This window comes from Amycolatopsis sp. cmx-11-32 (assembly GCF_047608695.1).
GTDB lineage: Bacteria > Actinomycetota > Actinomycetes > Mycobacteriales > Pseudonocardiaceae > Amycolatopsis.
Map to the genome: position 1 here is coordinate 1 of NZ_JADNQN010000013.1, position 56,846 is coordinate 56,846.

Sequence of the window (56,846 nt, forward strand, 5' to 3'; positions counted from 1 at the left end):
ACTCAAAGAAACCTCAAACGAGGTTCACATACATAAGCTCTACTGGCTTAATTCACTAGCACACTGTTGAGTTCTCAAGCAACACACCCCGAATCACACCACACCACGCGGCCTCATCCGAAGCAGTTATTTCTTGGCTTTTGTTCGAAGCTCACCCTACACCTGGCTGAAACTGCCGTTTCAGCGGGGGTCTGGTTACCTCTCCGATTCGGGACCACCCACTCTACCACCATCCGGTGGGAGCTTGGTTCGTGTTCCCGGCGGCCGCTCGGTTTCCCTGGCGACGAAGAGAACATTACACGGCCCGAAACCGGCGTTTACAGGGGGGTCCCTATTTTCGCGCCGACGCTCTGACCTGCACCGATCTAATCAACGGCCGCCGCATCGCCGGGAACCGGCTCTCCGTGCGTGGCGACGACCGTCAGCACGACGAGGGCAGCGGCGAGCAGAGCGGTGACGTGGATGGGCGCGGGCGTGAACGACGCGGCGAGGATGAGCACCGCGGTCACCGGGAAGCCGATCGCGATCGGACGGCATTCGTTGGTGGGCCCGATGTGCATGAGCCAGACGCTCAGCAGATAGATCGCGACGGGCACAGTCGTCGCCATCGCGGCGGGCAGCGAGGCGACGTGCCCGGTGTGGGTGTCGTAGTCGACCGCGACCTCCAGCCCGGCGCCGAGCGCGGCCGCCGAGGCGAAGATCAGATAGTGCCCGTAGCCCCAGCTCGCGACGGTGAACAGGTTCTTCGCCTTCTCGAGGCGGACGTGTCCCGGCTGGTCGAAGTACAGCCACCACAGAGAGAAGACCAGCACGAGCCCCGCGGCGGCGAGGGAGATCAGGCTGCCGGTGTGCTTCCCCTCGTCGAGCCCTTCCTTGACCGCCGTGGTCGCGCCAAGGATGGATTCACCCAGCACGATGATCGTGAAAAGGCCGTAGCGCTCGGCGATGTGGTGCGGGTGCCAACCCGTCGGACGACGGCGTTCGGCGATCAGCGGAACCGCGAGTTCGGCGATGACGAACAGGAAGAACGACGGCAGGGCCAAGGATTCCGGCAGTCCGAGGCGGACGATCCACAGAATCTGGACGATCGTGATGCCCGCCGCGTAGCGCAGGGCCGCCGGGCGGCACCCGGAATCGGTCCGCGCGACCCGCAGCCACTGCGTGACCATCGAGAGCCGCATCAGGACGTAGCCGATCACCGTGATCGTGAAGTCGCCGTCGAAGGCCGAGGAGACGCCGGCGGCCACGGTCAGCCCGCCGGCGATCTGCACCAGCGTGACCAGCCGGTACAGGACGTCATCGGTGTCGAACGACGACGCGAACCAGCTGAAGTTCAGCCAGCCCCACCAGATCGCGAAGAACACCATCGCGAAGCTGAGCACCCCGTGCCCGATGTGGTTTTCGGCGATCGCGTGGTGCAGACCCGCCGCGGCCTGCGCGACGGCGACCACGAAACACAGGTCGAACAGCAACTCCAACGGGGTCGCGACCCGGTGCCCTTCACCGGAATCCCGCATCGTCATCGGCCGGTACCAGATCCTCAGCCGATTCCGCCGCACTGAACTCTCCGCCATCGAAGCTCCTCGCATTCTCGAACTGCGGAGATCTTCGCAGCCGGAGGCGGTTCACACACGCGGAGAACGCGCGGCGGGTGGGCCCGGGCCGGGTGCACCTCCCCAGGCGACCCCGCACAGACCCACCCGCGCGATTGCTTCACCCGGGACACGGCTGTCGGTGGTGGTGAGCCGGGTGCCGCCGAACGGTCCCCCGCGGACGCCGACGGCCGTCCACCGGCTCGTGACCGCGGGTGCCCATTCCTGCAAACTCCGGACTCACCACGATCGCTCCCGCCGATCGATCCATCCCCGATCGATCGACAGAAATACCACTGTCTGTAGCCATGTCACAGCAGTGAAGGCCCCGTAAGGTCTACCCGGTTGCTCTGAGTAGCACCAGAGGATGAAGCCCCCGTCACTCGGATGGAGCATTCGGTCTAGCCGACCGTAGTCGTCGGCGCGCGCTGGGACTCAGCCTCGTTGCCTGTCGGCGGCAGCCTTGCCGGCTTCGTCCCGCTCAGTGAGCAAACGCCGGTTTCGGCGCGCCCGAAGCTCGATCACGGCGAGTAAGAGCGCCGAGCACGTCAATCCGGCGGCGCACAGCATCGCCGCGGTCAGTGCCGACGGATAGCCGCCGTTCGCGCCCAGTACCGCGTGGAAGACCGACGCCAGGACGACCGTGCCGATCGCGGTGCCGATCCGCTGCCCGGTCTGCAGCGCTCCCCCGGCGACGCCCGCCATCGACGTCGGCACGCATTCCAGGGTCAGCGTGGTGTTGGGTGAGATGACCATGCCGCCACCGACACCGGCGACGAGCAACGGCAGCGCGAACCACCAGCCCGCCGCGGCACCGGGATCCCGGCCGGCGAGGACGGCGACCGTGACCATCCCGGTGATCACCATGACCAGCCCGGTGACGGTGAGCTTGCGGCCCCACTTCGGCACCAGCCGTCCCGCGATCGCCGCCGACACGGCCGAGCCGAGGGCGAAGGAGGTGACGGCGAGCCCGGATTGCAGTGGCGTGTAGCCGAGACCCTGCTGGAAGAAGATGGCGAAGACCAGCCACATGCCGGTGAATCCGCTGAAGTACAGCGCGCCGACGGCGGCGCCCGTGGCATAGCCGGGAGTGCCGGTGAACAGCCGCGTGTCCAGCAGCGGCGAACGGCCGCGCCGCACCATCGACCGCTCCCAGCGCACGAACGCGAACCCGAAGACCACCGCGACGACGAACAGCCACCACAGACTGCTGAGCCCACCCTGTTCGGATTCGATCAACGGGAGCAACAGTCCGAGTACGGCGACACCCAGCAGCATGATGCCGACGAAGTCGATCTCACCCCGCAGGCTTTTCGCCGGTCTCTCCGCTTTCGGGAGCCATCTCAAGGCAAGGGCGAACGCCAGGATTCCGATGGGCACGTTCACGTAGAAGACCCAGCGCCAGCCTTCCGGGTCGCCGGAGACGGCGAGGATCACGCCACCGAGCACCGGCCCGACAGCGGTCGAGATCCCGACGGTGGCACCGAAGATGCCGAACGCGCGGCCTCGCTCCGCGCCGCGGAACAGGTCCTGGATCATCCCGCTGTTCTGCGGCGTCATCATGCCCGACGCGATGCCCTGCAGGAGCCGCGCGACGATCAGTGTCGTCTCGTTCGGCGCCGCGCCGGCGAACACGCTGGTCAGCACGAACGCGGCGAGCGCGAACAGGAACATACGGCGGCGGCCGAGCGCGTCGCCGAGTCTGCCGCCGGTCACCAGCACCAGCCCGAAGGCCAGCGCGTACCCCGAGACGACCCACTGGATCCCGCCGCTCGACGCGCCGAGGTCCTGCTGGATCGAGGGTAGCGCCGTGTTGACGATGCTGACGTCGAGCAGGCCCATGAACCCGGCGGCGAGGGAGACGGCGAGTGCTTTCCAGCGCCGTGGATCGGGTTCGTAGGTGCTCATCAGGTGCTGGCGGCGATCCCGGGGATGCCCTTGAGCTCACCGATCAGCATCGATGTCACCTTGACCGGATAGTCGTAGAGCGCGAAGACGGTCTGGTTCTTGCCGACCAGCTTGAGGTGCACCGGGGTTTCGCCCTTGTGCGCCAGCAAGGTCTGCTTCAGTTCGCTGACCACCGACTGGTCGATCTTCTCCGCCGCGGCCAGCAGGACGAGCGGCAGGTCCTCGTCGCCGTTCCCGATCTCGGACAGGTCGAGCGGTACGAGCCCGCCGCCGAAGATGGACATCTTGTCCTCACGCCAGTTCACCCGGCCCTTGACCAGGACCGCGTTGTCCTCGATGAGGTCGGCGGAGAACATCGCGTAGGACTTCGGGAAGTACAGGACCTCCAGCGAGGCGTCCATGTCCTCGACGGTGCAGATCGCCCAAGGCTCGCCCTTCTTGTTGACCCGGCGCTCCAGCGAGGTGATCAGCCCGGAGATGATCAGCTCGCCTTCCTTGGGCGGGTCGGCGATGATCGCGGCGATCGGCCTCGGCGCGTGTTTGCGCAGGATGCGCTCGGCACCGTCCAGCGGGTGCGCCGAGACGTACAGGCCGAGCATCTCCCGTTCATAGGCCAGGAGCTGCTTGCGCGGGTACTCCTCTTCGCCGAACTTCAGGTGCGCGAGCGGCGAAGAGGACACGGCGGCCTCATCGCCGTCGTCCCCGCCGAAACCGAAGAGGTCGAACTGGCCCATCGCCTCCTGGCGCTTGAGTGGGACCACGGCCTCGACCGCGTCCTCGTGCACCTGGATCATCGAAAGCCGGGAGTTGCCGAGCGAGTCGAAGCCGCCGGCCTTGATCAGCGATTCGATGACCCGCTTGTTGCAGGCCACCAGTTCGGACTTGTCGAGGAAGTCGGTGAAGGAGGAGTACTTCCCCTTCTCGTCGCGGGTCTTGATGATCGACTCGACGACGTTCGCGCCGACGTTGCGGACGGCACCCATACCGAAGCGGATGTCGTCCCCGACGGCCGCGAACCTCAGCGCGGACTCGTTGACGTCCGGCGGGAGCACCTTGATGCCGAGGCGACGGCACTCGGACAGATAGACCGCGGACTTGTCCTTGTTGTCACCGACCGACGTGAGCAGCGCGGCCATGTACTCCGGTGTGAAGTTCGCCTTCAGGTACGCGGTCCAGTAGGAGATCAGGCCGTACGCGGCCGCGTGACTCTTGTTGAACGCGTAGCCGGCGAACGGGAGGATCGTGTCCCACAGTGCCTTCACCGCATCCGGCGAGAACCCGCCTTCGATCAGCGGGCTGGCCTTCATCCCGGCCTCGAAGCCCTCGTACTCGAGATCGAGGACTTCCTTCTTCTTCTTACCCATGGCCCGGCGGAGCACGTCCGCGCGGCCCATCGTGTATCCGGCCACCTTCTGGCCGATGTGCATGATCTGCTCCTGATAGACGATCAGGCCGTAGGTGTCGGCCAGGATCTCCTTCAGGGGCTCCTCGAGCTGCGGGTGGATCGGCTTGACCTTCTGCCGATTGTTCTTCCGGTCGGCGTAGTCGTTGTGCGCGTTCATGCCCATCGGGCCGGGGCGGTACAGCGCGCCCACCGCCACGATGTCGTCGAAGACCGTCGGCTGCATCCGGCGCAGCAGATCCCGCATCGGCCCGCCGTCCAGCTGGAACACGCCGAGCGTGTCTCCCCTGGCGAGCAGCTTGTACGTCTCCGGGTCTTCGACGCCGAGGGTGTCGAGGTCGATGTCGACCCCGCGGTTGGTCTTGATGTTGTCGATCGCGTCGCCGATGACGGTGAGGTTCCGCAGGCCAAGGAAGTCCATCTTGAGCAGGCCGATGTTCTCGCACGACGGGTAGTCCCAGCCGGTGATGATCGAGCCGTCGTCACGCTGCCACAGCGGGATGGCGTCGGTCAGCGGGTCGCAGGACATGATGACCGCGCAGGCGTGGACGCCGGCGTTGCGGATCAGCCCTTCGAGGCCGCGGGCGGTCTCGAAGATCGTCTTGCACTCTTCGTCGGTCTCGACGAGCGCGCGGACCTCGGCGGCCTCGCCGTAGCGCTCGTGCTTGGAGTCGACGATGCCTGACAGCGGGATGTCCTTCGCCATGATCGGCGGCGGCAGCGCCTTCGAGATCCGGTCCGCGATCGCGTAGCCGGGTTGACCGAAGTGGACGCGCGCGGAGTCCTTGATGGCCGCCTTGGTCTTAATGGTGCCGAAGGTGATGACCTGCGCGACCTTGTCGACGCCGTACTTGTCGGTGGCGTAGCGGATCATCTCGCCGCGGCGGCGGTCGTCGAAGTCGATGTCGATATCGGGCATGGAAACGCGCTCGGGGTTCAGGAACCGCTCGAACAGCAGCTTCTGCGGGATCGGGTCCAGGTTGGTGATACCGAGCACGTACGCGACCAGCGAGCCGGCGGCCGAACCACGGCCGGGGCCGACGCGGATGCCGACCTTGCGGGCGTAGTTGATGAGGTCGGCGACGATGAGGAAGTAGGCGGGGAAGCCCTTCCCGATGATGACGTCGAGCTCGATCTCGATGCGCTCGTCGTAGTACTCGTCCGGGACACCGTCCGGGTACCGCCATTTGAGACCACGCGCGACCTCTTCCCGCAGCCAGGCGCCCTGGTCGTAGCCATCGGGGACCTCGAAGAACGGCAGCCGGTCCTTGTGCGTGTAGACCTCTTTGTAGGACTCGACGCGCTCGGCGATCAGCAGCGTCGAGTCGGCGGCGCCGGGAACTTCCTTGTCCCAGTACTCCCGCATGTCGGCGGCCGACTTCAGGTAGTAGCCGTCACCGTCGAACTTGAACCGGTTCGGGTCGTTCAGCGTCTTGCCCGCCTGCACGCAGAGCAGCGCGGAGTGGGTGTCGGCCTGGTCCTTGGTGACGTAGTGCGAATCGTTCGTGGCCAGCGGCCGGAGATCGAGCAGCTTGCCGATCTCGAGCAGGCCCTCGCGAACCGACCGCTCGATCGGCAGGCCGTGGTCCATCAGCTCGAGGAAGAAGTTCTCGCCGCCGAAGATGTCCTTGTAGTCCGACGCGGCCTGGATCGCTTCGGTGCGCTGCCCCAGCCGGAGTCGCGTCTGCACCTCACCGGACGGGCAGCCGGTGGTCGCGATGATGCCTTCGTGGTTCTCCGAGATCAGTTCGCGGTCCATCCGGGGCTTACGGTAGTAGCCCTGCATGCTCGCGAGCGATGACAGCTTGAACAGGTTCCGCAGCCCGGTCGCGTTCGCGGCGAGCATCGTCATGTGGGTGTAGGAACCGCTACCGGAGACGTCGCCGCCTTCACCGAACTCGTCGGAGCCACGCTGGTTGGCCTGGCCCCAGAACACCGGCTTCTTGTGGAAACGGCTCTCCGGTGCGACGTAGGCCTCGATGCCGATGATCGGCTTGAGGTCGTGCTTGACCGCCTGCTGGTAGAACTCGTCCGCGCCGTACATGTTGCCGTGGTCGGTCATGCCGACCGCGGGCATGCCCAGCCGCGCCGCCTCCTTGAACAAGGGGGCGATCTTCGCCGCACCGTCGAGCATCGAGTACTCGGTGTGCACATGCAGGTGGACGAAGGAATCGTTCGACACCAGCGAAAACCTCCCCTAGGCAGACGGGTCCCTGGCTGCGTGACGCGGGCCGGTCCTCCCACCCTAGGCTTCTCATGATCATCAGCAACTCGCGGGGGGACGCGGCCCTCGGGCAGTCCTGAGTCTGCTGGCCGATCAAGATCAAATCCAGCTGCCTCGCCGAAGTCGTCGCCACCCGAACGGGGCAGCGATGGTCAGCCCAGCCGGGCGTTGACCCCCTCCCTGTCGAACCATTCCGGGTCGAACCCGTAGCCGCCGAGCTCCTCGAGGAGATCCTCGTTCTCTTCGGCGTCCGAATCCCGCATCGCCTCCAGCAACATCTCGTACGCCTGCCCGTCTTCGCATTCCGGCGGAGGCGCCGCGCGCTCGCCGTCGAGACAGCTCGGCGCCTCGGGGAGGGCGACCAGTTGCTCGACGCGGATCCAGTGCCGCCAGCGCTCCGCCTCGTAGGCGAGTCGATGGCCCGGCGCCGTGACGACCTGGCCGAGGAGCACCTGATCGTCCAGGCGATCGCCTTCTCCGCCCTGGCCGTCGGCGCTGAAGCCGCCGTACGCGGTTTCGAACCGATGGTCCTGCTGCTCGTCCCGGCCGAACACGGCCGCGAAGGTCCGGTGCAATGCGGCAAGGGTGAGGTCGGTGCGGACTTCGAGCCGCCGCCAGATCGCGGGCTCCGGCTCCTCCACGGCCACCGCGATCCGCATCCCGGTGGCCTTCCCGGGTGGGGGAAGCACGAGCGGCAGAGAATCGGTCCCCCGTGAGCGCGGCACCGGTTCGTACTCGGGCAGACCGAGCCACCTCCGTAGCTGCCCCGCGCGTTGGGGCAGGTCCGACTCCGGCCTCGAACCCAGCTCGAAGAGCTGCGGCGCCACTTTCCGGAGCCACGCGTCAGAATCCGCCTTGACGATCAAAGCCGCTTCGACCTGGCTTCGGAACTCCTCGGGCGTCAGTGGGGCTTCGGCCACCTCGAAGCCGCCGCGAAGCACCCCCAAGGCGTCCGCGGGATCGGGGTGGAGTTCGATCACGTCGACCTCGCGACCGTTGACCACCACCTCGACACCCACCGAGCGTTTTCCTGCGGTCAGCGTGGCGGCGAGGACCACCAGGTCCTGATCCACCTGGCCTTGGACGGCACAGTCCGAAAGCTCGATCGGCCCGTGGAGCAACTTCGGCCAGCGCTCCACCCTGCTCACGTCCGGAAACGGACGTGGCGGACGGGAGAGCTGGTTCTTCGGTTTCTTGGGCTTGCGCCCTCGGCTGATGGGGCTCACTCCCGCAGTGTCTCCAGCGGCACCGACAGTTTTCGCGGCGTCGTGAGCAGCCATGATCCAAAAACGCTTGCCGACCTGGGCGCGGGTTGTGCAGACTGACCAGCCGCCAAGATCACCGAACCGTCCGGAGAGTTGATGATCGACCTGCAGGCCATGAACGAACACGTGATCGCGGAGTTCCGCGCGAACGGCCGCCAGGGCGACGGTCTCCCGACGTTGCTGCTCACCACCACCGGTGCCCGCACCGGACGACGGCACGTGACGCCGATGCTGTTCCTGGCCGACGACGGCCGCTACATCGTGTTCGCCGCCAACGGGGGCGCTCCCGGACATCCGGACTGGTACCGCAACCTGGTCTCGGAGCCGTCTGTCGATGTCGAAGCGGACGGAGAGTCCTTCACCGCCCACGCTGTCGAGATCACCGGAGCAGCACGGGACCGTCTGTACGCGAAGCAGGCGAAGGCGTTCCCGCGGCTGGCCGAGCACCAGTCGAAGACCAGCCGTCCGTTCCCGGTGATCGCGCTCAAGCGGGTATGACGGTGGTCGTGCGCGTTTCGACGTTGTGACACTGGCCACCTCCGCGCGGGAATTCGGTGCCACCACTGAACTTCGGACGTACGAAGGCGCCCAGCACGACTTTCACTTCTTGGCCTATTACCCCACCGGCGCCGACACCTCAGGCCGGATCGGAGCCCTCTGCTGATCGCTTGACAAAGCGATGGGCCGACCGCACGATCTCGTCTCATGAACCTGTCTGACAGCCAGACAGCCGGACACGGTGGTCCACGGCGCGTCAGCGCGATGGAGGCCGTGCTGGCCCACCTCCGCGGTGCCATCGAGCGCGGTGAGTACCCCGTCGGCCAGAAGCTGCCGTCGGAGTCCGCGCTCGGCAAAGAGTTCGAGGTCAGCCGTTCGGTCGTCCGCGAAGCACTGCGGGGGCTGCAGGCACTCGGGCTCACCGTGTCCAAAACGGGCAAAGGGACCTTCGTGACCGCCACCGGGCCGGTCGAGAACCCCACCTTCGGGACCTACTCGGCCCGTGACCTGTTCGAGGTGCGGCGCCACGTCGAGATCCCCGTCGCCGGGTACGCGGCCCTGCGCCGCAGCACCGACGACCTGGATCTGCTCGGCCACCTGGTCGGGCGGATGGACCTCGAAACCGACAACACCGCGTGGGTGGCGCTGGACTCGCTGTTCCACATCACCATCGCCCAGTCCTCGGGCAACCCGGTGTTCGGCAAGGTCATCGAGGAGATCCGGGACGCGCTTGCGCGCCAGTCGGCATTTCTCAACCAATTAGGTGACCGTCGGACCCGCTCGAACACCGAGCACCGTGAGATCGTCACCGCCATCGCCGCCGGTTCCGAAGTGGACGCCGTCGCGGCGATGACCTCCCATCTCGAACACGTCGAGGACGCGCTCACCACCATCGTGCGGCCGAGCCGCACGACGCATCAGAACAAGGACGACTGACACCGTGACCGAACAGACCCTCAGCGCGGACGACAAGTCCGCGGTGCCGGCCGACGCCGGTGACGCCGGCTACGACAAGGCGCTGAAACCCCGCCACGTGAACATGATCGCGATCGGCGGCGCCATCGGCACCGGCCTGTTCCTCGGCGCGGGCGGACGGCTCACGCAGGCAGGCCCGGCGCTGGCGATCGTGTACGCGGTCTGCGGTCTCTTCGCCTTCTTCGTGGTGCGTTCGCTCGGCGAACTCATCCTGTACCGCCCCTCCTCCGGCGCCTTCGTGTCCTACGCCCGTGAGTTCATGGGTGAGAAGGGCGCTTACGTCGCGGGCTGGATGCACTTCCTGAACTGGTCCACGACCGGTATCGCGGATATCACCGCGATCGCGCTGTACGCGCATTTCTGGTCCTTCTTCACGCCGATCCCGCAGTGGGTACTGGCACTCATCGCCCTCGCGGTGGTACTGGCGCTGAACATGGTTTCGGTGAAGCTGTTCGGTGAGTTGGAGTTCTGGTTCGCCATCATCAAGGTCGCCGCGCTGGTCGCCTTCATGGGGATCGGGATCTGGCTGCTGGTCACCCAGCAGCCGATCGACGGCCAGGTACCCGGCTTCTCGCTGATCTCGGACAACGGCGGCTTCTTCCCCGCCGGTGTGCTGCCGATGGTGCTGATCGTCCAGGGTGTCGTGTTCGCCTACGCCTCGGTGGAACTGGTCGGCGTCGCCGCCGGTGAGACCGAGAACCCGCGCAAGATCATGCCGAAGGCGATCAACTCGATCATGTGGCGGATCGGGATCTTCTACGTCGGCTCGGTGGTCCTGCTGGCGATGCTGATGCCGTGGAGCTCGTACTCGAAGACCGAGAGCCCGTTCGTCACCGTGCTCTCGCACGTCGGGGTGCCGCAGGCGGGCAACGTGATGAACCTGGTGGTGCTGACGGCGGCGCTGTCCAGCCTGAACTCGGGCCTGTACTCAACCGGCCGCATCCTGCGTTCGATGTCGCTGGCCGGATCCGCGCCGAAGTTCACCGGCGTGATGAACAAGAACCACGTGCCCTACGGCGGGATCCTGCTCACCTCCGCGGTCTGCGTGGTCGGTGTCGGCCTGAACGCCGTCGTGCCAAGCCAGGCCTTCGAGATCGTCCTGAATTTCGCGGCCATCGGCATCCTCGGCACCTGGGCGATCATCGTGCTTTCGCATCTGCTGTTCGTGCGCAAGGCCAAGCTCGGTGAGGTCGAGCGCCCCTCCTACCGACTCCCGTTCTCGCCCTACACCGAGATCGCGACGCTGATCTTCCTCGCCGCCGTCGTCGTGCTGATGGGCTTCGACGAGATCGGCCGGATCACCCTGTACTGCCTGCCGGTCATCGGGCTGGCGCTGGTGGGGGGCTGGTTCGGGGTCCGCAAGCGGATCAACATGGACGTCTTCGAAAAGACGAAGCTGTGATCCCCGAAATCCGCGTCCCCACCCACGAACCGCTGGTGCATCTTCTCCGCGACGGAATGGTCGAGGGGGTGCACCACGGTTCGGCCGTCGTCCTCGCCCCGGACGGCCGCGTGCTGTTCTCCGCAGGCGATGTCGAGTCTGCTTTCTATCCGCGTTCGGCGGCGAAACCCTTGCAGGCCACCGCGATGGCGCGACTCGGGGTCGAACTGAGCCCGGCGGGGTTCGCCGTCGGCACGGCCAGCCACTCGGGTGAGGACATCCACCTGGCGGAGGTTCTCCGGACGCTGGACGGCGCCGGGCTCACCGCTGAGGATCTGCGGACGCCGGAGGATCTGCCGTTCGACCCTGTCGAGCGTGACGCTTGGATCGCCTCGGGACGGACTGCCTCGAGATCTGCGCACAACTGTTCCGGCAAGCACGCGGCCATGCTCGCGACCTGCCGCCTGCGCGGTTGGTCCACGAAGGACTATCTGGACGCGGGACACCCGCTGCAGCGCGCGATCGCGGAGTCCGTCGAGGATCTGACGGGACAGCGGATCCCGAAGGTCGCCGTCGACGGCTGCGGCGCTCCCCTGTTCGCGGTGTCACTGCGCGGGCTCGCCAGTGCCGTCGGCAAGATCGCCGCCGCGGCTCCTGGCACCCCCGCAGGTCTTGTGGCCGAAGGGATCCGGAAGCATCCGGAACTGGTCGCGGGCACCCGCCGCGACGTCACCGCGCTGATGCGCGCGGTACCCGGCCTGATCGCCAAGGACGGGTTCGAAGCCGTCCAGGTCGCCGCACTGCCGGACGGCACGGCGATCGCGATCAAGATCGCCGACGGCGGTGACCGCGCCCGGCAGCCGGTGCTCGCCGCCGCGCTCGCCCTGTGCGGCGTCGACAGGGAAGTACTGAAGCCGTTCACCGGGCCCCCCGGCCTGTGCGTGACGGGCGCGCTCGCCGAAATCCAGCTGGCAGCCTGAGGAGCCTTGTGTCGCACCGCGTGGACACGACCTGCTGGGAGACAACCCGCAGGAGACGCTCGCGCGGCTTCGGTGACCAGACCAGCGGGGCGGTACCGGGCGGTCTGCCCCGCGCCTGGTCTCGTGAGTGGTGCGGACGGTTTCACCCGTCCCCACCACTCGCGAGACCCACCGCCCCCCTCGACCTGGAGTACGGTCGCAAGCGGACGATGATCATCCGCGTGAAAGGCGGCCCAGCGTGCTCGACCGACTCCTCGACCGGTTCCTCGGCCTCCCTCCGGCCGAAGGCCCCGCTCCCTCGGTGACCAAGGCGATCCCCGTCCCGATGTCCGACGGCGTCCGCCTGCTGGCCGACCGCTACGCCGTTCCCGGTGACGAGCCCCGGCCGGTGGTGCTGATCCGCACGCCGTACGGCCGGAAAGGCCTGATGGGCAAGATCTTCGGGGAGACGTTCGCCCGGCAAGGCCTGCAGACGGTCCTCCAGAGCACTCGCGGAACCTTCGGCTCCGGCGGCGAGTTCCGGCCGTTCCACCTGGAGAAGGAGGACGGCCTCGCCACCGTCGCCTGGCTGCGCGAGCAGCCGTGGTGTGACGGCCGGGTCGCGATGGCGGGTGCGAGCTACCTCGGCCACACGCAATGGGCGGTCGCACCGTATCTCGAGGAGCCGCTCGAAGCGTTGTGCCTCGGCGTCACCGCGTCGGAGTTCGTCTCGGCCTTCTATCCCGGCGGTATCCTCGCGGTCGACAACATGGTCTCGTGGTCGGCGCTGATCGGCCGTCAGGAGGGCCGGTTCGCCGGTCTGCCGAACCCTTGGCAAACGAAGAAGACCCGTGCGGCCATGGCGCGTCTGCCTGTTTCCAGCGCGGACGTCGCGGCCATCGGCAAGCAGGTGCGGTTCCTGCAGGACGTCGCCGAGCACGCCGAGCCCGGCGACGACTTCTGGGCGCCGTCGGACCACAGCGCCGAGGTCGCCGCGCTGAGGACCCCGGTGACCATGGTGACCGGCTGGTACGACCTGTTCATCTCCGCCCAGCTGCGCGACTTCAAGGAACTCGCCGCCGCCGGACGCGAACCGCGGCTCACCGTCGGCCCGTGGGCACACGGCGAGCCCGCCAGCCTGAAGACCCTGCTGACCGACCAGATCGGCTTCCTCTCCGCCCACCTCCTCGGCGACACCACCCCACTGCGCCAAGCCCCGGTGCGCCTGTACCTCCAGGGCGCCGGACGCTGGCTGGACTTCGAAAGCTGGCCGCCGAAATCCGACGCCACCCCGTATTTCCTGCGCCCCGGCGCGCTTTCCCCCGCTGAACCGGTCGAGTCGAAACCCGGGACGTTCACCTTCGACCCGGCCGATCCGACGCCGTCCGTCGGCGGCCCGCTGCTGTCGGGCGTGCAGAAGCAACGCGACAACAAGGCCGTCGAAGAGCGCCGGGACGTGCTGCTCTTCACCGGTGACGCGCTGAAGCGAGACTTCGACGTCATCGGCGAGATCTCCGCGCTGGTGCACGTGCGGACCGACCTCGGCCACGGTGACGTCTTCGTCCGGCTGTGCGATGTGGACGGTCGCGGTATCTCCCGCAACGTCACCGACGGCATCATCCGGCTGCGCCCCGGAAGTCCTGAGTCCGATATGGACGGTGTGGTCGCGTCCGAGGTCCACCTCGACCCGACGGCGTACCGGTTCCGGCGAGGGCACCGGCTGCGGCTTCAGATCGCGGGCGGTGCGTTCCCCCGCTTCGCCCGCAACCACGGCACCGACGAGCCGGTTTTCACCGCGGTGGACGGGAATCCCGCACGGTTCGAGATCTTCCACGACCCCGCGCGGCCATCCCGGATCACCCTGCCGGTCTTCGGCGGTCAGGCGACCACCCGTTGATGCGTGGTCAGCCTGCCGTCGCCGTGCAGCACGTGGAACAGCAGCGACGGTGGCAGGTCGTAGTCGATCGGCCCGCCTTCTCCCCACGGCCGGAGGCCGTTCTCCTCCCACGGGAACAGGATGCTCGATCCGACCGAGGGCGCCGACCGCAGCGGCACGCCCGCGAACGTGGTCGACGCCGCGGCGTGGACGTGCCCGCAGAGCAGGGCCACCACTCGCGGGTGACGAGCGATCACCTCGGCCAGCCTGTCCTCGCCGTACTGCCGCATCGCGTCCACCAGCGGCAGGCCGAGCGCGACCGGCGGATGATGGAAGGCGACGAAGGCGGGGCCGTCACCGTCGGCGAGAACGCCGTCCAGCCAGGCCATGGTCTCGTCGTCGAATTGGCCGTCCGGTTCGCCCGGAACGCTCGAGTCGGCCATGACGAACGTGACGTCCCCGACCGTGTACACCGCGTTGACCGGGGCGTCGTCCGGCACCTGGCCGAGCAGTCCTTCGCGGAACGGTCCGCGTTTGTCGTGGTTTCCGGGGCAGGTGAAGAGCGGGACGTCGGTCTTGAACAGTTCGGCCGCGCGCACGTACTCCTCGAGGGTGCCGTGGTCGGCGATGTCGCCGGTCACGAGGATCGCGTCGACCGGCGTCGCGAGGTTCTCCAGATACCGCATGACCCGCGCGGTGCGTTCGTCACCGCGTTCCCCGCCGTCGAGATGGTTGTCGCTCAGATGTGCCGTCACGAACATCGCGTCACTCCGTCTTCTCCAAATATGCCAGCGTTTTCACCCAGTTCCGCACGAGCAGCTCCGCTGCCGTGACGAGGTCGGAGACGCGGATCGCTTCGGCGATCCTGCGGTGCTCGTCGATACTCTCCATCGAGCGCCCGGTACCACCGAAATAGCAGGTGTCATAGCGCTTCAGCAGGGGTTTGGTCTGCTCGATCAGGCGCAGCAGATGCGGATTCGTGCACCGCGAGACCAGCAACGAGTGCCAGCGATCGTCCAAAGTGGTCAAATCACCCGCCCGCTCCAGCTCCGCCGTCATCTCGGCGGCGATCCGGTCGAGGCCGCCGGTGAGCCCGGCGAGGTCCTGCGGCGAACTCCAGCGCAACGCGAGCGATTCCAGTTCCGCGACGAGCGGATACAGCCGCCGGGCCTCTTCGGGGTCGAACGGCGGCACGAGGAACCCGCGGCCCGGCGCCGAAACGAGCAGGCCACGATCGGCCAGCCCGATCAGCGCCTCGCGCAACGGCGTCCGGCTGACGCCCAGTTCGCGGGCGAGGTGCACCTCGTTGATCCGGCTGTCCGCGGCGATCCGGCCGTCGAGCACGCGGGCGGTGACCTCTTCCGCGAGGTCACACCGGAGCAGGTTCCTCGTCATCCGAGTAGTATTGCATGCACTTCACCCATATTGTATTCAGTTAGGGGTGACGAGTATTCAGGGCTTCGACATCGACCGTGCCCGTGCCGAGACGCCTGGCTGCGCGGAAGTGGTCCACCTCAACAACGCCGGATCGTCGCTCCCGCCCACGCGGGTGACCGACACCGTCGTCGACTACCTGCGCGAAGAAGCCCTGATCGGGGGGTACGAGCAGGCCGCGGCGACCGCCGAGCGGTACGAGGGCGTCTACGCGTCGGCCGCACGGCTCGTCGGCGCCGAACCCGACGACATCGCACTGACCGACAACGCCACCCGGTCGTGGCAAGCGGTCTTCTACGCGCTGCCGTTCACCGCGGGAGACCGGATCCTGACGGCGAAGTCCGAGTACGCGAGCAACGTCATCTCCTTCCTGCAGATCGCGAAGCGCACCGGTGCCGTCGTCGAGGTGGTCGCCGAGGACGAGTCCGGTCAACTGGACGTCGAGGACCTGAAACGCCGGATCGACGGCAGCGTCAAGCTGATCGCCGTCTCCCACGTCCCCACCCAGGGCGGGCTGGTGAATCCCGCCGAGGAGATCGGCGCGGTCGCGCGCGAGGCCGGGATCCCGTTCCTGCTGGACGCCTGCCAGAGCGCCGGCCAGATCGACCTCGACGTCACGCGCCTGAACTGCGACGCGCTCAGCGTGACCGGCCGTAAGTACCTGCGTGGGCCGCGCGGCACCGGGCTCCTCTACGCGCACCCTCGCCTGCGTGAGCGCGTCGAGCCCGCGATGCTCGACCTTCACTCCGCGATGTGGACCGCGCCCGAGACCTACGAAGTCGATACGACGGCGAAGATGTTCGAGGTTTGGGAACGCGATCACGCCTCGGTGCACGGCCTCGGCGCGGCGATCGACTATGCCCTCGAATGGGGCATGCCCGCCATCGAAGCCCGCGTCGCCGGGCTCGCGGCGAACCTGCGCGACGCGCTCCGCGAGATCCCGGGCGTCCAGGTCCACGACCAGGGCGCGCGACAGTGCGGAATCGTCACGTTCAGCCTCGCGAAAACGCCGTCGCAGGAAGTGAAACAGCACCTGGCGGCGGCCAGGATCAACGTCAGCGTCGTGGAAGCGACGTCCGCCCAGTTCGATTTCGCCGCGCGCGGACTGCCGTCGATGGTCAGGTCCTCGGTGCACTACTTCAACACCGAAGACGAGATCGCGCTCCTCGCGGGTGAAGTCGGAAAGCTGGCCTAGCGCCGGGAAAGCACCGAGTCGGACGACGGGGCGTACGGCAGCCCCGTCGTCTTCGCCCGCATGCCGACCACGAGTGCCTCCCCCAGCAGGCTGACACCGATCGACAGCGTGATCGGCCTGGCGTCGGGGTGCGCCCCGGCCACGGTGGCCAGGAAACCGATCCCGAAGTTCACCACCATCGACAGCACCCAGACGCCGAACGTCCGGCCGGTGTAGCGCAGCCACAGCACGCCGTCTCGCTCGAACAGCTTCGTGGTGGCGGCGCGCACCGCGCCGAGGCCGCAGCCGACCAAGGCGCCCAGCACGAGCCAAAGACCGTCCACGACAGTGATGGTTTCGAGCTTGGTCAGGCCGTAGACCCCGATCCCGATCAGGATCACCGGCGCGCCGAAAACGTCGCGGGCGACCAGCGGCTCCCCGCGCAGCCTTCGCACGACGATCGCGACCACCACGGCGACCGCCAGCGCGATCAACAACCAGGTCCTCATGAACTCCCCCTTTGTAGCATGACTGTGCCAAATAAAATAGCAAGGTCGTGCTATAAAGGCAACATGCCCAAGATCGTCGACCCCGAGGCCCGGCGCCTGGAGATAGCCGAAGCCGTCTTCCGCGTGATCCAGCGGGACGGTCTTCCGCAGGCGTCGCTCAGGAGCGTGGCGGACGAGGCAGGCCTGGCGATCGGTTCGGTCCGGCACTATTTCAAGGGGCACGACGAGCTGATCGTGTTCGCCATGCGCTCGCTCGGCGACCGGCTGGTGGTGAGACTGCTGGGACACCTCCCGGACCTGCTCGACCCCGCGGCACCGCGTGCACGGCGACAGGAAGTCACCGAAGCCCTGCTCAGCGAACTGCTTCCGCTCACCGAGCAGACCCAGGCCGAAACCGACGTCTGGCTGGCGTTCACGGCCGCCGCGAAGAACCGCCCGGACCTCGCCGAGGAAGCCGCCCGCACGCACGACGGGGTCCGCGCCCTTGTCCGGCGGGTGCTCGAAGGCGCGCACGGGGCGGGCGGGCTGCTCGACGACCTCGATCTGGCCATCGAGACCGAACGGCTGGCCGCACTGCTGGACGGCCTCGCCCTGTCGGCGGGACGGACCCCGCCGGAGCTGATGCGAACGGTGCTCCGGCGGCATCTGGAGACCCTGCGGGCGCCCTAGCCCGACAGCTGGCACCGTGACGGGATGATCCCGGCCGCGTCGCGGTGATCGACGTCGACGGACGGGAGACCACCTGCCCACAGCGCGGCCGACACTCGACCGACGATGTTCCACCGCCTGCCGCGGCTGCCGAGGAGGTCCGCGCGCGGTACGACACGTCGAGCCGCCAGTCGTCATTCAGCCAGGCGGGTGGTGCTGGCGGTGCTCTACGCGCTGCCGCACGGAAGCTCGCTTTCCCAGGACGCGCAGAACCCGGGTTGCCTCTTCTAAGCCCCGAACCAGCCGGCGACGTCTAGCCGGAAGCCGTCCGTGGGTGCCATGGCGCGAAGGTCGGCTTCGAGCGCGCGGACCCTGTCCGCGCCGAGCGCGTCGGCCCAGTCCTTGCGCAACTCCTCGAAGATCGCCGCGGACCGGCCGAGCGAGTCGACACCGCGGCCGGTGAGACGCACGACCTTGCGCCGCGCGTCGGCCGGGTCTCCGGCGCGCTCGACGTAGCCGAGCTGCTCCAGCTTGTCGACGGTCTTGCCCGCCGCCTGCTTGCTGACCCCGAGCCGCCGCCCGATCTCGCTCGCCGTCGCCCCGTCGCGGCCGATCGCCTGCATGGCGAAGCCGTACGCCGGACGGACTTCGGGGTGTCCCTGTTCGGCCAGCTCGACGTGCAGCCTGTCGATGATCGAGCGGAAGCCCGCGAACAGCAAGAGCGGCAGCTCGAATCCGGCCGCGTCGGAAACTCGCTTGCCCTGTTCGACAACCTGCTTTACCTTTTCATCAACCACGTTGACTACCTTAAGGGGCAGCCTTGTTCACCGAGCACACCCTCGAAACCGCACCCGAAGCCTCGCGTCGCTCGATGGAAGCGACCATCCGGCATCTGGGTCACCTCCCCAACGCCGTCGCCCGCCTGGCGTCGTCACCGGAACTGCTCGACGGCTTCCTGAAGCTGAGCGCGAGCTTCGAGCGGACGACGCTTGACCCGGTGGCGCGGGAGACGGTCGTGATGACCGTGGCGACGCGCAACGACTGCCACGTCTGCGTCGAGATGCACACCGGCAAACTGAAGCGACTTCACGCGGACGACGACGTTGTCGCGGCACTTCGCTCGGAAAAGCCCGTACCAGACGAGCGCCTGGAAGCCATCCGACAGTTCACGCTCGCTGTGCTCGAAACCGCTGGCGGCGTGGACGACGAGACACTGCGGGTTTTCCTCGGCCACGGATACACCGAGCGGAACGCCCTCGAAGTCGTCATGGGCATCGGGACTTACACGTTGTCGACCCTGGCGAACCGGCTGACACGCGCGTAGTCGCTCTACGTGATCGCCGAGATCACCCCTTTGCCCGCCGATCTTGATGTATCTGGGCAGTCCTGGCCGCCTCCTCTCTTGTGCAGCCGAAAGTTCGCCACCCGCGGCGCGGCGCACCGGCGGTCTGGCCTGCCGAGGGGGCAGACCAGACCGCCGAAAACCGAAGACGTTCCACAGGGGTTGGGGGTACGTGAAGGCCCCCTTCACTCGGCTCAGTCGAGCGAAGGGGGCCTTCACGTGTTGAGAGCGCAAGTAGTCGACTACTTGCGAGAACCTCAGACCTCGAGCGCCCCGGCGGGGTCCGCCGCGTCCACTTGAAGCGGATCTTCGGGTAACCGGCCATCACGTCGCCGGGGCGGGGTGTCGCCGGGTTTTCGGTGGGCGCAGTAGGGATCGAACCTACGACCGCTCGGGTGTAAACCGAGTGCTCTCCCGCTGAGCTATGCGCCCGGGAGGTGGTACCCGCGGACGGGAACCACCGTGAAGACTCAGGCCAGGGAGGCCACGGCCTTCTTCCACGCCTGCTGGTCGCGCGCCTCGCCGGGCTGGTTGACCTCGGCGAACCGCACGACGCCGTTCTTGTCGATCAGGAAGGTGCCGCGGGTGGCCAGGCCGGCCGCCTCGTTGAAGACGCCGTAGGCCTTCGCGACCTCACCGTGCGGCCAGAAGTCCGAAAGCAGCGGGAACTGGTAACCCTGCTGCTCGGCCCACGCCTTGAGCGAGAACGGGGTGTCCACGGACACACCGATGACCTGGACGCCCTGGCCGTCGTAGTCCGCGAACTCGTCGCGGAGCTGGCACAGCTCACCGGTGCAGATGCCGCTGAACGCGAACGGGTAGAACACGAGCAGGACCGGCTTGTCGCCCTGGAAAGACGACAGCTTCACGGCCTGCTTGTTGTAGTCGTTGAGCGTGAAGTCCGGGGCTTGCGATCCGACCTCGACGGCCATACCGGCGGTTTCCTCTCAAAGAGCGATCAGGGGCCTGCGACGACAACCCTATCGTGTCGATCGCACGGCTCCGGAGGTCACCGCTTGGTCTTGGACGACTTCGGCGATACCAGCCGGGTGCCTGCCCATTTCGGGCCCGCACTGATGTTGGCCGTCTGCGCCAACCCGACCTGCGGCACCGCTTCGGCGATCTCGCTCGGCTCGACGTGCCCTGGCTGTCCCGTCTTCGGGGTCAGTACCCAGATCACACCGTTCTCGTTCAAGGGGGTCCGGACCTCGATCAGCGTGTCGCCGAGATCACCGTCGTCCTCGCGCCACCACAGCAGCACCACGTCGATGACCTCGTCGGCGTCCTCGTCGAGGATGTCGCCGCCGATCTGTTCCTCGATCGCCGCTCGGAGGTCGTCGTCGACGTCCTCGTCCCAGCCGATCTCCTGGACCACCATGTCCGGCTTGATCCCAAGCCTTTCGGCGACGCTGCTCTGATCAGCGTCTCCCGCGGCGACCACTGCTGTCACTCCTCCAACTACGACGGAGCGCGGTGTCGCCTCGGCCGGATCGACCGGGCGGGCACCACACTCGGGTACACGATGCCCGTTAGCGAACACTGGTGAGGCGCTGCGCGCAACCGTCCACACCGGATCTTGAACAACTCGTGTCGCAGCGTACGGACATTCGGCCCACCCGCGCGAGGTCAATTCAGGCGCACTTGGGCGCCTCCGAATGCCCTGCTCTAGGGTGGAGGAGAAAACGCGCGCGCGATACAGGCGCGCGCGAGGCGCGTCGCAATCGGGTCCGCGAACGTTACCGATCAGTAGCGGTGACGCGCACGGAACCGGAGGACGACGATGGAGGGCGAACACGCCCGCGTACGAGCAGAACCAGCTACCACCTTTCGCAAGGAGACCCCTTGGCCCCGCAGAACGACGGCGCCTCCGGCAAGGAGACCCCGGCACGCGTACGTGTCATCCGTGACGGATTGGCTGCGCACCTGCCCGACATCGACCCGGAGGAGACCGCCGAATGGCTGGACTCCTTCGACGAGGCGCTGGCCAGGGGTGGTCAGCAGCGCGCCCGTTACCTGATGCTGCGTATCCTCGAGCGGGCAAGGGAACGCCACGTCGGCGTTCCGGCGCTGACGTCGACGGACTACGTCAACACCATCCCCACCGAGAACGAACCCTGGTTCCCCGGTGACGAGGAGATCGAGCGCCGCTACCGCGCCTACATCCGGTGGAACGCCGCGATCATGGTGCACCGAGCGCAGCGTCCCGGTGTCGGTGTCGGCGGTCACATCTCGACCTACGGCTCGTCCGCGGCGCTGTACGAAGTGGGCTTCAACCACTTCTTCCGCGGCAAGGACCACTCCAGCGGCGGCGACCAGATCTTCATCCAGGGCCACGCCTCCCCCGGCATCTACGCTCGCGCGTTCCTCGAGGGCAGGCTGACCGAGAATCAGCTGGACGGGTTCCGCCAGGAGTACTCACACGCGGGCGAGGGCGGCGGCCTGCCGTCGTACCCCCACCCCCGGCTGATGCCGGAGTTCTGGGAGAACCCGACCGTGTCCATGGGGCTCGGCCCGATGAACGCGATCTACCAGGCCCGGTTCAACCGCTACCTGCGCGATCGCGGCCTCAAGGACACCACCGACCAGCACGTCTGGGCGTTCCTCGGCGACGGCGAGATGGACGAGCCGGAATCGCGCGGCCTCATCCACGTGGCCGCGGGCGAGGGCCTCGACAACCTGACCTTCGTGATCAACTGCAACCTGCAGCGGCTCGACGGCCCGGTGCGCGGCAACGGCAAGATCATCCAGGAGCTGGAGTCGTACTTCCGCGGCGCCGGCTGGAACGTCATCAAGGTCATCTGGGGCCGCGAGTGGGACTCGCTGCTGCACGCGGACCGCGACGGCGCGCTGGTCAACCTCATGAACACCACGCCGGACGGCGACTTCCAGACCTACAAGGCCAACGACGGCGCCTTCGTCCGCGAGCACTTCTTCGGCCGCGACCCGCGGACCAAGGAACTGGTCAAGGACCTCACCGACGCCGACGTCTGGAACCTCAAGCGCGGCGGCCACGACTACCGCAAGGTCTACGCGGCCTACAAATCGTCGCTGGAGCACCACGGCCAGCCGACGGTGATCCTGGCGCACACCATCAAGGGCTACGGCCTCGGTCCGTCCTTCGAGGGCCGCAACGCCACGCACCAGATGAAGAAGCTCACCCTCGACGACCTCAAGCTGTTCCGGGACGCCCAGCGCATCCCGATCAGCGACGAGGAACTCGAGCGTGACCCGAAGCTGCCGCCGTACTACCACCCTGGCAAGGACTCGGCGGAGATCGAGTACATGATCGGCCGCCGCAAGGCGCTCGGCGGGTTCCTGCCGGAGCGTCGTCCGAAGGCCTCGAAGGCGCTCGTACTGCCCGGCGACAAGGTCTACGAAGGCATCCGCAAGGGCTCGGGCAAGCAGGAGGTCGCCACCACGATGGCGTTCGTCCGGCTCGTCCGCGAGCTGGCGAAGGACTCCGAGATCGGCAAGCGGATCGTCCCGATCATCCCGGACGAGGCCCGCACCTTCGGCCTCGACTCGATGTTCCCGACGGCCAAGATCTACAACCCGCACGGCCAGACGTACACGTCGGTCGACGCGAGCCTGATGCTGGCCTACAAGGAGTCCGAAAAGGGCGTCATCCTGCACGAGGGCATCAACGAGGCGGGCTCCACCGCGTCGTTCACCGCCGTGGGCACCTCTTACGCCACGCACGGCGAGCCGATGATCCCGATCTACATCTTCTACTCGATGTTCGGGTTCCAGCGGACCGGTGACGGCCTCTACGCGGCGGCGGACCAGATGGCCCGCGGCTTCGTGCTCGGCGCCACCGCCGGCCGCACCACGCTGACCGGTGAGGGCCTGCAGCACGCCGACGGGCACTCGCTGCTGCTGGCGGCGACCAACCCGGCCGTCGTCGCCTACGACGCGGCGTGGTCGTTCGAGATCGCCCACATCGTGCGGGACGGTCTGCGCCGGATGTACGGCGAGACCGGGCCGGACGGCAACGGCGAAAACATCTTCTACTACATGACGATCTACAACGAGCCGTACCAGCAGCCCGCCGAGCCGGAGAACCTCGACGTCGACGGCCTGCTCAAGGGTCTGTACCGCTACGCCGACGGCCCGTCTGGCGACGGTCCGGAGGCGCAGATCCTGGTGTCCGGCGTCACCATGCCGGACGCGCTCCGCGCGCAGCGGATGCTCGCCGAGGAGTGGGGCGTACGCGCGGCCGTGTGGTCGGCGACGTCGTGGACCGAGCTGCGGCGCGAGGCCGTCGCGATCGACCACGACAACCTGCTGCACCCCGGCGACTCTCCGCGTGTGCCGTACGTCACAGAAAAGCTGTCCGGCGTTAACGGGCCGGTCGTCGCGGTTTCGGACTGGATGCGTGCCGTGCCGGACCTGATCCGCCCGTGGGTGCCGACCGACATGCTGACGCTGGGCACCGACGGGTTCGGGTTCTCCGACACCCGCCCCGCCGCCCGGCGGAAGTTCCTGGTCGACGCGCAGTCGATTGTGGTCGGCACACTGAGCGCGCTCGCCAAGCGCGGCGAGGTCGACCAGGCGAAGGTAGTGGAGGCGGCGCGCAAGTATCGCCTCGACGACGTCACCGCCGCGGGGCCGCAGTTGTCGGACTCCGGTAGCGCCTGACGCTGCGATGAACGGGACTTTCATGGCAAATTTTGCCATGAAAGTCCCGTTCATTGCGTTCAGGGTCGGACCGGCTAGGGTTAGACATCGGATGTTTCTGGGCGAACAGAGAGGGTGAGCGAGTGTGACGAAGCGTCGACTGCCGAAGCCGAGCGAGTTGAAGCAGATCCTGCGGCCGAAGCCGATCGTGCTCAACCCGACCGAGCGCCGACTGGCGAGCGCGCACACGATCGCCGACCTGCGGACGATCGCCCGCAAGCGGACGCCGAGGGCGGCGTTCGACTACACCGACGGTGCCGCGGAGCTGGAGGACAGCCTCCGCCGCGCCCGGCAGGCCTTCCGCAGCGTGGAATTCCACCCGAACATCCTCCGCGGCGTGTCCGATGTGGACACGAGCAGGGAGATCCTCGGCAAGCGTTCGGCGCTGCCGTTCGCGTTCGCGCCGACCGGGTTCACCCGGATGATGAACCACGAGGGCGAAGCCGCGGTGGGCCGCGTCGCGCAGCGCAACGGCATCCCGATGGGGCTGTCGACGATGGCGACGACGTCGATCGAAGACCTCGCGGCCGCCGCGCCGGAGGCCCGCAAGTGGTTCCAGCTCTACGTCTGGCACGATCACAAGGCGGGCGAAGATCTGATGAATCGCGCGTGGGCCGCCGGATTCGACACCCTCATGCTGACCGTGGACACCCCGGTCGGGGGCGCGCGGCTGCGCGACGTCCGCAACGGGCTGACCATCCCGCCCGCGCTCACCCTCAAGACGTTCGTCGACGGCGCGATGCATCCGTCATGGTGGTTCAACCTGCTGACCACCGAACCGCTGACCTTCGCGTCGCTGAGCCACTTCGACGGCACGGTCGCCGAACTGCTCAACAAGCTCTTCGACCCCACCTTGACCTTCGACGACCTCGACTGGGTCCGCCAGACCTGGCCGGGCAAGCTCGTGATCAAGGGGGTCCAGAACGTCGACGACGCGCGTGACGTGGTCAAGCACGGCGCCGACGCGGTGCTGCTGTCCAACCACGGCGGCCGTCAGCTCGACCGCGCGCCGACGCCGATCGAACTGCTGCCCGCGGTCCTCGACGAGATCCAGGGCGACGCCGAGGTGTGGGTCGACACCGGCATCCTCTCCGGCGGCGACATCGTGGCCGCGATCGCGCGCGGCGCCGACGCGGTGCTCATCGGGCGCGCGTTCCTCTACGGCCTGATGGCCGGGGGTGAGCGCGGCGTCCAGCGGTGCGTGGACATCCTGCGCGCCGAGATCGTCCGGACCATGCAGCTGCTGGGCGTCCGGACCCTCGACGACCTCAAGCCGTCACACGCCACCACGCGCTGACCCCGTCGCGTTTCGTCCTCTCGTTGCGGTAGTTGCACGTGCAACTACCGCAACGAGAGGACGAAACGCGGGATCAGGCGGACGTCGCCGTGGCCCCGGCCGGCGCGGCGAGGACCTGCTTCGCCGTGCGGTTCCAGCTCCACCAGCCGTGCACGACCAGCCCGGCGAACACGATGTAGACCGCGGCGGAGAAGTACAGGCCAGAGGACAGCTGCAGCGGGACGCCGATCGCGTCGACGACCAGCCACACCAGCCAGAACTCGACGAGACCCGCGCCCTGCGCGGCGAAGGCGACCAGCGTCCCGACGAAGATCGCGGCGTCCGGCCATGGCGCCCACGAAGCGTTCAGCGCGTCGAGCACCAGCGCCATCGCGGTGGTGCCGATCGCGAACGCGCCGATCATCGTCAACCGCTCGGCGAGACGGCCCGTGCGGACGACGACGCCGTAGACCGGGTCGCTGTGGCGGGACCACGCCCACCAGCCGTAGATCGAGATGGCGAGGATCGCGATCTGCCTGGTGGCGAGCCCGCCGAGGTGGGCGGAAAGGTAGACGGAGAACAGCAGCACGGTGGCGCCGACCTGGACCGGCCAGGTCCACAGCGTGCGGCGTTGTGCCAGGAAGACCACGGCCAGCGCGAAGATCTGCCCCGCCAGTTCGGCGAAGGAGATCCACTGTCCGAGCACCGTGACACCGTTGTGCAGCAGGAAGTCCACGTCCGCGCCCCTCTCCGTCTACCGCTCCAACATGCTCCGCCGCGACGCCATTCCCCAGAGAGTGTGAGGTGCGGAACAGAACCGGCTCGCAAAGCCGAATGAGTGGAGTAGTCGCCCGGGACAGGACGAAGGGCCCGCCACCACGTGTTCCGCGGCGATGGGCCCCCGTCGGCTCCACGCGGGCCCGGTGCCTTCCTCGATCACCGGGCCCGCGGGATGCTCAGGAATCTACGCGACCGATGCCCACGGGCGACGTCGGCTGCTCCGAACGGGCTTCCTGGCGAGCATCGCCACTGGAACCGGCCCCGCCACCGCTGTCGCGATGTTCACCTGGCCGAGCTCGGCCGCGCCGGTCACCGGCACCAGCGCCACCAGGATCCGCGGCGGGAACACGGTGGTGTCGTCGAGCGGCGCGCTGACCGGATTGCTCTCACCGGATACGCCGAACGTGAGTCGCAAGGCGATCAGGAGAATGAATTCGACGGGGCCCCCGCCCGCATCGACATTCGCCTGTTTGAGCGTTCCTGTGAGTCCGATCTTCGACAGAACCAGTTGCAATGCCCTTGACAAAACCTTCGCAATCAACCAGCCGATGAGCAGGATGTTCAGGAATCCGACCAGTTCGGGCCGCGCTGTGTGGCGACAAGGTTCCATGCTTGCCCACGGCGAACTCCCTCCTCGGTGCGTCCGCGCCGAACACCGGCGCGGCTTGCGAGGGATCGTTGATCACGGGCATGTCACCGGCAACTCGGCGACCCACGATCGAGTGAGTGAACTAGCGGGAAAAGATCTACGAGTCCCATACTTGTTCTACCGGTGGGGACCGGGGAGACGAGGCCGTCCGGCGCGGTGAAAAACACTAGCGCCGGGCGGCCTCGAGTTATTTGCGAATACCTTTCACCATTCATCGCCGCGCCTCGCGCGATATCCGTCCATTTCGGACTCGAAGCCCGTCCGGCCGCAGGACGAGGGCCATCTCGGCCGGGCGGACTAGGATCGGCCGATCATGGCTGATGCGACTTCCGGACGGCGTGTGCCCAAGCACCACGGGCTGTCCGCCAAGACCCTCCGGCGGCTCGATCACGCCTCCGGCCGTCTCGCGAGCGCGAGCGTGGCGGTGATGGAGGAGCGGCTGAGCTGGTTCGCCCGCCTGCCCGCCGACCAGCGCGCGAGCGTTCTGCTGATCACCCAGGCGGGTGCCGCCGGTTTCGTCGACTGGCTCCGCGACGCGAAAGAGGCGCTCTCCCTCACCACCGAGGCGTTCCGCGAAGCGCCCGCCGAACTGTCCCGCTGGGTGAGCCTGCGGCAGGCGGTCGGGATGGTGCGGCTGGCGATCGAGGTGTTCGAGGAGCAGCTGCCGGAGTTCGCCGCGAACGAGGGGGAACGCGCCGCGCTGATCGAGGGGATCCTGCGCTACGGCAGGGAGATCGCGTTCGCCGCCGCCAACTCCTACGCGGCCGCCGCCGAGGCGCGCGGCGCCTGGGACGCGCGGCTGGAGGCGCTGGTCGTCGACGGCATCGTCCGCGGTGACGCCGAGGAGGCCGTGCTCTCCCGTGCGGCCGCGCTCGGCTGGGACCCGGCCGCGGCCGCCACCGCGCTGGTCGGCACCCCGACGTCGGACGACCCGCCCGCCGTCGTGTTCGAGGTGCGCAGCCGTGCCGCGCGGGTGGGGCGCCCCGTCCTGCTCTCGGTGCAGGGGTCCCGTCTGGTCGTGGTCGTCGCCGGTCCCACCGACGGAACCGTCAAGGACAGCGAGATCCTCACCAAGCTGTCCGTCGCCTTCGCGGAGGGCCCGGTAGTCGCCGGGCCGACGGTGCCCACCCTCGCCGAGGCGCACCACAGTGCGACAGAGGCGCTCTCCGGCCTGCGCGCCGTCGTCGGCTGGCCCGGTGCGCCGCGGCCCGCGAGATCGATCGACCTGCTGCCGGAACGCGCGTTGTCCGGCGACCCCGAGGCGGAACGCCTGCTCGTGGAGCAGATCGCCCGGCCGCTGGAGGAGGCGGGCCCGGCGCTGCTGCGGACGGTGGAGACCTACCTCGACAGCGGCGGCGTGCTGGAGACCTGCGCACGGACGCTGTTCGTACATCCGAACACCGTCCGGTACCGGCTGCGGAAGGCGGCCGAACTCACCGGCCGCCACGCCGCCGAATCGCGCGACGCCTGGGTGCTGAAGGTGGCGCTGACGGTCGGACGGCTGGCCCGGGCCCGCGGGCTCTGGTAAACCCGTTGGTAACTCTGCGCAGTGATAGACTTCATAGGGAAAGCTGGTTGAACCCGACAAGGCTTTTGGGTTAAGCACAGTGATCAGGAAGACACTTTTGGAGGGTTTCCACAATTACGCCCGCCGGACTTGGTGAGCGTCGGCATCACGACCTTGGTGGCCGAGCGTGTTCCCTAGTGGGGTGACAGCAGCAGTCCTCGCCCCCGGTCAGGGTTCCCAAGCCCCCGGCATGCTCTCCCCTTGGCTTGAACTCGACGGTGCCCGCGCGCGCGTCGAAGCCTGGTCCGAGCGGGCCGGCCTCGATCTCGTCCGGCTCGGCACCGAAGCGGACGCCGAAGAGATCCAGGACACCGCGATCACCCAGCCGCTGATCGTGGCGCTGTCGCTGCTGGCTTTCGAACACCTCCAGCGCGAGGCCCCGGTCGCCGCGGACGCGCCGGTCGCCGGTCACTCCGTCGGTGAGCTGGCCGCCGCCGCCATCGCCGGGGTGCTGAGCCCCGAGGACGCCGTCGCGCTGGCCGCCATCCGCGGCGCGGAAATGGCGAAGGCGTGCGCGCTGGAGCCCACGAGCATGGCCGCGGTCATGCTCGGCGACCCGGAGGAGGTCGTCGCCTGGCTCGACGGCCACGGCCTCGCCGCGGCGAACCGCAACGGCGCCGGCCAGATCGTCGCCTCCGGCGCCGCCGCCGCGATCGAGAAGATCGTCGCCGAGCCGCTCGAAGGCACCAAGGTCCGCGCGCTCAAGGTCGCGGGCGCGTTCCACACGGCGTATATGGCCCCCGCGCAAGCGGCGCTGGCCGACCAGGCTGCGAAGATCACCCCGGCGGACCCGACGCGTCCGCTGCTGTCGAACGCCGACGGCCAGGTCGTCACCAGCGGGGCGGAGTACCTCGACCGGCTGGTCAAGCAGGTCACGAATCCGGTGCGCTGGGACCTGACCATGGACGGTCTGGTCTCCGCGGGCGTCACCTCGACGCTCGAACTTCCGCCGGCGGGCACGCTGACCGGGCTGGTCAAGCGGCAGCTCAAGGGAACCGTGACCACCACCATCGCGCTGAAGACGCCGGGCGAGCTGGCGAAGCTTCACGGGCAGGAGGACGCTTCGTGACCGACCGATCCACCTTGCGGCAGACGACGGGCGCCGCCGGAAGCCGCATCCTCGGTGTCGGGAGCTTCCAACCCGAGAAGATCGTGACCAACGACGATCTCTCGCAGATCATGGACACCAACGACCAGTGGATCCGCGAGCGGGTCGGCATCGTCGAGCGCCGGTTCGCCGAGAAGGACGAGTCGCTGGTCGACATGGCTGTCAAGGCGGGCACCGCCGCGCTGGCCGACGCCGGGGTGGATCCGTCCGAAGTGGATACGGTCATCCTGCCGAACTGCACGATGCCCACCCAGATCCCGAACGCCGCCGCCCAGGTGGCCGACCGGATCGGCATCACGCACCCGGCCGCGTTCGACCTCAACGCCGCCTGCGCCGGGTTCTGCTACGGCCTCGGTGTCGCCTCGGACCTGATCCGGGCGGGCAGCACGAAGAAGGCGCTCGTCATCGGCGCCGAGAAGCTCACCGACCACATCGACCCGGTCGACCGCGCGAACGCGATCATCTTCGCCGACGGCGCGGGCGCGGCGGTGGTCGGCGCGTCCGACATCCCGCGGATCGGACCGGTCGCCTGGGGCAGCGCGGGTGAGCACGTCGACCTCATCTACATGCGCGACGACAAGTGGATCTACCAGGAAGGCCAGTCGGTTTTCCGCTGGGCGACCACGCAGATCGCGCCGATCGCGCTGCGGGCACTGGAACTGGCCGGGCTCGAACCGTCCGATGTGGACGTGCTGATCCCGCACCAGGCCAACCTGCGCATCGTCGAGGCCATCGCCAAGAAGCTGCGCGCCAAGGGCGCCCGCGAGGACATGGTCGTGGCCGACGACATCAAGTACTCGGGCAACACCTCGTCCGCGTCCATCCCCCTCGCGCTGGACCACATGCGCAAGGCGGGCACCGCGAAGCAGGGCGACGTCGTACTCGCCGTCGGCTTCGGCGCCGGACTCTCCTACGCGGGCCAGACCTTCATCTGCCCGTGATGAATACTTCCCCCGCGGGCGCCGTGCCCGCGGGGCAGCCGAAAGCATCACCGAGAAGGGAACAACCAGTGGCAGACAACGCAGAGATCCTCGCAGGCCTCGCCGAGATCGTCGAAGAGGTCGCCGGTGTGGCGCAGGACGACGTGACCGCCGAGAAGTCCTTCGTGGACGACCTCGACATCGACTCGCTGTCCATGGTGGAGATCGCTGTTCAGGCCGAGGACAAGTTCGGCGTCAAGATCCCGGACGACGAGCTGGCGAACCTGAAGACCGTTGGCGACGCGGTGAACTACGTGTCCGCCAACTCCAAGTAAGTCACCAGTACTTGATGGCGCCGACCTTGGGGAGACTCCAATGAGCAACATCGACGTCGTGATCACCGGGCTGGGTGCCACCACGCCGCTCGGCGGGGACGTCACGTCCACGTGGGACGGCCTGCTCGGCGGTGAGAGTGGCATCCGCCTGCTCGAAGCCGACTGGGTCGACGAGCTCGACCTGCCGGTGAAGATCGGTGCCACGCTCGCGGTGGACCCGTCCGAGGTCCTCCCTCGGGTCCAGGCACGCCGCCTGGACCGGTGCGAGCAGGTGGCGCTCATCGCCGCGCGTCAGGCTTGGGCGGACGCGGGCTTCGAGCAGCCGACCGATGAGCATCAGGATGTGGACCCCGAGCGCCTGGGGGTGACCATCGGCACCGGTGTCGGCGGTCCGGTCACCCTGATCTCGCAGAACGACCTCCTGCACAAGCAGGGCCTCCGCAAGGTGTCCCCGCTGACCGTGCCGATGCTGATGCCGAACGGTCCGGCCGCGCACGTCGGCATCGACCTGAAGGCCCGCGCCGGCGTGCACTCGCCCGCTTCGGCCTGTGCCTCGGGAGCGGAAGGCATCGCCGCCGGCTACGAGATGATCCGGACCGGCCGGGCCGACGTCGTGGTCGCCGGTGGTGCCGAGGCGTGCATCCACCCGATCACCCTCGCCGGGTTCGCCCAGGCGAGGACGGTGTCCACACGCAACGACGAGCCCACGAAGGCCTCGCGGCCGTTCGACGCGAACCGCGACGGTTTCGTGCTCGGCGAGGGCTCCGGCGTCGTGATCCTGGAGCGGGCCGACCGCGCCAGGGCCCGCAACGCGCGGATCTACGCGCAGCTGAGCGGGTTCGGGATCACTTCGGACGCGTACCACATCACGGGTAACCACCCCGAAGGCATCGGCCAGATCGCCGCCATGCGCGCGGCGATGAAGATGGCCGGGGTCTCCCCTTCCGACGTCGGCCACGTCAACGCGCACGCGACCTCCACGGTCGTCGGCGACGTCGGCGAGGCGGCGGCGATCCGCAAGGCCGTCGGCGACCACACCGTGGTGACCGCACCCAAGGGCGCCCTCGGGCACCTGGTCGGCGGTGCGGGCGCGGTCGAGGGCATCGCCACGATCCTGGCGATCTACCACGGCCTGATCCCGGCCACGCTGAACCTCGAGGACCTGGATCCGAGGGTGCAGCTCGACGTCGTGGCGGGCGAGGCCCGCAAGGCGGAGCTGACCGCGGCGATCAGCAACTCGTTCGGCTTCGGCGGGCACAACACGGCGCTGCTGTTCACTCCGGCGGCCTAAGGCCTCGTACCGCTGGTGCCGGGGTGCTGAAGGGGACTTTCCGCGCGTGCGACGCGGTGAAGGGAGCCTTCGCCGCTTAAGACGCGGGGAAGGTCCCCCTCAGATCAGCGGTGACGGCCGCAGCAGCAACGACCCTTACCTCCGTGGGGTTCAGGGGTACCGGCGTACGGCCGGTGAAGAACGGTGTGGATTTTGGGACGTCAGATGTCCCACTGCGGTGAAGGCCTCCTTCCCTACTTTGAGAATCAGGGTCCCGGCAAAGTCGAGGTCTCGCAGGTCATGGCGTTACTCGTCGCCGCGTGAGCTGACGATGTAGGAATGGGGACGTTGAGTGTCCCGATTCCTACATCATCGCGGGTCACACCGGTTGCGGAGCTTGATCAACACGGGATTCAGGGGGACATGCCCCCCGGCACACGCCCGAGTGGAACGCGGGATGAGGCCGAGCCGGCGGTCAGGCCTCCGAGCGCTTCACCAGATGCCGCCCGATCCACCAGGCGGCCTCCACCAGCACGATCCCCACCCCGGCGCAGGCGAACGCCGAGAGCGTGTACGCGCTCACGCTCGGGTCCAGCGCGAAGAACTTCTGTGTGAACGGGATCAGGAAGATCGCGAGCGTCAGCACGACCATCCCGCCGATCAGCAGGATCTTCCACCACCTGTACGGCCGCGCGACGATCCCGAGCACCCACAGCGCGATCGCGATGAGCGTGATCAGCGCGGTCGTCCCCGCCTGGATCTTGTCCACTTCGGACTGTCCGGATCCCTTGTACACCAGCAGGTAGCTCAGGAACGTCGCCGTGGCGATGACCAGCCCGGCCGGAACGGCCATCCGCATCACCCTGCCGACGAAGCCGGAGCGGGCGCGTTCGTTGTTCGGCGCCAGCGAGAGCACGAAGGCGGGCAGGCCGATCGTGAACCACGCGGTGATCGTGATGTGCCGCGGCAGGAACGGGAACGGTACCTGCGCGATGCCGACCATCAGCGCCAGCAGCACCGAGTAGACCGTCTTGGTGAGGAACAGGTTCGAGACGCGCTCGATGTTGCCGATCACCCGCCGCCCCTCGGCGACGACATGCGGCAAGGTGGCGAACTTGTCGTCCAGCAGCACGATCTGCGCGACCGCGCGGGTGGCCGGGCTGCCGGCGCCCATGGCGACGCCGATGTCCGCGTCCTTCAGCGCGAGGACGTCGTTGACGCCGTCGCCGGTCATCGCGACGGTGTGGCCTTTCGACTGCAGGGCACCGACCATCGCGCGCTTCTGCAGCGGCGTCACACGGCCGAAGACGGCGCGCTCCTCTACGGTGTCGGCCAGCTTTTCGGCGTCGTCCGGCAGCGTCCGCGCGTCGACGGGTTTGTCCGCGCCCGGCAGGTCGAGCGTCCCCGCGACGGCGCCGACGGAGATGGCGTTGTCGCCGGAGATGACCTTGACCGCGACATCCTGGTGCGCGAAGAAGTCCAAAGTGTCCTTCGCGTCCGGGCGGACCTTTTGCTCCAGCACCACGAGCGCGACCGGTTCGATGTCGCCAGGCCCCTCGGCCGCGTCGACGGCCCGTTCGGCACGGCCCAGCAGCAGGACGCGCAAACCGCGTGAGCCGATCTTCTCGGCCTCCGCCCGGTGCTCCCCCTCGGGCATCAGAACGTCGGCCGCGCCGAGCACCCAGTCGCCGTCGGCCCCGAAGGACGCACCACTCCACTTACGCGCCGAGGAGAACGGCATCGTCGTGAAAACCCGCCAGCCCGGATCGGTCCCGTGTGCCTCCGCGATGGCTTGCAGGCTCGCGTTCGGCCGGGGATCGGCGGCGGCGAGCGCGGCCAGCGCGTCATCCACCGGGTGGCCGGGGGTGATTTCCCGGACCTCGGAGAGCCGCATCGCGTTCTCGGTGAGCGTCCCGGTCTTGTCCGCGCACACCACGTCGACCCGGGCGAGCCCCTCGATCGCCGGAAGTTCCTGCACCAGGCACTGGCGCTTGCCGAGCCGGATGACGCCGACCGCGAGCGCGACGCTCGTCATCAGCACCAGACCCTCGGGCACCATCGGCACCAGCGCCGCGACCATGCCGCGCAACGCGTCCGGCCACGCCTGGTCGCCCGCGAGCTGGTTGTAGATGGTCAGCGCGCCCGCCGGGATGAGCAGATACGTGATGAACTTGAGGATCTTGTCGATGCCCTGCCGCAGTTCCGACTTCACCAGCGTGAACTTGCTGGCCTCCGCGGCCAGTTTCGCGGCGTAGGACTCGTCGCCGATGATGTCCGCGCGGTAGGTGCCGCTGCCCGCGACGACGAAGCTGCCGGAGAGCACCTTGTCGCCGGGCTGCTTGACCACCGGATCGGATTCCCCGGTCAGCAGTGACTCGTCGATCTCCAGCGCGTCGGCCGTCAGTGTCGGGCCGTCGACGACGATCTTGTCGCCAGGCCCCAGTTCGACGAGGTCGCCGAGCACGACGTCTTCCGGGGCGATCTCGGCGCTCCGCCCGTCGCGGCGGACGGTCGGCTTCGCCTGTCCCACGATGGCGAGCCGTTCCAAGGTCCGTTTCGCCCGGAGTTCCTGGATGATGCCGACCGCGCTGTTGACGATGATCAGTCCGCCGAACAGCCCGTCGATGAAGTACCCCGTCGACAGGATGAGGGCGAACAGCACGCCGTAGATCGCGTTGATCCGGGTGAAGACGTTCGCGCGGATGATCTCGCCGGTGGTCCGGCTGGTCTTCGTGGAGACCGTGTTGGTCCGGCCCGCGGCGACACGTTCGGCGACCTCTTCGCTGGAGAGTCCCCTCGAGGCGTCGGTCAGCAGGGCCGGCTGATCAATTGCCATGGCGCGACTCTATTCGGCCCCGGCTCCCGCACGCGTCAGCCTGGGGGACCATGTCGACCCCTACTTCAGCATCTTTCGTGTTCGGGGTTGGTGCCGCCTTCGGTGGTGTCGACCCGCCAGGATCCGCTCTCCAGCCTCAGCGGCAGCACCAGTCGCCAGCGGATGCACCCCTCGGGCAGGTACACCGGCGCGTCGTCGACGTCCTGTGTGCTGGTGAAGGCGACGAGGACCCGGAGCGTGCTCGGCGCGCCCGGCTCGATGCGGTAGACGAGGATATTGCCGTCCCGAGTGGACTGATAGTCCTTCTTCCACTCCGACGCGGTCTTGGTCTTGGCCCGTTCCCTGGTGACCGCCGAAGTCCACTTTAGATAGTCGCGGTCGTTGATGGAGTCGAAGTACCCCTGCAGCACCTGCCGGACGCTCTGGTACTGGGGATGCGCCACGACATCGGGCGTCACCTCGACGGCGGGCGATCCGGGCTGCGCCTCCGGGGCGACCGGCGACGGCGGGTCGCTGACGGCCGGTTCGGTGGGCGCGGCCTCCGGGCGGAGGTAGCGATCGCGCGCCAGCAGCCCGACTCCGACGGTCAGGGAGATCACCACCACGAGGACGGGGATCAGCCACCGCTGGCGAGAGATGGGGCGAGGCTGGGCGGTCACCCTGAAAGGTTAGCCGCCCGCCTCTTCCGCCTTCACGCCGTCTACCCGACCTGGTGCAGCCAGGTGACCGGAGCACCGTCACCGGCGTGCCGGTACGGTTCGAGCGCTTCGTCCCAATTGGCGGCGAGGAGCTCGTCGAGCTTGTGCGCCAGCGATTCGCCGGTGCGCACTTTGCTCACGAGCGCGCGCAGCTGGTCTTCGCCCACGACGATGTCGCCGTTGGCACTGGTCCTGCCGTGCCACAGGCCGAGGCCCGGAGCGAAACAGAACCTCTCCCCGTCGACCCCCGCACTGGGCTCTTCGGTGACTTCGAACCGGATCATCGGCCACGCCTTGAGCGCGGACGCCAGCTTTGCGCCGGTGCCCGAAGGCGCACGCCAACCACATTCGGCGCGGAGCTGTCCTGGACTGGCGGGCTGCGCCGTCCACTTCAACTCGACTCGGGCACCCAGGGTGCCCGAAATAGCCCACTCGACGTGCGGACAGACCGCAGACGGCGACGAGTGGACGTACACCACGCCACGGGTGTTGCCACGGGTGCTCACTGCTGACCTCCGCTACTCGACGAGGGGCGTCTTCCCCTACGACCTCGCGAGCTGCGCTGGTCAGGTGGCTCGTGCCGCCTCCCGGTACGCGTGAGCACATTGTGCACCCCAACTGTGCTGTTTGGCCACATGAACACCACAAGTCGCACCTGATCGGGACGCGGGACTCCGTGTGAAGCCCCCTTCCTGCGAGCTGCCCTTGGGCACGTCGGCGATGTCGCGGGTACGTGGCACCGGTGACGGCGAGAGAAGGGGAAAGTCGCGGGGCGACGACGAGCGCGGCGCGTCGACGCCAGCGGTGAGATCCGGCCACGACGTTTCTCCTGGTGGCAGGGGACGAAGAAGCAGTGACCTACCAACGAGTAACATCGAACTGGTGACGATGCTCACGCCACGGCTAGTTTTGGACCAACATCGCCTCGCCTACCTGCGACGTGTCTGCCCGTTAGTCCGGATGGAGGCGCTACTTTGTGCACCGAGACCGACGAGATGGGGAGGGGTTCGGTGCGACTCGTTCGCCTCGCTCAACAGCCGTCCCGGGTGGCCCAGGACGTCCGCGCCGCGCTGGCCTCACTCGGCAGGGGCAGCAACGTCGTCGGCGGGATCGCCCTGGTCGGCGTCAGCCCGGTGGAAGGACGGCCGGTCGAAGCGGTCGTCATCATGCCCAAGGGCGTTCTCATCGTCATCGGCGTCGACCTGCCGGACCCGGCGCTGAAGCTGGAAGCCCCGCTCGGCGGGCCGTGGAAGGCCGACGGCTGGCCGCTGGTCCACAGCGACACCTCGATCAACCCGGCCACCGACGCGCTGTCGCTGTCGGCCGCGTGCACGCACAAGATCGCGGACGTCGCCCCCGGCGCCGGTCCGATCGGCACGATCATCGCCGTGGGCCCGTATGTCGAGACGGTCGACCAGCCCGCCGCGGACCTCGCGGGCTCGGTCCGCGTCCTGTACCCGACGGCGACGACGATGCTCGCCGCGACGGTGTCGCTGGCCACCGCGTCCCGGCCCCGGTCGGTCCAGCAGGCGCGGGACCTGATCGCCGCGCTCGCCCCGGACGCGCCGCCGATGCCCGAAGAGATGTTGCTCGGCGAGGGGTTCAGCGCTTACTCCGACGACGAGCCGACCGTGGTCCGCGAGAATCCGCTCGTCGCGATCGCGCAGACGGTTCCGGTGCAGCATCCCGGCAAGCCGAAAAAGCGGGCTGAACCGGCCACTCCGCCCGCGCAGGCCACTCCACCTGTCCAACCCGCCCGGCAGGCCGTCGCCACGAAGCCCGTTCCCGCTGCCGGGCAGGCTCCATCACCGGTGACGGCTCCCGCCGAGTCCGCACCGAAGGCGCCGTACCAGTCCAAGACGGTGAAGTGGCTCCCGCTCGCCGCGATCGGCCTCCTCATCGTGCTGTTGGTCGCGGCGATCAGCGTCGCTTCCGGCGGTGACGACACCGCGTCCACGTCGACTCCCCCGCCGACTCCGGCGACCAGTCCTCCCCCGCCGCGCAGCAGTGCCGTGGAGAACATCCAGTTCACCTCGAGGGCGTCGGCCGCCGACCAGAAATGCGCGTCGCACGCGTACGGCGACGTCCAGTCGAGCCTTCAGCGGACGAGTTGCTCGGCGGTGAAACGGGCCAGCTTCGCCAGTTCGATCGACGGCCGGGCCGCCGCGGTGACGATCGCCGTCGTGGAATTCCCCGACGCCGGACAGGCTGCCACGTTCAAGGGGACCGCCGACACTCCCGGCGGTGGCGGGATCCTCGACGTCGCCACCGAGACCGACCGGTGGCAGGGCGACGTCCCGGTCTTCGAAGGCGCGGCCTACCAGAGCAGCCAGGACGGGAGGTCGGTCCGGCTGGTCCAGGTGGTGTGGGTGCCGGGACCGTCCACTCCGGACGATCCCGGCCTGGTCCGTGGAGCGAAGGCCGCCCTCGAACTCCCCGTCAACGGCTAGAGCCCGTACGCCTCCAGCAAGCGCAACCACACCTCGCTGATCGTGGGGAACGACGGGACCGCGTGCCACAGCCGCGAGATCGGGACCTCCCCCACGATCGCGATCGTCGCGGCGTGCAGCAGTTCCGCCACGTCCTGCCCGACGAAGGTGGCGCCGACCAGGACACCGCGTTCGGTGTCGACGACGATCCGCGCCTTGCCCGCGTAGCCGTCCGCGTGCAGCGACGAACCGGCGACCGCGATGTCGATGTCGACGACGCGGTGCGGCTTGCCCTCCTCCGGCCCGGCGAGCCCGACCGAAGCGACCTCCGGGTCGGTGAACACGACCTGCGGGACGGCGTAATGATCGGCCGTCGCGCTGTGCGCACTCCAAGCCCCGGAATCGACCGGCTTGCCCGCGGCCCGCGCGGCCACCGAGTCCCCGGCGGCCCGGGCGGCGTACTTGCCCTGGTGGGTCAACGGCGCCCGGCCGGTGACGTCCCCGACGGCGAACAGCCAGTCACCGTCCACAGCGGACACGCGGCCGTTGTCGTCCGTCGTGAGCGGCGTGCCTGCCTCGAGCCCCAGCGTCTCCACGCCGAGTCCGTCGGTCGCCGGGCGGCGGCCGGTGGCGACGAGCAGTTCGTCGACGAGCAACCGCTCGCCGCCTTTCAGCGTCAGTTCCTTACCACCGTCCACAGCGGACACGGAGTCGAGACCGGAGCCGGTGTGCACGGTGACCCCGGCTTCGCGGAGTCCCGCGATGACGGCGTCACCGACGAAGTCCGGCAGCCGCGGCAAGGGACGGGCGCCCGAGACGATCAGGTGGACTTCGGCGCCGAGCGTGGCGTAGGCCTGCGCCATTTCGACGCCGACGACACCGCCACCGAGCACGCCGAGGCGGCGCGGAACCTCTTCGGCCGATGTCGCCTCCCGTGAACCCCAGACGGAAATGGTGTCCAGTCCGGGGATCGACGGCGTCCGCGGGACGCTGCCGGTGGCGACGATCACGGCGTGCCGTGCGGTCAGCACGTCACCGCCGTCGACCGTGACCTCCCGCTCACCGGTGATCCGGCCGTGCCCGCGGATCGGGGCTATCCCGACGCCCTCGGCCCACTTCACCTGACCGGTGTCGTCTCCCTCGCCGGTGAACCAGTCCCGGCGAGCGAACACCTTGGCTGGGTCGACCGCGTCGCCAACCGGGACACCCGGCACCCGCTTGGCGGCGGCGAGGAGGAGCCCCGGCCGCAGCAACGCCTTGCTCGGAATGCAGGCCCAGTAAGAACATTCGCCGCCGAAGCGTTCGTGTTCGACGAGGGCGACTTGTAGTCCGCCGCGGGCGGCCCGTTCGGCGGCGACCTCGCCGACGGGGCCGCCTCCGATCACGATCACGTCAAAAGTCTGTGCTGACATGCATTCAGCGCACACCACCGCGCAGCTTCGCGCAACCTGCCGCTATCCTCGTGTCGCTGCGTGAGTCATCAGCCGCGGGTTCAGGTTGCACCGTGCCGGTTACGCAGTAGAACGATCGAGCGCGGGAGGTTTTTTCATGGCCAGGAACACTGCTGTGCATTTGCTGGACGATTTGACCGGCGAGGCGGCCGAAGAAACGGTCGCTTTCGGTTTGGACGGAATCGCCTACGACATCGACCTTTCGGCCGACAATGCCGCCGCACTCCGGGAAATCCTGCGTGCTTTCGTGGAGAACGGCCGCCGGATCGGCGGACGGAAACTCCGTCCGCGGGTCGTGCAGCGTCCCAAGGGCGCACGGGTGGCGAAGTCGACCCCGAAGACCGCGGCGACAGCCGCCAAGGCAGAGGCGAAGACGGCCGCGAAGCCGGGTCGCAAGCCCGCCGCGAAGGACGTCGCAGGCCGCAAGCCCGCCGCCGCCAAGGCCGCGCCCAAGACAGCGGCCGCGCCCAAGGCGGAGGCGAAGACCTCCACCCGGAGCACGGCGAAAGCCACCGCGGCCAAGGCAAAGGCGGCTGCCGGCACGACGAAGGCCACCTCGGCCAAGGCTCCGGCTGGGCGCGCGAAAGCGACCGCCGCGACCAAGACTCCGGTGAAGGCGGCGGCGAAGACGACTGCCGCGAAGGCCGCTCCGAAGACGGCGGCCAAGACCACCACCGCCGCGAAGACGACGGCCACCAAGACCGCCCCGAAGGCCGCCGAGCCGAAGAAGACCAGCCGGGCCGCCCGTAAGGTGCCCGTCGTCACCTTCTCGGCCAAGGAAAAGTAATTCCTCGAAAAGACAAATGGGCCCCATTCGCGTAATCAAGCGAATGGGGCCCATTTGTGTCAGGCCCCTTACCACTCACGAAACGCTCGCTGAGCCCCCTCGGAATGCCATTCGGGATATCCGTACCGCGTGTGCTGGAGCGAGCGGTGCCACTCCCGCTCCGCCGCCGAGGGCTTCCGGGTGGTGAGTTCACCCAGTTGCGCGGCCGCCGTCGCGCGGACCGCGGCCGTGACTTCGGCAACACCTTTGCGCAGGCCATGGTCGGCGAGGGACGCGACCTGGCTCCGGTGCGAGTCGAGCGGGCGGGAGTCCGCCGGTGCCGCGGTGAGGTACCGGCCGACCCGCTCGGCCGCGGTGGAAACGAGCAGGGTCGAATGCGCGAGCAAGCCCGTTCTCGTCCGGAACACGGCGAAACCGCATAGCTTCGAGTCACCGACGAACAGTCCCCGATCACCGAGCCGCGACGGCAGCCCGAGTCCGGCCACCGTCGCGGTCATCAGTGCACCGAGCGCCTCCAGTGGCCTGTTCGTCTGACCGGGCAGGACGAGGGTGATGTTGAGATTGCCGGGATCGTGGAACACCGTGCCGCCGCCGCTGGCCCGGCGCAGCACCGGGACGCCGTCGCTCGCACAGACGTCGGCCTTGACCTCGCGTTCGATCTTCTGCCCCCGCCCTACGACCACACAGTCGGTGTTGCGCCAGATCCACAGGACCGGCGCCTCCGGTGCGGCGCGCAGGAGAGCTTCGTCGAACGCGAGGTTGTCGGCCGGGCCGCCGAACGAGGCGACGACTTCCGAAGGGCCGGTCACAGTGCTTTGAGTTCCTCCACGATCTCGCCAACCGACGACTTGGCGTCGCCGAAGAGCATGCTGGTCTTCGCATCGTAGAAGAGTTCGTTGTCGATGCCGGCGAAGCCCGAACTCATCGAGCGTTTGAGCACGATCACCGACCGGCTGTGGTTCACCTTGAGGATCGGCATCCCGTAGATGGGCGAGCCCGGATCGGTCTCCGCGGCCGGGTTCGTGACGTCGTTCGCGCCGATCACCAGCGCGACGTCGGTCTGGGCGAACTCGGAGTTGATCTCGTCCATTTCCTTGAGCTGCTCGTACGGGACGTCGGCCTCGGCGAGGAGCACGTTCATATGCCCCGGCATCCGGCCCGCGACCGGGTGGATCGCGTATTCGACCGTGATCCCCTTGGCCTCCAGTAGCTTCGCCATCTCGCGGACCACGTGCTGCGCCTGCGCGACGGCCATGCCGTAACCGGGCACGACCACGACCTTGTTCGCGTACGCCATCTGGATCGCGGTGTCGGACGCGCTGGTGCTGCGGACCGGCCGGACCTCGCCGGACTTCCCGCTCGCGACCGCCGTGCCGCCACCGAACCCACCGGCGACGATGGCCGGGATCGACCGGTTCATCGCCTTCGCCATCAGGTTCGTCAGGATCGAACCCGACGCGCCGACGATCATGCCCGCCACGATCAGCGCGGTGTTGTCGAGCGCGAGCCCCATGGCCGCCGCCGACAGACCGGTGAGCGCGTTCAGCAGGGAGATGACGACCGGCATGTCCGCGCCGCCGATCGGCAGCACGACCACCACGCCGAGCACGCCTGCCGCGACCAGCAGGCCGATCATCAGCAGTTCGGCGTCGCCGCCGGTGGCGATGACGACCGCCAAGACGATCGCGGCGATCAGGACCAGCGCGTTCACCGGCTGCTGCAGTTTGCCCAAGGTGATCGGACGGCCGGAGATGAGTTCCTGCAGTTTCCCGAACGCGATGTTCGAGCCCCAGAAGGACACCGAGCCGACGATCGCGGCGAAGAGCGACGCGATCGCGACATACGCGGGCTCGTGCGCGTAGCCCTCCGTGGTGCGGAACTCGACCCAGGCGATCAGGGCGACCGCCCCACCGCCGACGCCGTTGAACAGCGCCACCATCTGCGGCATCGCGGTCATCTTGACCTTGCGCGCGGACGGCACGCCGACGGCGACACCGATCGCGACGCCGAGGGCGATCAAGAGCCAGTTGCTCATGCCGGGCGTCAAAAGCGTCGCGATCACCGCGATGCCCATGCCGACGGCGGCGATCCAGTTACCGCGCACCGCGGTACGCGGACCGGTCAGTCCCATCAGGCCGTAGATGAACAGTGCGAAGGAAATGATGTAGAGGACGGCGATGAAGGTCGTCACTTGTCACCACCGTCTTCCGGCTTCTTCGCCTTGAACATCGAAAGCATCCGGTCGGTGACGAGGAAGCCGCCGACCACGTTGATCGTGCCGAAGGCGATCGCGATCACCAGCAGGATCTTGTTCAGTACGCCGTCCACCCCGAGACCGAGCACGATCAGCCCGCCGAGCAGGACGATGCCGTGAATGGCGTTGGTCCCCGACATGAGCGGGGTGTGCAGGGTGTTGGGCACCTTCGAAATGACGGTGAAACCCACGAATCCGGCGAGTACGAGGATCGCCAGGCTGCCTACGAGCATCACTCGCCCCCTTCTTCCGCCGCGGCGACCGGAGCCGCGCCGGCCACACAGGCCCCGGCGACGATCTCGTCGGAGAAGTCGAGCGCGAGCTTGCCTTCCTTGTCGACGAGCAGTTCCAGCAGTTCGGTGACGTTGCGCGCGTACAGCTCGCTGGAATGCGCGGGCATCTCCGCGGCGAGATTGAGCGGCGAGCAGATGGTGACGTCGTGCTCGACGATCTCCTCGCCCGGTCTCGTCAGTTCACAGTTGCCGCCGGACTCACCGGCGAGGTCGACCACGACACCACCGGCGGGCATCCCCTTCACCGCGTCGGCGGTGACGAGGATCGGCGCCTTGCGGCCCGGGACGAGCGCGGTGGTGATCACGACGTCGAACCTCGTGATCGCCTCGGTGAGCCTGCGTTGCTGCTCGGCCTTTTCCTCCTCGGTCAGCTCGCGGGCATACCCGCCTTCACCGACCGCCTCGATGCCGAGGGCGAGGAATTTCGCGCCGATCGATTTCACCTGTTCACCGACCTCGGGCCGGACGTCGTAGCCGGTGGTCTGCGCGCCGAGCCGTTTCGCCGTGGCCAAGGCCTGCAGCCCGGCGACACCCGCGCCGAGCACGAGCACCTTCGCCGGCGGCACGGTTCCGGCCGCGGTGGTGAGCATCGGGAAGAAGCGGGTGAGCTTCTCCGCGGCCAGCAGAACCGCGCGATAGCCCGCGACACTGCTCTGTGACGACAACGCGTCCATCGCCTGCGCGCGAGAGATCCGGGGGATCGCCTCGACGGCGAAGGCGCGGACGCCCGCCGACTCCAGCGCCGCTATCCCGTCCGGATCGGCCCGTGGATTCAGGAAGCCGATGAGGATGGTGCCCTGCTTGAGCTTCGCGACTTCGGCCGCGCTCGGAGGCGCCACCTTCACCACGATGTCGGCATCCCACGGATCGCCGATCACCGCGCCCGCCTGCTCGAAGACAACGTCGGCGAGCAGTGCGCCGGCGCCCGCACCGGGCTCGACCACCACCCGCAGTCCGCGTCCGGAGACGCGCTCGACGAGCTTCGGTACCAGCGCGACGCGGCGTTCGCCTAGTCCGGTTTCCCGGACCACACCGACCGTGAGCTGCTCGTTTTCTGCCGCCACAGGCGACCTCCTCACTGGAGAGGACCACACGAACTCGCATTGTTTACCACGTCCGACCGACAACTTTCCTGGCTGAACGTATCCGGACGGCATCTTTCCGTGACATCGCTCATCACGATCGATCCAGCCATCGATCCAGGTGTGCGACGTCATAAGGGGCCGGGCCGAAGGGGACTTTCCCCTCATCTGATGCGACGAAAGCGTCCTTCACCGCGTGTCATGCGGCGAAGGACGCTTTCAGCCCGTCACGGAACGCTGCGCCAGTTCGGCACCCCCAGAAAGATCAACCGCAGCCGCCGTTCGGCCGTGCGCACGATCTCGCCGTCACGCGAAGGTGTTTCGAGCAACTCCAGCACCGTCGTGAGCATGGTCGTCACGATCAGGTCGGCCAGCAGATGCAGATCCTCCGTCGCCCACTCTCGGAGATTCTCGAAACGAGCCAGGTCGACGGCGAGTTCGCTGACGAAAAGCTTGAGCTCGAACCCGATCGCCTGCCGGACCGGTCCGGTGCCGCCGTAGCGCTCGCGGGTCAGGAAGTGGAAGTGGTCCTCGTGCGCACGCACATGCTCGCGCAGGATGCGCACGGACATCCGGATCATGTCGTTGTACGCGGCGGGCCTGGTGCGCGCGGAGCGGATCATCGTGCGCAAAGTGCGCATCGACTCTTCCACGAGTGCGACGCCCAGTTCGTCCATCGAGGCGAAATGGCGATAGAACGCCGTCGGCACGATCCCGGCCTGTTTCGCCACCTCACGCAGGCTCAGCCCGGAGAACCCGCGTTCCGCCACCAGATCCAGGGCGGCGTCCAGCAGGGCCTGCCGCGTGCGCTGTTTGCGCTCCTGCCGGGAAACGGGCTCCGTTGTCACGACGGACAGCGTAATCGCCTCCGCACTATCACCCATGTCACATCGCCCTCCGCTCGCGTTGACAAGCGCGACCATCGCTACTTCACTGTTCAGTGTACAAGCGTTCACTGAATTCGGGAGAAGTGATGACGGCACTGGTACCGCGCAGGGCCAGGCGGCTGGCCTCGCTGGCCGAGGCCCTGCTCACGCCCCACGGAATGGACCGTTACCTCGAACTCGTCGACCCGATGCTGGTCCGCCGCGAAATCCGCGGCCTGGTGACCGGGGTCCGGCGGCAGACGCCCGACACGGTCACGCTGACCATCCGGCCGAGCCGGGCCTGGCGCGGACACGTCGCGGGCCAGTACGTGCGGGTGACCGTCGAGATCGACGGCGTCCACCGGACCCGCTGCTACTCGCCCGCCGGTTCGGAGCACGACGGCACACTGGAACTGACCATCAAGGCCGACCCGCAGGGCCTCGTCTCACGGCACCTGAACCACACGGTCACCACCGGTTCCGTGCTCGGACTGTCCACTCCGGACGGCGAGTTCACCCTGCCATCGCCGAGGCCGCGACGGATCCTGCTGCTGAGCGGCGGGAGCGGGATCACGCCCGTCCTGTCGATGCTGCGCACCCTGGCGGACGAGAAGTACGAAGGCGACGTCGCCTTCCTGCACTACTCGAACACCGCCGAGGACACGCTCTACCGCGCCGAACTCGGCGACCTCGCCCGCCGTCTCCCCGGCCTGCGGGTGGTACACGCGTTCACCCACGTGAAAAGCGGCGGCGATTTGCACGGGTTCTTCTCGAAAGAACACCTCGCGGAGGCCGCGCCGTGGTATCCCGACGCCGAGACCTTCCTGTGCGGCCCGAAGCCGCTGATGGATTCGGTCCGCGAGGCGTTCGAGGCCGACGGCCTCGGTGCACATCTGCACACCGAGGAGTTCACGCCACCGGCACTCACCTTCGACACCGAGAACGCCGAAGGACAGGTCCGGTTCGCGCGCAGCGGCCGCGAGTTCGAGAACTCCGGGAAACCGTTGCTGGAGCAGGCCGAAGAAGCCGGGCTCAGCCCGGAACACGGCTGCCGGATGGGCATCTGTTTCTCCTGCACGCAGATCAAGACCTCGGGCTGCGTGCGCAACGCCAAGACCGGCGAGACCTCCAGCGAAGAGAACGAAGAGATCCAGCTCTGCATCTCCGTCCCGGTCGGGGACGTCGAGATCAACGCTTAGAAAGGACCTGCTCATGACCGGCTTGCAGGACAAACTCACCCCGGCTCAGATCGAAAGCTTCGGCCGCGAACTGGACGAGATCCGGCAGCGGATCGTCGCCGATCTCGGCCAGGTGGACGTCGACTACATCCACAACGTCATCAAGACGCAGCGCGCGCTCGAGGTCGCCGGCCGCGGGCTGCTGTTCGCCGGGTTCTTCCCGCCCGCGTGGATCGCCGGCGTGACCGCGCTTTCCGTGGCGAAGATCCTCGACAACATGGAGATCGGCCACAACGTCATGCACGGCCAGTACGACTGGACGCGCGACCCGGCGCTGAGCTCGCAGAAATTCGAATGGGACACCGTCGCGCCGTCCGAGAACTGGCGCCACTCCCACAACTACATCCACCACACCTACACGAACATCCTCGACAAGGACCGCGACATCGGCTACGGCGTCCTGCGGATCGACCCGGCGCAGAAGTGGAATCCGTACTACCTGGGCAACCCGATGTACGCGACGCTGCTCGCGCTGTTCTTCCAGTGGGGCGTCATGCTGCACGACCTCGAGTTCGACCGCGTCGTCAAAGGCGAGCGCAAATGGTCGGACAACAAGGAGGTCGGCCTGAAGATGCTCAAGAAGGCCGGTCGCCAGGTCGGCAAGGACTACGTGCTCTTCCCGCTGCTGACCGGTCCGCTCGCGCCACTGACCTTCCTCGGCAACGCGACCGCGAACCTGACCCGCAACCTGTGGGCGTTCTCGATCATCTTCTGCGGGCACTTCCCCGCCGACGTCGAGAGCTTCACCGAGGAGGAGACCGAGAACGAGTCGCGGGGCCAGTGGTACCTGCGGCAGATCCTCGGTTCGGCGAACATCACCGGCGGCAAGCTCTTCCACCTCATGACCGGGAACCTCTCGCACCAGATCGAGCATCACCTCTTCCCGGACATCCCGGCGCGCCGGTACCCGGAGATCGCGGGCGAGGTGCGGGTGATCTGCGAGAAGTACGGCCTGCCGTACCACACCGGGCCCCTGCACAAGCAGCTGTTCTCGGTGGCCAAGAAGATCGTGAAACTGGCCATGCCATGGAACGGTGAACCCAGCACTCCCGCTACCGTGGAGAGCGACAAGACCCTCCGAGCGGCTTAAGGTGTCTGACATGGTCGGTCAGTTCGAAAGCACCAAGGACGTGGTCCAAGAGGTCACCGAGTCGGCGGCCACCCACATCGGCAACATCGCGACGATCATCACCGGCGCGATCCGGGACATCGCCCGCGAGACCGGCGACTGGCTGACAGACGTCATCGAGATGCGCGAGGCGTCCCAGCGGGCGCAGGCGGACGAAACCCGCGAAGACTAGGGAAACCTGGATGGGCGCGAGGCGGGTGGTCACGGCAGGCTGAAGCCGTGACCACCCGCCTCGGCCATCTTGGACGCGTCCTCAGCGCACAGCTGAACCGCGCGTACTGGGCGGAGCTGGCGTGGGTGGTCATCGGCGCGCCGATGACGCTGGTGTTCTTCGCGCTCGTCGTCGTCGGGCTGGTCCTCGGGATCGGCCTGAGCCTGCTCACCATCGGTCTCCCGGTGCTCATCGGCGTCCTGGCGGGCGCGCGGCTGATCGGCGCCACGCATATCCGCCTGGCTCATGCCCTGCTCGGAACGACCGTCACCCCGCCGGCGAGACCCGAGCTGCGGCCAGGGCTGTGGAACGGGATCAAGAGCAAGATCGGCGATCCGATCGGCTGGCGGTCGATCGCCTACCTGGTGATCCGGCTGCCGCTCGCGACGGGTGAAATGCTCCTGGTCGCGACCCTGCTCGTGTACGCCGTGAGCACGCTGACCTATCCGCTGTTCTGGTTCACCCTCGACGGTGACGCCATGCCGACGTTCGACCTCCGCGTAGACACCTGGCCCCTCACCCTTCCGCTCGCCGTCACCGGGCTGGCCGTGCTGCTGGCGATGCCGTGGGCGGTCCACGGCCTGACCGAACTCGACCGCCTGCTGGTGCGCGGGGTCCTCGGCGCCGAAGACCTCTCCAAGCGCGTACGCGACCTCGAACGCAGCCGGGCGACCGCCGTCGACGACGCGACGCGGCGGCTGCGCCGGATCGAACGCGATCTGCACGACGGCGCGCAGGCCCAGCTGGTCGCGCTGGCGATGAAGCTCGGCATCGCGAAGGACGAACTCGCCTCGGACGGCGCCGATGTCGCCCAGGTCACCGCTCTGGTCACCGCCGCGCACGCCAATGCGAAACAGGCGCTCGTCGAACTGCGCGACCTCGCCCGCGGCATTCACCCCGCCGCGCTCGACGCCGGTCTCGACGTCGCACTGTCCACTTTGGCCGCCGGCTCGGATATCGACGCACGGATCACCGTGGACCTGCCGAACAGGCCGTCGCCGTCGATCGAGACCATCGCCTACTTCACCGTCGCCGAGCTGCTGACCAATGCCGCCAAACACACTTCGGCCGCGATCGAGGTCGACGTGGGTATCTTTGGTGACGGCTTGCGGCTCATGGTGCGAGACGGCGGCGGAGGCGGGGCCCGGCTGGAACGCGGGGGCGGGCTCGCCGGGATCGCCGAACGGCTCGCGACCGTCGACGGCGGGCTCGACATCGACAGTCCTCCAGGAGGGCCTACGGTGATCAGCGCGGAGATTCCACTACGGACATAGAACACGGGGGGCGGCGTGCGCGTCGTGATCGCGGAGGATTCGGCCATCCTGCGGGCGGGACTGGTCGAACTGCTGAACCTTCGGGGGCACGAGGTCGTCGCGGCCGTCGCCGACGGCGACAGCCTGTGCGAAGCTGTTCGCGCCCACCGGCCGGACGTGTCCATTGTGGATATCCGAATGCCGCCGACGCACACCGACGAAGGCCTGCGCGCGTCGATCGCGCTGCGCGCGGAACTGCCGGGCTGCGCGATCCTGCTGTTCTCACAGTACGTCGAGACGCAGTACGCGACGGAACTCCTGGCCGACCGCGCGGGCGGCGTCGGCTACCTGCTGAAGGACCGCGTCGCGGAGGTGTCGGACTTCCTCGACGCGCTTCGGCGGGTCGCCGAGGGCGAGACCGTGCTCGACCCGGAGGTGGTCAGGCAGCTCTTCAGCGCCACGCGGAAGACGGACGCGCTCGCCGGGCTGACCCCGCGGGAACGGGAAGTGCTGGGCCTGATGGCCGAGGGGCGGTCGAACTCGGCCATCGCGGCGGCACTGTTCCTTTCGGCGGGCTCGGTGGAGAAGTACGTGTCGAGCATCTTCGGGAAGCTGGCGCTGCCTCAGTCCGAAGGAGACAACCGGCGGGTGCTGGCGGTGCTGCGGTACCTGGAGTCTTAGCGCAGGTTTTCCAGTTTCGCGACGACATCGGCGAGGGGTTGTCCCGTGTCGATCTCGACGGTGGCGGACTCGCGCAAGAGCGGTTCGATCTCTTCGGTGTCGGCGACGACACGTTGGCGTTCTCCGGGGTCTTTGCCGAAGTCGTTGGTGTCACGGGTCGCGAGGCGGTCCAGGATGACGTCGATCGGCGCGCTGAGCAGCACGATATGGTCGAAGCGCGGGTAGAAGTCCTGTTGATTCCAGACGGTTCCGGCGATGAAGAGCGGTTCTCCGGAGCGTTCGTGTTCGGTGATGAGGGCGTCGATGCGGTCGGGACGCCAGTGGCGTTCCACGTCTTGGTCTTCGGCGATCCAGTCGCCGGTGTCGGTGTCGACGGTGCAGAAGCCCTTGCGCGCCAGGGCGTTCAGGGCGGTCGATTTACCCGTGCCGGACATGCCGGTCACCAGGATCACTGTCACTTCGGTGAGTTTACGGTCGTGGATGGTCGGGTGCCGAATGTCCGTGAGAGCGTTTCTGTTCGCCGCAGGGGCGATGGTTGGCGTGTTCGTGGACGGGATCAGTGGCGGGGCCCGGGTGTCTCTTGCGGTTTTGTACCAGGACGGTGGTCCCGACTCGGCTGCGCCTGGGGTGGCATGAGCTTGATCTTCGGAGGATCAAGGCCAAGACCTACATCGTCAACCCACGCTGGTCCGGCGCAGGTAGGCAAGCACCAGTCCGTTCTAGCGACCTGAACACTCACGAGGCTCAAGAGCGAGTGGAAAGTCCGGATGGCCCAGGACGGGCTCCCGGAGTTCATCGCACCGGCTTACCTCGACCCCACCGGAACACCGAGGCGTAACACCATGCACCTGCAGAGCCAGGAAGGAGTGGGCAGGGTTTCGTCGAGCGAGAGGCGTGTGGATCACTTGCCCGAGATCGGAAATCGGATGCCGGTGGGCGGTGTCGCTCCAGGCGTCCTCGGCGATGCCGGCGATACCGCCTCCTGCGCACTAGGCGGACCGATGTCCGTCGCAAGAACAATCTTGCAAACCCAGAGCGCATTTGCACGCCCGAATACCGCACGACACCGGTGGATCCAGGTCGAGTACACCCCTCTGAAACCGGCCGTGACAGGGACGGTCTCGCAGGACTGCGTGGATTTCGTTGCGTTGGATGACCCGCAATCCACACAGTCCCGAGGCCGGACGACTTTATTCCCTACCGCGGCTCCACCGGCACCCCGCCCTCTTCCGGCAGGCACAACTGCATCCAAGCGACATCCCGCCAAGCCCCGTGTTTGTACCCGATCCGCTTGTAGGTCCCCACCGGCTCGAACCCCATCGCCGTGTGCAGCCCGGCGCTCGCGTCGTTCGGCAGCACCATTCCCGCGCAGAAGTTCCGGAATCCGCGTGACGCCAGCCTGTCCAGCAGCGCCTGATAGAGGGCGCGGCCGCCGCCCGTCCGCCGTCGGCCCGACTCCAGATAGACACTGACCTCACAAGACCAGCGATAGGAAGGACGGCCGCTGAACGGGCCTCCGTAGGCGTAGCCGGCGACGCGGCCTTCGTCGTCTTCGAGCACGAGCCACGCGTGTGACCGCTGCGCCTTGGCGATGCGCTCGGCCATCTCGTCCGGCTTGGGCGGCTCGGTCTCGAACGAGATCGCCGTGTCGGTGACGTATGGCGCGTAGATCTCCGCGCACGCCGCCGCGTCGTCTTCCTTCGCTTCCCTGATCACCATAGTAACCATGACTGCCACTATAGTGTGCAGCATGTCGGATCCCTTGTCCGCGTCGCTCGCCGCGACGCTCCAGTCCGCGAGGCTCGACCAAAACCTCTCGGCCAATGCCCTCGCCGAGCTGTCCGGCGTGTCCAGGGCGATGATCGGCAAGATCGAACGTGGCGAGGCGCAGCCGACGGCCGTCCTGCTCAGCAGGCTTTCGGCCGCGCTCGGGATGACGTTGTCCGAGCTGGTCGCGCGCGCCGAACACGGCGACCGACGGCTCGCGCGCGTGGCCGATCAGCCCACGTGGACCGACCCGGACACCGGGTACGTGCGCCGTGCCGTCTCCCCGTCGCTCGGCGGGCCGCTGGAACTGGTCGAGGTCGTACTGCCCGCGGGCGCCGAGGTTTCCTTCCCCGCCCACACCTACGCGCTGACCCACCACCAGATCTGGGTACTGGACGGCCATCTGCGGTTCCGTGAGGGCGACGTCGAGCACGAACTCGACGCGGGCGACTGCCTCCAGCTCGGCACACCTCGGCCGTGCGCCTACGTCAACCCGACCGACGACCCGGTGCGATATCTGGTCGCCCTCGCCCGGCGCCACACCTGATACTCGGGTGATGAACTCCCGGGCCCTCGCATACGTCGCGGCGAAAGCACGCGGCGGACACGAGACCGGGCTACCGGTGACGCCGCACTTCCACCCCGCTCGATCCACAGTGGATGGACGCCCGCGCTTGGCAGCGATGGCCGAGGACGGGTTCTACCGCAACCAGTTCGAGACCGGGACGAGCAACGGAGGGCCGACCGCGCACCCGGGCGCAGATCGCTGGTTCTGGGAGAACCGGATATTCGGCGGCGCCTACGACGCCGCGTCGCCCGTCGAACGGCCGAAATACGGGGCACTCGATTTTCGGCGCCGCGCGGTCGGCGGTGCGCCGAGGTTCGGCTCCGGCCATTTTCCGCACTGATCGCACTGGCCGAGCAAAACGACGCGGACCTGCTCGACGACTACGTCGAGGCCTTCGTGCTCGACCCGAGTCAGCGCGGCACCGGCGTCGAAAAGGCCGCACACCGGCTGGGCTGTCCGGTCGAATGGCATCCGTGTTTCCGCCTGTCCACCGAAGAACTCGAACGAGATCCCGAGTACCGAGGCCCCGAATTCGTCGAACTCGGTCTGGCGCTGGCGGGAGACGGCTACCTCGCCCCGCGCGTCCTCGGCGACGCCGTCCACCAAGACCCGCAAGCCCTGAAACGCGTCTGGCACTACGTCGCGCGCCTCGGGGTACTACCGTGAAGAGCATGTACTCCACGGAGATCGAGGTGCGCACCGGCAGCGTGGCCGTGGTGCACGACCTGACCAGGGACGCCGAGACCTTCCTGCGCGACGCGGACGCCGAGGACGGGATCCTGCACGTCTTCGTCCCGCACGCGACGTCCGGGCTGGCGATCCTCGAAACCGGCGCGGGCAGCGACGAAGACCTGCTCAAGGCGCTCGACGACCTGCTCCCCCGCGACGACCGCTGGAAGCACCGGCACGGCAGTCCCGGTCACGGCCGTGACCACGTCCTGCCCGCGCTGTTGCCGCCGTACGCGACGATCCCGGTGCTCGGTGGCGTGATGACACTGGGCACCTGGCAGTCGGTCTGCCTAGTGGACACCAACGTGGACAACCCGGTCCGGCGTGTCCGTTTCAGTCTACTGGAGGGCTGACCGGCCCGGCCACAGCGCGAGCACCAGCCCGGCCGCGAGCAGTCCGGCGAGCACCCAGGCCCCGGTCTTGACGTCCGGCGCGCCGGACACGCCCTGCACAGGCTTCGGAGACCTTCGACGGAGAACCGGAACGGCGTCCAGGACCACAGCATTACGCGGTACGCGGCGTTCAGCAGTTCCGGCACCTGCCCGGCGACGGCGGGTACGACGAGGCAGAGCGAGCCGAGGATCGCCATCGCGCGGACGCCGAGCAAGCACCGCAGACCGGTCTGCAAGGCGACGAAGCCGGTCGAGGCCAGGAAACGGAAGTCGAGGACGTCCCGGCCGAGCGGGAGCGAGGAATCCCACAGCTTCAGGAATCCGGCCAGGATCAGCACGGCGCTCGTGGCCAGGCAGCCGACCCACGCCAGCGCACTCAGCGCGAGCGGCGCGATCTGCGCGCCGGACGGGTTCACCGCCCCGGAGTACCACGACCGTCGACGGGAGTTCGAGGACGCCGTAGACCTCTTTGTCCTCCAACAGTTTCCGGCCTTCTTCGGGAGTGGTCACCCGCCACGAGACCTGACCTCCGCCGTGGGACGCGATTCCGTTCGCGGCCGCTTGGAGCGGCCCCGGCGGCGCGGCCACGGCGACGGCTCAGGGTCGACTTGACCGTCCTGCCGCGGTAGGCGCCGGCCCAGCAGAAGTCAACAGACGTTGAATAAGCTTCCCGGTACCGTCGGCCGCGTGACTACTCCGCACCGGCTCGTGCTGTGGGACATCGACCAGACCCTCGTGGACCTGCGTGGTGTCGGCGCCGCCTGGTACACGACCGCGCTCGCCGAGGTCGCGGGCGTCGAACTGCGGCGACTGCCGAGTTTCGGCGGCCGCACCGAACGCGCCATCAGCGCGGACATCCTGTCCTCGCACGGTGTTGAGCCCACCGAAGAGAACGTCCGCAAGCTCTGGCTCGCACTGGTCGCGGTCTCCGAGAGCCACGCCCCGACGTTGTCCGCGAACGGCCGGGCGCTCCCGGGCGCCAAAGACGCGCTGAACGACTTCGCCACGCACGGCGGCATCGTCCAGACGCTGGTCACCGGGAACCTGCCGGAGATCTCCGTGCACAAGCTGACCGCGTTCGACCTGCACGAACACGTCGACTTCGAGATCGGCGGCTACGGCTCGCTCTCGGCGCACCGGCCCGACCTGGTACCCGCCGCCGTCGGCCACGCCTCGAAGAAGCACGGCACCGACTTCGCGCCAACGTCGGTCGTCGTCATCGGCGACACCCCGGACGACGTGCGGGCCGCACTCGACAACGGCGCCGTCGCGGTGGCCGTGGCGACAGGGCGGTTCAGCGCGGAGGAACTGGCCGACGCGGGCGCGCACACCGTGCTCGGAGACCTCTCCGACCTGGCAGCGGTACGTGCGGCCGTGCTCGGGAACGCCAACTAAGCTCGCTCCATGGCATACCCAGGCGGCAACGGCTGGCCGGAGCACCCGCAGCAGCCCCACCAGCAGCAACCCCCGCAGCAGGGATATCCGCCGCAGAATCCGCTTCAGTACGGCCAGTACCCGCAGGATCCCCAGCAGCAGTACTTCCAGCAGTTCCCGCAGCAGACCTATCAGGGTTTCGCGCCGGAACCACCGAAGAAGGGCAAGAAGGGCCTCTGGATCGGCTTCGGGGCGCTGGTCGTGGTCATCGCCGTCGGTGCCACACTGTTCTTCGTCCTGCGTGACGGCGACGATCCGCAGCCCCAGGCCGCTCCACCTGCTTCCTCCGCACCGGCGCCGCCGTCGTCCTCGGCGTCGAAACCGCCACCCGCGAGCAGCGGAGCCCTCAAGGACAACAAAGTCCCCTCGACGACACCCGGCTGGCAGGGGATCCTGTCAGCCAAGGACAAAACGGCCTACGACCTGCCCGCGACCGGTTGGGAGACCAAGCCCGGCCAGGTCGTCGGCTACAACGAGGGCGAGTTCAAGATGGTCATCCACGAGGCGTCGACGTACAAACTCGGCGCCTGCCCGACTGCCCGGGGTTCGAACCGCGGCGTCGTCGGCTTCGCCACCGCGGACCAGATCCCGGTCGAGAACGCCGCCAGGGGCGCTGTCCGGCTCTGGATCCAGTCCGCGACAGGCAAGTCCGACGTCCCGCTGCCCGACATCAAGCAGGTCCCGATCGCGAGCGGCTCGATCCAGGGGATCAGTTCGACCGGGACCTTCACCCCGGCCGAGACCGAGGAGTGCCGGGCACCGAGCGTGAAGGTCACCTCGGCCGCGTTCAAATCCGGCGACCAGACCATCTGCTTCGTCATGGCCTTCGACCAGGGCACACCCGACGCGCTGCCCGAGGCGGACGCGCAAAAGATCCTCGCGAGTCTGAGGCCACAGCAATGACCGGCCCCGGTGCGCGACCCGACGAACCGCGACTGTGGTCCGTCGATCCGCTCACCGGGCAACCGCTCGAAACCGAAGCCGAACAGACAAGGCCGCTTCCGGCCGTCCTGGACGCCGTCCCGCCGCGCCGTCGCCCTCGCCTCCTGCCGGCGCTGGGTGTCATCGGGCTGGCCGTCCTCCTCGTTGTCGGCACGACGGCCACCTACCAGGTCAAGACCACGGCCCCGCCGCCGTCCGCCGAGGACCTCGTCCTGCCCGATCCGGTGCTGCCCACCCGGATCAAACCGATGATCGCGGGCTGGCAACCGGTGCTGTCCGACGATCACCCGCTCGTTTTCGACGTCCCGCCGGACTGGAAGACCGAAAAACCCGACGTCGCCATCGGATTCGAGACACCGGCGGGCGACCTCGTCACCTTGCAGGGCGTCGCCAGGTACCGCCGCGACTTCTGCCAGGGCTCCGAACTCTCGGCGCGGGCGATGGCGGGGATCACCACCATCGACGAGGGCGAGGTCGGCGGCATCGCCCAGGCGGCGGAGGAAACGACCCTGCGATGGGCCGAAGCCGCGTATGGCTCCATCGGCGGCGGACAGGGCCCGAAGACCGAAATCGGCACGTCCGGGCCGGTGACCGTCCTCGAAGGCGGCGTGATCGCCACCGCCGTGACCACCACCGTCCTCCCCACCGCGAACGGACGGTGCCCGGCGCCGTCGGTCGCGATCACCGCGATCGCCCTCCCCCTTCGCGCTCTGCCCGGCTCCGGCCGCTACCACGTCCTTCTGGTACTCGCGGACCAGGAGATCCCCGGTGCGGTAGCCAGGGACGTCGTCCTCAAGATGGGTGAGAGCATCCGCCGGGAGTAGCACACCCCTAAGGGAAAAATGGGTCCCGTGCCGGATGTGTCGGACCGGCTCCACCGCCTACCTTGATGTCCATGCCAACAGGGGGAAGCGGGACGGCCGCGCCGGGCCGGACGCACAAGATCGCCACGGTGCTGAGGCACCGGCTGCCTTTCACCACCCTCGTCACGGTGACCATGCTCGCGCTCGCCTTGGCCACGGGCGCGCTCTGGTCCGCCGCCGAGGATCGCGCGGTGTACCCGTACATCGCCTATGGGTTGCCGTCGCTCGAATCAGGCCGGTGGTGGACGTTGCTGACCGGACCGCTGTTCGCGGTCGTCCCGCTGTACTACCTGCCGATGGTGCTCAGCTTCGCCTTGTTCGCCGGGTTCGCGGAATGGCGCCTCGGCACCCGCCGGGCGATGGCCGTCACCATCGGCGGCCAGTTCGTCAGCGTGCTGGTCGCGGTCCAGTTCCTCGCCTTGAGCCGCAACTCCGGCTGGGAGTGGGCGGAACGGGTCGCCGGCAGCCTCGACGTCGGGTTTTCCGGGGGCGCGCTCGCCGCGGTCGCGGTCGCCAGCGCCACCCTGCGCCCGCCGTGGCGACTGCGGTTGCGTGCCGGATTGTGCGTTTACGCCGGGATCGCGATCATCTTCGTCGGCACGCTCGCCGACCTCGTGCACTTCTTCGCCCTCGTGCTGGCCCTGCCGTTCGGGCGCCGGTTCCTCGGTTCGACGGACTCCACCCGCGAACGGCGGCCGAGCCTGCGCGAGTGGCGGTTCTACGCCATGGCCGGTCTGCTGGTGCTGACGGTCGCCGAACTGGTGATGTCCTTCGTGCCGGGCAACGGTCCCTTCGGTTCGTCCGAGGAACTTTCGCTGTCCACCTGGGAAGTCGTCATCCTGTGCCTGATCGTGATGCCGATCATGAACGGCCTGCGCAAGGGCAACCAGGTCGCCTGGTGGTGCGCGATGATCCTGACCTCGTTCGTCATCCTGCAGGTGATGGCCTACGGCGGGGTGCTCGCGCTGGCCGAGGTCCTCGGTGAGGACACCGGGCTTTCGGACCCGCCGCTGTTCTTCGTGGACAATCTGCTGTGGACGGTGGAGTTCGCACTCCTGATCGCCTCGCGAGGGGCCTTCCGCGTGCCGTCACGACGGAAGCGCCGCCGTCTCGGCCGGATGGGCAACCCCGCGCTGGCCCGCACGCTGCTCAGCCGTCACGGCGGAAGCACGCT

At 68.1% G+C, this 56,846-nt stretch carries 53 protein-coding genes, 1 tRNA gene and 1 pseudogene (1 of these 55 running past the window's edge); 30 read left to right on the forward strand and 25 right to left on the reverse strand.

Annotated elements, in window-relative coordinates; translation table 11 throughout:
• Window positions 1-365 precede the first annotated feature (365 nt).
• From ACM6LR_RS30910 to ACM6LR_RS30925, 4 genes are all read right to left on the reverse strand, one after another.
• The gene (locus ACM6LR_RS30910; RefSeq protein ID WP_414940715.1) at window positions 366-1,574 is read right to left on the reverse strand and encodes a low temperature requirement protein A; all 1,209 of its coding nucleotides are present in this window, start codon (window positions 1,572-1,574) and stop codon (window positions 366-368) included.
• Between the two features lie 453 nt (window positions 1,575-2,027).
• Window positions 2,028-3,500 (reverse strand): MFS transporter, encoded by a 1,473-nt coding sequence (locus tag ACM6LR_RS30915; protein WP_414940717.1) that lies wholly within the window; start codon window positions 3,498-3,500, stop codon window positions 2,028-2,030.
• On the reverse strand, window positions 3,500-7,084 hold the full coding sequence (gene dnaE / locus ACM6LR_RS30920; RefSeq protein ID WP_414940718.1) for a DNA polymerase III subunit alpha: 3,585 nt from the start codon (window positions 7,082-7,084) through the stop codon (window positions 3,500-3,502). Before dnaE ends, ACM6LR_RS30915 begins: the two co-directional genes overlap by 1 nt.
• A gap of 194 nt (window positions 7,085-7,278) precedes the next feature.
• Entirely contained in the window at window positions 7,279-8,352 is a 1,074-nt protein-coding gene (locus ACM6LR_RS30925; protein WP_414945065.1) for a plasmid pRiA4b ORF-3 family protein, read from the reverse strand.
• 135 nt (window positions 8,353-8,487) lie between these two features.
• Here ACM6LR_RS30925 and ACM6LR_RS30930 point away from each other — a divergent pair, with 135 nt between their 5' ends.
• The 5 genes from ACM6LR_RS30930 (at window position 8,488) to ACM6LR_RS30950 (ending at window position 14,101) form a co-directional block, all read left to right on the forward strand.
• Window positions 8,488-8,889, forward strand: a complete 402-nt coding sequence (locus tag ACM6LR_RS30930) for a nitroreductase/quinone reductase family protein (RefSeq protein ID WP_414940720.1) — start codon at window positions 8,488-8,490, stop codon at window positions 8,887-8,889.
• Between the two features lie 264 nt (window positions 8,890-9,153).
• Window positions 9,154-9,825, forward strand: a complete 672-nt coding sequence (locus ACM6LR_RS30935; protein ID WP_414945133.1) for a FadR/GntR family transcriptional regulator — start codon at window positions 9,154-9,156, stop codon at window positions 9,823-9,825.
• A 4-nt stretch (window positions 9,826-9,829) separates the two neighbouring features.
• The gene (locus tag ACM6LR_RS30940) at window positions 9,830-11,266 is read left to right on the forward strand and encodes an amino acid permease (protein WP_414940721.1); all 1,437 of its coding nucleotides are present in this window, start codon (window positions 9,830-9,832) and stop codon (window positions 11,264-11,266) included.
• Window positions 11,263-12,225, forward strand: coding sequence for an asparaginase (locus ACM6LR_RS30945; protein WP_414945066.1), 963 nt, complete (start codon window positions 11,263-11,265; stop codon window positions 12,223-12,225). Before ACM6LR_RS30940 ends, ACM6LR_RS30945 begins: the two co-directional genes overlap by 4 nt.
• A 238-nt stretch (window positions 12,226-12,463) precedes the next feature.
• Entirely contained in the window at window positions 12,464-14,101 is a 1,638-nt protein-coding gene (locus ACM6LR_RS30950; protein ID WP_414945067.1) for a CocE/NonD family hydrolase, read from the forward strand.
• Here the strand turns inward: ACM6LR_RS30950 and ACM6LR_RS30955 are convergent.
• Both ACM6LR_RS30955 and ACM6LR_RS30960 read right to left on the reverse strand, forming a co-directional pair.
• Window positions 14,083-14,841 carry a metallophosphoesterase gene (locus ACM6LR_RS30955; protein ID WP_414940724.1) on the reverse strand — a complete coding sequence of 253 codons (759 nt, stop codon included), beginning with the start codon at window positions 14,839-14,841 and terminating at the stop codon, window positions 14,083-14,085. The two genes, ACM6LR_RS30950 and ACM6LR_RS30955, sit on opposite strands and share 19 nt — an antisense overlap.
• Window positions 14,842-14,845: 4 nt before the next feature.
• The gene (locus tag ACM6LR_RS30960; RefSeq protein ID WP_414940725.1) at window positions 14,846-15,475 is read right to left on the reverse strand and encodes a GntR family transcriptional regulator; all 630 of its coding nucleotides are present in this window, start codon (window positions 15,473-15,475) and stop codon (window positions 14,846-14,848) included.
• A gap of 55 nt (window positions 15,476-15,530) precedes the next feature.
• On the opposite strand from ACM6LR_RS30960, the gene ACM6LR_RS30965 reads away from it, so the two are divergent.
• Window positions 15,531-16,709, forward strand: a complete 1,179-nt coding sequence (locus ACM6LR_RS30965) for an aminotransferase class V-fold PLP-dependent enzyme (protein ID WP_414945134.1) — start codon at window positions 15,531-15,533, stop codon at window positions 16,707-16,709.
• Here ACM6LR_RS30965 and ACM6LR_RS30970 read toward each other — a convergent pair.
• Window positions 16,706-17,197 carry a DUF1453 domain-containing protein gene (locus tag ACM6LR_RS30970; protein WP_414940726.1) on the reverse strand — a complete coding sequence of 164 codons (492 nt, stop codon included), beginning with the start codon at window positions 17,195-17,197 and terminating at the stop codon, window positions 16,706-16,708. The two genes, ACM6LR_RS30965 and ACM6LR_RS30970, sit on opposite strands and share 4 nt — an antisense overlap.
• 63 nt (window positions 17,198-17,260) lie before the next feature.
• On the opposite strand from ACM6LR_RS30970, the gene ACM6LR_RS30975 reads away from it, so the two are divergent.
• Window positions 17,261-17,866, forward strand: a complete 606-nt coding sequence (locus tag ACM6LR_RS30975; RefSeq protein ID WP_414945068.1) for a TetR/AcrR family transcriptional regulator — start codon at window positions 17,261-17,263, stop codon at window positions 17,864-17,866.
• A 266-nt stretch (window positions 17,867-18,132) separates the two neighbouring features.
• On the opposite strand, the gene ACM6LR_RS30980 is transcribed toward ACM6LR_RS30975, so the two are convergent.
• Window positions 18,133-18,642, reverse strand: a complete 510-nt coding sequence (locus ACM6LR_RS30980; protein ID WP_414940728.1) for a MarR family winged helix-turn-helix transcriptional regulator — start codon at window positions 18,640-18,642, stop codon at window positions 18,133-18,135.
• 23 nt (window positions 18,643-18,665) lie between these two features.
• Here ACM6LR_RS30980 and ACM6LR_RS30985 point away from each other — a divergent pair, with 23 nt between their 5' ends.
• Complete coding sequence (locus tag ACM6LR_RS30985; protein WP_414940729.1) at window positions 18,666-19,169, forward strand: carboxymuconolactone decarboxylase family protein; 504 nt, start codon at window positions 18,666-18,668, stop codon at window positions 19,167-19,169.
• A gap of 378 nt (window positions 19,170-19,547) precedes the next feature.
• On the opposite strand, the gene ACM6LR_RS30990 is transcribed toward ACM6LR_RS30985, so the two are convergent.
• The 3 genes from ACM6LR_RS30990 to ACM6LR_RS31000 form a co-directional block, all read right to left on the reverse strand.
• Window positions 19,548-19,619, reverse strand: a tRNA-Val gene (locus ACM6LR_RS30990).
• A 38-nt stretch (window positions 19,620-19,657) separates the two neighbouring features.
• Window positions 19,658-20,119, reverse strand: coding sequence for a peroxiredoxin (locus ACM6LR_RS30995; RefSeq protein ID WP_414940731.1), 462 nt, complete (start codon window positions 20,117-20,119; stop codon window positions 19,658-19,660).
• Window positions 20,120-20,196: 77 nt separating this feature from the next.
• A complete protein-coding gene (locus ACM6LR_RS31000; protein WP_034311133.1) occupies window positions 20,197-20,628 on the reverse strand; it encodes a DUF3052 domain-containing protein in 432 nt (143 codons plus the stop codon).
• A 401-nt stretch (window positions 20,629-21,029) separates the two neighbouring features.
• Here ACM6LR_RS31000 and aceE point away from each other — a divergent pair, with 401 nt between their 5' ends.
• Window positions 21,030-23,825 (forward strand): pyruvate dehydrogenase (acetyl-transferring), homodimeric type, encoded by a 2,796-nt coding sequence (gene aceE, locus ACM6LR_RS31005; RefSeq protein ID WP_414940732.1) that lies wholly within the window; start codon window positions 21,030-21,032, stop codon window positions 23,823-23,825.
• Between the two features lie 124 nt (window positions 23,826-23,949).
• Window positions 23,950-25,161: an alpha-hydroxy-acid oxidizing protein gene (locus tag ACM6LR_RS31010; protein ID WP_414945069.1), complete on the forward strand. Its 1,212-nt coding sequence runs from the start codon at window positions 23,950-23,952 to the stop codon at window positions 25,159-25,161.
• A 73-nt stretch (window positions 25,162-25,234) separates the two neighbouring features.
• On the opposite strand, the gene ACM6LR_RS31015 is transcribed toward ACM6LR_RS31010, so the two are convergent.
• Together ACM6LR_RS31015 and ACM6LR_RS31020 are read right to left on the reverse strand one after the other, a co-directional pair.
• Window positions 25,235-25,876, reverse strand: coding sequence for a nicotinamide mononucleotide transporter family protein (locus ACM6LR_RS31015; protein WP_414945070.1), 642 nt, complete (start codon window positions 25,874-25,876; stop codon window positions 25,235-25,237).
• Between the two features lie 228 nt (window positions 25,877-26,104).
• Window positions 26,105-26,530: a mechanosensitive ion channel family protein gene (locus tag ACM6LR_RS31020; protein WP_414940735.1), complete on the reverse strand. Its 426-nt coding sequence runs from the start codon at window positions 26,528-26,530 to the stop codon at window positions 26,105-26,107.
• A gap of 352 nt (window positions 26,531-26,882) precedes the next feature.
• Between ACM6LR_RS31020 and ACM6LR_RS31025 the strand changes: the two genes are divergently transcribed.
• The 5 genes from ACM6LR_RS31025 to ACM6LR_RS31045 all read left to right on the forward strand — a co-directional run bounded on the left by ACM6LR_RS31025 (window position 26,883) and on the right by ACM6LR_RS31045 (window position 31,790).
• On the forward strand, window positions 26,883-28,097 hold the full coding sequence (locus tag ACM6LR_RS31025) for a PucR family transcriptional regulator (protein WP_414940736.1): 1,215 nt from the start codon (window positions 26,883-26,885) through the stop codon (window positions 28,095-28,097).
• 181 nt (window positions 28,098-28,278) lie between these two features.
• Complete coding sequence (locus ACM6LR_RS31030) at window positions 28,279-29,205, forward strand: ACP S-malonyltransferase (RefSeq protein WP_414945071.1); 927 nt, start codon at window positions 28,279-28,281, stop codon at window positions 29,203-29,205.
• Window positions 29,202-30,185 (forward strand): beta-ketoacyl-ACP synthase III, encoded by a 984-nt coding sequence (locus tag ACM6LR_RS31035; RefSeq protein WP_414940738.1) that lies wholly within the window; start codon window positions 29,202-29,204, stop codon window positions 30,183-30,185. The genes ACM6LR_RS31030 and ACM6LR_RS31035 overlap by 4 nt, the downstream gene beginning before the upstream one ends.
• A 68-nt stretch (window positions 30,186-30,253) precedes the next feature.
• A complete protein-coding gene (locus tag ACM6LR_RS31040) occupies window positions 30,254-30,499 on the forward strand; it encodes an acyl carrier protein (protein ID WP_004559006.1) in 246 nt (81 codons plus the stop codon).
• A 40-nt stretch (window positions 30,500-30,539) separates the two neighbouring features.
• Window positions 30,540-31,790: a beta-ketoacyl-[acyl-carrier-protein] synthase family protein gene (locus ACM6LR_RS31045; protein ID WP_414945072.1), complete on the forward strand. Its 1,251-nt coding sequence runs from the start codon at window positions 30,540-30,542 to the stop codon at window positions 31,788-31,790.
• A gap of 454 nt (window positions 31,791-32,244) precedes the next feature.
• On the opposite strand, the gene ACM6LR_RS31050 is transcribed toward ACM6LR_RS31045, so the two are convergent.
• From ACM6LR_RS31050 to ACM6LR_RS31060, 3 genes are all read right to left on the reverse strand, one after another.
• Window positions 32,245-34,605 (reverse strand): cation-translocating P-type ATPase, encoded by a 2,361-nt coding sequence (locus ACM6LR_RS31050; protein WP_414940740.1) that lies wholly within the window; start codon window positions 34,603-34,605, stop codon window positions 32,245-32,247.
• A gap of 65 nt (window positions 34,606-34,670) precedes the next feature.
• The gene (locus ACM6LR_RS31055) at window positions 34,671-35,264 is read right to left on the reverse strand and encodes a hypothetical protein (protein WP_414940741.1); all 594 of its coding nucleotides are present in this window, start codon (window positions 35,262-35,264) and stop codon (window positions 34,671-34,673) included.
• Window positions 35,265-35,305: 41 nt separating this feature from the next.
• On the reverse strand, window positions 35,306-35,809 hold the full coding sequence (locus ACM6LR_RS31060; protein WP_145926758.1) for a DUF3145 domain-containing protein: 504 nt from the start codon (window positions 35,807-35,809) through the stop codon (window positions 35,306-35,308).
• A gap of 504 nt (window positions 35,810-36,313) precedes the next feature.
• Here ACM6LR_RS31060 and ACM6LR_RS31065 point away from each other — a divergent pair.
• Complete coding sequence (locus tag ACM6LR_RS31065) at window positions 36,314-37,753, forward strand: hypothetical protein (RefSeq protein ID WP_414940742.1); 1,440 nt, start codon at window positions 36,314-36,316, stop codon at window positions 37,751-37,753.
• Here the strand turns inward: ACM6LR_RS31065 and ACM6LR_RS31070 are convergent.
• A complete protein-coding gene (locus tag ACM6LR_RS31070; protein ID WP_414945073.1) occupies window positions 37,750-39,123 on the reverse strand; it encodes a dihydrolipoyl dehydrogenase family protein in 1,374 nt (457 codons plus the stop codon). The genes ACM6LR_RS31065 and ACM6LR_RS31070 overlap by 4 nt on opposite strands.
• Window positions 39,124-39,280: 157 nt before the next feature.
• Between ACM6LR_RS31070 and ACM6LR_RS31075 the strand changes: the two genes are divergently transcribed.
• On the forward strand, window positions 39,281-39,970 hold the full coding sequence (locus ACM6LR_RS31075; RefSeq protein WP_414940744.1) for a histone-like nucleoid-structuring protein Lsr2: 690 nt from the start codon (window positions 39,281-39,283) through the stop codon (window positions 39,968-39,970).
• Window positions 39,971-40,038: 68 nt separating this feature from the next.
• Here ACM6LR_RS31075 and ACM6LR_RS31080 read toward each other — a convergent pair whose 3' ends face one another.
• The 5 genes from ACM6LR_RS31080 to ACM6LR_RS31100 form a co-directional block, all read right to left on the reverse strand.
• A complete protein-coding gene (locus ACM6LR_RS31080) occupies window positions 40,039-40,779 on the reverse strand; it encodes a biotin/lipoate A/B protein ligase family protein (protein WP_414940745.1) in 741 nt (246 codons plus the stop codon).
• A complete protein-coding gene (locus tag ACM6LR_RS31085; protein ID WP_414940746.1) occupies window positions 40,776-42,161 on the reverse strand; it encodes an NAD(P)(+) transhydrogenase (Re/Si-specific) subunit beta in 1,386 nt (461 codons plus the stop codon). The genes ACM6LR_RS31080 and ACM6LR_RS31085 overlap by 4 nt, the downstream gene beginning before the upstream one ends.
• Window positions 42,158-42,457 carry an NAD(P) transhydrogenase subunit alpha gene (locus tag ACM6LR_RS31090; RefSeq protein ID WP_007032801.1) on the reverse strand — a complete coding sequence of 100 codons (300 nt, stop codon included), beginning with the start codon at window positions 42,455-42,457 and terminating at the stop codon, window positions 42,158-42,160. The genes ACM6LR_RS31085 and ACM6LR_RS31090 overlap by 4 nt, the downstream gene beginning before the upstream one ends.
• Window positions 42,457-43,581, reverse strand: coding sequence for a Re/Si-specific NAD(P)(+) transhydrogenase subunit alpha (locus tag ACM6LR_RS31095; protein ID WP_414940747.1), 1,125 nt, complete (start codon window positions 43,579-43,581; stop codon window positions 42,457-42,459). The genes ACM6LR_RS31090 and ACM6LR_RS31095 overlap by 1 nt, the downstream gene beginning before the upstream one ends.
• Window positions 43,582-43,826: 245 nt before the next feature.
• Window positions 43,827-44,483, reverse strand: a complete 657-nt coding sequence (locus ACM6LR_RS31100) for a TetR family transcriptional regulator (protein WP_414940748.1) — start codon at window positions 44,481-44,483, stop codon at window positions 43,827-43,829.
• Window positions 44,484-44,572: 89 nt separating this feature from the next.
• Between ACM6LR_RS31100 and ACM6LR_RS31105 the strand changes: the two genes are divergently transcribed.
• From ACM6LR_RS31105 to ACM6LR_RS31125, 5 genes are read left to right on the forward strand one after another with little or no spacing between them, the layout of a single operon-like run.
• Entirely contained in the window at window positions 44,573-45,664 is a 1,092-nt protein-coding gene (locus ACM6LR_RS31105; RefSeq protein ID WP_414940749.1) for a ferredoxin reductase, read from the forward strand.
• 13 nt (window positions 45,665-45,677) lie between these two features.
• Window positions 45,678-46,793, forward strand: a complete 1,116-nt coding sequence (locus ACM6LR_RS31110) for a fatty acid desaturase family protein (protein WP_414945074.1) — start codon at window positions 45,678-45,680, stop codon at window positions 46,791-46,793.
• A gap of 10 nt (window positions 46,794-46,803) precedes the next feature.
• Window positions 46,804-47,004 (forward strand): hypothetical protein, encoded by a 201-nt coding sequence (locus ACM6LR_RS31115; RefSeq protein WP_093934750.1) that lies wholly within the window; start codon window positions 46,804-46,806, stop codon window positions 47,002-47,004.
• Window positions 47,005-47,051: 47 nt separating this feature from the next.
• Window positions 47,052-48,317 (forward strand): sensor histidine kinase, encoded by a 1,266-nt coding sequence (locus ACM6LR_RS31120; RefSeq protein WP_414945075.1) that lies wholly within the window; start codon window positions 47,052-47,054, stop codon window positions 48,315-48,317.
• A gap of 15 nt (window positions 48,318-48,332) precedes the next feature.
• Complete coding sequence (locus tag ACM6LR_RS31125; protein ID WP_414940752.1) at window positions 48,333-48,977, forward strand: response regulator; 645 nt, start codon at window positions 48,333-48,335, stop codon at window positions 48,975-48,977.
• On the opposite strand, the gene ACM6LR_RS31130 is transcribed toward ACM6LR_RS31125, so the two are convergent.
• Together ACM6LR_RS31130 and ACM6LR_RS31135 are read right to left on the reverse strand one after the other, a co-directional pair.
• Window positions 48,974-49,435: an AAA family ATPase gene (locus ACM6LR_RS31130; protein ID WP_414940753.1), complete on the reverse strand. Its 462-nt coding sequence runs from the start codon at window positions 49,433-49,435 to the stop codon at window positions 48,974-48,976. The two genes, ACM6LR_RS31125 and ACM6LR_RS31130, sit on opposite strands and share 4 nt — an antisense overlap.
• 739 nt (window positions 49,436-50,174) lie before the next feature.
• Window positions 50,175-50,705, reverse strand: coding sequence for a GNAT family N-acetyltransferase (locus tag ACM6LR_RS31135; protein ID WP_414940754.1), 531 nt, complete (start codon window positions 50,703-50,705; stop codon window positions 50,175-50,177).
• A 22-nt stretch (window positions 50,706-50,727) separates the two neighbouring features.
• On the opposite strand from ACM6LR_RS31135, the gene ACM6LR_RS31140 reads away from it, so the two are divergent.
• From ACM6LR_RS31140 to ACM6LR_RS31155, 4 genes are read left to right on the forward strand one after another with little or no spacing between them, the layout of a single operon-like run.
• Complete coding sequence (locus ACM6LR_RS31140; protein WP_414940755.1) at window positions 50,728-51,291, forward strand: helix-turn-helix domain-containing protein; 564 nt, start codon at window positions 50,728-50,730, stop codon at window positions 51,289-51,291.
• A 10-nt stretch (window positions 51,292-51,301) separates the two neighbouring features.
• Window positions 51,302-51,652, forward strand: coding sequence for a DUF3626 domain-containing protein (locus tag ACM6LR_RS31145; protein ID WP_414940756.1), 351 nt, complete (start codon window positions 51,302-51,304; stop codon window positions 51,650-51,652).
• Window positions 51,653-51,708: 56 nt separating this feature from the next.
• Window positions 51,709-51,978, forward strand: a complete 270-nt coding sequence (locus ACM6LR_RS31150) for a hypothetical protein (protein WP_414940757.1) — start codon at window positions 51,709-51,711, stop codon at window positions 51,976-51,978.
• A 5-nt stretch (window positions 51,979-51,983) separates the two neighbouring features.
• A complete protein-coding gene (locus ACM6LR_RS31155) occupies window positions 51,984-52,394 on the forward strand; it encodes a secondary thiamine-phosphate synthase enzyme YjbQ (protein WP_414940758.1) in 411 nt (136 codons plus the stop codon).
• Here ACM6LR_RS31155 and ACM6LR_RS31160 read toward each other — a convergent pair.
• A pseudogene (locus ACM6LR_RS31160) lies at window positions 52,380-53,027 on the reverse strand (ABC transporter permease); the annotation flags it as partial. The gene ACM6LR_RS31155 and the pseudogene ACM6LR_RS31160 sit on opposite strands and share 15 nt — an antisense overlap.
• A 114-nt stretch (window positions 53,028-53,141) precedes the next feature.
• Between ACM6LR_RS31160 and ACM6LR_RS31165 the strand changes: the two are divergent.
• The 4 genes from ACM6LR_RS31165 to ACM6LR_RS31180 all read left to right on the forward strand — a co-directional run.
• Window positions 53,142-53,828, forward strand: a complete 687-nt coding sequence (locus ACM6LR_RS31165; RefSeq protein ID WP_414945135.1) for an HAD hydrolase-like protein — start codon at window positions 53,142-53,144, stop codon at window positions 53,826-53,828.
• 9 nt (window positions 53,829-53,837) lie between these two features.
• The gene (locus ACM6LR_RS31170; protein ID WP_414940759.1) at window positions 53,838-54,770 is read left to right on the forward strand and encodes a hypothetical protein; all 933 of its coding nucleotides are present in this window, start codon (window positions 53,838-53,840) and stop codon (window positions 54,768-54,770) included.
• Entirely contained in the window at window positions 54,767-55,633 is an 867-nt protein-coding gene (locus ACM6LR_RS31175; protein WP_414945076.1) for a hypothetical protein, read from the forward strand. The genes ACM6LR_RS31170 and ACM6LR_RS31175 overlap by 4 nt, the downstream gene beginning before the upstream one ends.
• A 71-nt stretch (window positions 55,634-55,704) precedes the next feature.
• Window positions 55,705-56,846: the 5' portion of a bifunctional lysylphosphatidylglycerol flippase/synthetase MprF gene (locus tag ACM6LR_RS31180; RefSeq protein ID WP_414940761.1), read on the forward strand. 1,033 nt of this gene lie beyond the right edge of the window; 1,142 of the gene's 2,175 nt are visible here — the first part of the coding sequence; the start codon lies at window positions 55,705-55,707; the stop codon falls past the right edge of the window.

What these genes read in the sequence shown, in the direction of transcription:
- ACM6LR_RS30910 (WP_414940715.1), bottom strand. Translation starts at nt 1,574, where the DNA reads ATGGCGGAGAGTTCAGTGCGGCGGAATCGGCTGAGGATCTGGTACCGG.
- ACM6LR_RS30915 (WP_414940717.1), bottom strand. Translation starts at nt 3,500, where the DNA reads ATGAGCACCTACGAACCCGATCCACGGCGCTGGAAAGCACTCGCCGTC.
- ACM6LR_RS30930 (WP_414940720.1), top strand. Translation starts at nt 8,488, where the DNA reads ATGATCGACCTGCAGGCCATGAACGAACACGTGATCGCGGAGTTCCGC.
- ACM6LR_RS30935 (WP_414945133.1), top strand. Translation starts at nt 9,154, where the DNA reads ATGGAGGCCGTGCTGGCCCACCTCCGCGGTGCCATCGAGCGCGGTGAG.
- ACM6LR_RS30955 (WP_414940724.1), bottom strand. Translation starts at nt 14,841, where the DNA reads ATGTTCGTGACGGCACATCTGAGCGACAACCATCTCGACGGCGGGGAA.
- ACM6LR_RS30960 (WP_414940725.1), bottom strand. Translation starts at nt 15,475, where the DNA reads ATGACGAGGAACCTGCTCCGGTGTGACCTCGCGGAAGAGGTCACCGCC.
- ACM6LR_RS30970 (WP_414940726.1), bottom strand. Translation starts at nt 17,197, where the DNA reads ATGAGGACCTGGTTGTTGATCGCGCTGGCGGTCGCCGTGGTGGTCGCG.
- ACM6LR_RS30975 (WP_414945068.1), top strand. Translation starts at nt 17,261, where the DNA reads ATGCCCAAGATCGTCGACCCCGAGGCCCGGCGCCTGGAGATAGCCGAA.
- ACM6LR_RS30995 (WP_414940731.1), bottom strand. Translation starts at nt 20,119, where the DNA reads ATGGCCGTCGAGGTCGGATCGCAAGCCCCGGACTTCACGCTCAACGAC.
- ACM6LR_RS31020 (WP_414940735.1), bottom strand. Translation starts at nt 26,530, where the DNA reads ATGGAACCTTGTCGCCACACAGCGCGGCCCGAACTGGTCGGATTCCTG.
- ACM6LR_RS31025 (WP_414940736.1), top strand. Translation starts at nt 26,883, where the DNA reads ATGGCTGATGCGACTTCCGGACGGCGTGTGCCCAAGCACCACGGGCTG.
- ACM6LR_RS31045 (WP_414945072.1), top strand. Translation starts at nt 30,540, where the DNA reads ATGAGCAACATCGACGTCGTGATCACCGGGCTGGGTGCCACCACGCCG.
- ACM6LR_RS31050 (WP_414940740.1), bottom strand. Translation starts at nt 34,605, where the DNA reads ATGGCAATTGATCAGCCGGCCCTGCTGACCGACGCCTCGAGGGGACTC.
- ACM6LR_RS31075 (WP_414940744.1), top strand. Translation starts at nt 39,281, where the DNA reads ATGGCCAGGAACACTGCTGTGCATTTGCTGGACGATTTGACCGGCGAG.
- ACM6LR_RS31090 (WP_007032801.1), bottom strand. Translation starts at nt 42,457, where the DNA reads ATGCTCGTAGGCAGCCTGGCGATCCTCGTACTCGCCGGATTCGTGGGT.
- ACM6LR_RS31100 (WP_414940748.1), bottom strand. Translation starts at nt 44,483, where the DNA reads ATGGGTGATAGTGCGGAGGCGATTACGCTGTCCGTCGTGACAACGGAG.
- ACM6LR_RS31105 (WP_414940749.1), top strand. Translation starts at nt 44,573, where the DNA reads ATGACGGCACTGGTACCGCGCAGGGCCAGGCGGCTGGCCTCGCTGGCC.
- ACM6LR_RS31110 (WP_414945074.1), top strand. Translation starts at nt 45,678, where the DNA reads ATGACCGGCTTGCAGGACAAACTCACCCCGGCTCAGATCGAAAGCTTC.
- ACM6LR_RS31115 (WP_093934750.1), top strand. Translation starts at nt 46,804, where the DNA reads ATGGTCGGTCAGTTCGAAAGCACCAAGGACGTGGTCCAAGAGGTCACC.
- ACM6LR_RS31135 (WP_414940754.1), bottom strand. Translation starts at nt 50,705, where the DNA reads ATGGTTACTATGGTGATCAGGGAAGCGAAGGAAGACGACGCGGCGGCG.
- ACM6LR_RS31140 (WP_414940755.1), top strand. Translation starts at nt 50,728, where the DNA reads ATGTCGGATCCCTTGTCCGCGTCGCTCGCCGCGACGCTCCAGTCCGCG.
- ACM6LR_RS31145 (WP_414940756.1), top strand. Translation starts at nt 51,302, where the DNA reads ATGAACTCCCGGGCCCTCGCATACGTCGCGGCGAAAGCACGCGGCGGA.
- ACM6LR_RS31155 (WP_414940758.1), top strand. Translation starts at nt 51,984, where the DNA reads ATGTACTCCACGGAGATCGAGGTGCGCACCGGCAGCGTGGCCGTGGTG.
- ACM6LR_RS31170 (WP_414940759.1), top strand. Translation starts at nt 53,838, where the DNA reads ATGGCATACCCAGGCGGCAACGGCTGGCCGGAGCACCCGCAGCAGCCC.
- ACM6LR_RS31175 (WP_414945076.1), top strand. Translation starts at nt 54,767, where the DNA reads ATGACCGGCCCCGGTGCGCGACCCGACGAACCGCGACTGTGGTCCGTC.